The 57,671-nt window shown below is 57.2% G+C and carries 48 protein-coding genes and 1 pseudogene (1 of these 49 running past the window's edge); 30 read left to right on the top strand and 19 right to left on the bottom strand.

Annotation, left to right across the window (positions count from 1 at the left end; genetic code table 11):
- From BN2475_RS24465 to BN2475_RS24435, 7 genes are all read left to right on the top strand, one after another.
- Positions 1 to 313, top strand: partial view of a BufA1 family periplasmic bufferin-type metallophore gene (locus BN2475_RS24465; RefSeq protein WP_094782062.1) — the 3' portion only. It extends 14 nt beyond the left edge of the window; the window shows 313 of its 327 coding nt (coding positions 15-327); the start codon falls outside the window, past its left edge; it ends in the stop codon at positions 311 to 313.
- 15 nt (positions 314 to 328) lie between these two features.
- Complete coding sequence (gene bufB / locus BN2475_RS24460; protein ID WP_094782061.1) at positions 329 to 1,219, top strand: MNIO family bufferin maturase; 891 nt, start codon at positions 329 to 331, stop codon at positions 1,217 to 1,219.
- Positions 1,191 to 2,006, top strand: a complete 816-nt coding sequence (locus BN2475_RS24455; RefSeq protein ID WP_094782060.1) for an HvfC/BufC N-terminal domain-containing protein — start codon at positions 1,191 to 1,193, stop codon at positions 2,004 to 2,006. Before bufB ends, BN2475_RS24455 begins: the two co-directional genes overlap by 29 nt.
- The gene (locus BN2475_RS24450; RefSeq protein WP_094782059.1) at positions 2,003 to 2,500 is read left to right on the top strand and encodes a DoxX family protein; all 498 of its coding nucleotides are present in this window, start codon (positions 2,003 to 2,005) and stop codon (positions 2,498 to 2,500) included. The genes BN2475_RS24455 and BN2475_RS24450 overlap by 4 nt, the downstream gene beginning before the upstream one ends.
- 93 nt (positions 2,501 to 2,593) lie before the next feature.
- Positions 2,594 to 2,809, top strand: a complete 216-nt coding sequence (locus BN2475_RS35780) for a GDCCVxC domain-containing (seleno)protein (RefSeq protein WP_094782058.1) — start codon at positions 2,594 to 2,596, stop codon at positions 2,807 to 2,809.
- A gap of 213 nt (positions 2,810 to 3,022) precedes the next feature.
- Complete coding sequence (locus BN2475_RS24440) at positions 3,023 to 3,415, top strand: thioredoxin family protein (RefSeq protein ID WP_245841559.1); 393 nt, start codon at positions 3,023 to 3,025, stop codon at positions 3,413 to 3,415.
- Complete coding sequence (locus BN2475_RS24435; RefSeq protein ID WP_094782057.1) at positions 3,415 to 4,143, top strand: cytochrome c biogenesis CcdA family protein; 729 nt, start codon at positions 3,415 to 3,417, stop codon at positions 4,141 to 4,143. Before BN2475_RS24440 ends, BN2475_RS24435 begins: the two co-directional genes overlap by 1 nt.
- A gap of 544 nt (positions 4,144 to 4,687) precedes the next feature.
- Here BN2475_RS24435 and BN2475_RS24430 read toward each other — a convergent pair.
- The 6 genes and pseudogenes from BN2475_RS24430 to BN2475_RS24410 form a co-directional block, all read right to left on the bottom strand.
- Positions 4,688 to 7,048, bottom strand: coding sequence for a hypothetical protein (locus BN2475_RS24430; RefSeq protein WP_094782056.1), 2,361 nt, complete (start codon positions 7,046 to 7,048; stop codon positions 4,688 to 4,690).
- A 4-nt stretch (positions 7,049 to 7,052) separates the two neighbouring features.
- Positions 7,053 to 7,568 (bottom strand): PDDEXK family nuclease, encoded by a 516-nt coding sequence (locus tag BN2475_RS35070; RefSeq protein ID WP_143325889.1) that lies wholly within the window; start codon positions 7,566 to 7,568, stop codon positions 7,053 to 7,055.
- Between the two features lie 347 nt (positions 7,569 to 7,915).
- Positions 7,916 to 8,683 (bottom strand): hypothetical protein, encoded by a 768-nt coding sequence (locus BN2475_RS35775; RefSeq protein ID WP_094782054.1) that lies wholly within the window; start codon positions 8,681 to 8,683, stop codon positions 7,916 to 7,918.
- 270 nt (positions 8,684 to 8,953) lie between these two features.
- A pseudogene (locus BN2475_RS36590) lies at positions 8,954 to 9,319 on the bottom strand (hypothetical protein); the annotation flags it as partial.
- 76 nt (positions 9,320 to 9,395) lie between these two features.
- Positions 9,396 to 11,159: a TnsD family Tn7-like transposition protein gene (locus BN2475_RS24415; RefSeq protein WP_159444609.1), complete on the bottom strand. Its 1,764-nt coding sequence runs from the start codon at positions 11,157 to 11,159 to the stop codon at positions 9,396 to 9,398.
- Between the two features lies 1 nt (position 11,160).
- Complete coding sequence (locus BN2475_RS24410) at positions 11,161 to 12,810, bottom strand: AAA family ATPase (RefSeq protein ID WP_159444608.1); 1,650 nt, start codon at positions 12,808 to 12,810, stop codon at positions 11,161 to 11,163.
- A gap of 174 nt (positions 12,811 to 12,984) precedes the next feature.
- Between BN2475_RS24410 and BN2475_RS34870 the strand changes: the two genes are divergently transcribed.
- The 7 genes from BN2475_RS34870 to BN2475_RS24375 all read left to right on the top strand — a co-directional run bounded on the left by BN2475_RS34870 (position 12,985) and on the right by BN2475_RS24375 (position 17,231).
- Complete coding sequence (locus tag BN2475_RS34870; RefSeq protein WP_174642029.1) at positions 12,985 to 13,284, top strand: DUF6471 domain-containing protein; 300 nt, start codon at positions 12,985 to 12,987, stop codon at positions 13,282 to 13,284.
- 289 nt (positions 13,285 to 13,573) lie between these two features.
- Positions 13,574 to 14,092, top strand: a complete 519-nt coding sequence (locus BN2475_RS24400) for a DUF6471 domain-containing protein (RefSeq protein ID WP_143325883.1) — start codon at positions 13,574 to 13,576, stop codon at positions 14,090 to 14,092.
- Positions 14,093 to 14,259: 167 nt separating this feature from the next.
- On the top strand, positions 14,260 to 14,877 hold the full coding sequence (locus BN2475_RS33835) for an HAD domain-containing protein (protein ID WP_143325881.1): 618 nt from the start codon (positions 14,260 to 14,262) through the stop codon (positions 14,875 to 14,877).
- A gap of 31 nt (positions 14,878 to 14,908) precedes the next feature.
- Positions 14,909 to 15,268, top strand: coding sequence for a hypothetical protein (locus tag BN2475_RS24390; RefSeq protein WP_094782049.1), 360 nt, complete (start codon positions 14,909 to 14,911; stop codon positions 15,266 to 15,268).
- Positions 15,265 to 15,474: a BPSL0761 family protein gene (locus tag BN2475_RS24385; RefSeq protein WP_094782048.1), complete on the top strand. Its 210-nt coding sequence runs from the start codon at positions 15,265 to 15,267 to the stop codon at positions 15,472 to 15,474. The genes BN2475_RS24390 and BN2475_RS24385 overlap by 4 nt, the downstream gene beginning before the upstream one ends.
- A 12-nt stretch (positions 15,475 to 15,486) precedes the next feature.
- Positions 15,487 to 16,284 (top strand): metallophosphoesterase, encoded by a 798-nt coding sequence (locus tag BN2475_RS24380; protein WP_094782047.1) that lies wholly within the window; start codon positions 15,487 to 15,489, stop codon positions 16,282 to 16,284.
- 386 nt (positions 16,285 to 16,670) lie between these two features.
- Entirely contained in the window at positions 16,671 to 17,231 is a 561-nt protein-coding gene (locus tag BN2475_RS24375) for an HAD domain-containing protein (RefSeq protein ID WP_094782046.1), read from the top strand.
- Positions 17,232 to 18,259: 1,028 nt separating this feature from the next.
- Here BN2475_RS24375 and BN2475_RS24370 read toward each other — a convergent pair.
- Positions 18,260 to 19,246 (bottom strand): DUF4189 domain-containing protein, encoded by a 987-nt coding sequence (locus BN2475_RS24370; RefSeq protein WP_094782045.1) that lies wholly within the window; start codon positions 19,244 to 19,246, stop codon positions 18,260 to 18,262.
- A gap of 157 nt (positions 19,247 to 19,403) precedes the next feature.
- Between BN2475_RS24370 and BN2475_RS24365 the strand changes: the two genes are divergently transcribed.
- Complete coding sequence (locus BN2475_RS24365; RefSeq protein ID WP_094782044.1) at positions 19,404 to 19,751, top strand: helix-turn-helix domain-containing protein; 348 nt, start codon at positions 19,404 to 19,406, stop codon at positions 19,749 to 19,751.
- A 98-nt stretch (positions 19,752 to 19,849) separates the two neighbouring features.
- On the opposite strand, the gene BN2475_RS24360 is transcribed toward BN2475_RS24365, so the two are convergent.
- The 7 genes from BN2475_RS24360 to BN2475_RS24330 form a co-directional block, all read right to left on the bottom strand.
- Positions 19,850 to 20,050 (bottom strand): hypothetical protein, encoded by a 201-nt coding sequence (locus BN2475_RS24360; RefSeq protein ID WP_094782071.1) that lies wholly within the window; start codon positions 20,048 to 20,050, stop codon positions 19,850 to 19,852.
- A 99-nt stretch (positions 20,051 to 20,149) separates the two neighbouring features.
- Entirely contained in the window at positions 20,150 to 24,088 is a 3,939-nt protein-coding gene (locus BN2475_RS24355; RefSeq protein ID WP_159444607.1) for an SIR2 family NAD-dependent protein deacylase, read from the bottom strand.
- A gap of 163 nt (positions 24,089 to 24,251) precedes the next feature.
- Complete coding sequence (locus BN2475_RS24350; RefSeq protein WP_094782042.1) at positions 24,252 to 25,061, bottom strand: hypothetical protein; 810 nt, start codon at positions 25,059 to 25,061, stop codon at positions 24,252 to 24,254.
- Positions 25,062 to 25,292: 231 nt separating this feature from the next.
- Positions 25,293 to 27,629, bottom strand: coding sequence for an AAA family ATPase (locus BN2475_RS24345; protein WP_094782041.1), 2,337 nt, complete (start codon positions 27,627 to 27,629; stop codon positions 25,293 to 25,295).
- Positions 27,630 to 27,746: 117 nt separating this feature from the next.
- Complete coding sequence (locus tag BN2475_RS24340; RefSeq protein ID WP_094782040.1) at positions 27,747 to 29,975, bottom strand: DEAD/DEAH box helicase; 2,229 nt, start codon at positions 29,973 to 29,975, stop codon at positions 27,747 to 27,749.
- Positions 29,947 to 31,245: an ATP-binding protein gene (locus tag BN2475_RS24335; protein WP_094782039.1), complete on the bottom strand. Its 1,299-nt coding sequence runs from the start codon at positions 31,243 to 31,245 to the stop codon at positions 29,947 to 29,949. The genes BN2475_RS24340 and BN2475_RS24335 overlap by 29 nt, the downstream gene beginning before the upstream one ends.
- Complete coding sequence (locus BN2475_RS24330; protein WP_245841558.1) at positions 31,242 to 33,650, bottom strand: tellurite resistance TerB family protein; 2,409 nt, start codon at positions 33,648 to 33,650, stop codon at positions 31,242 to 31,244. Before BN2475_RS24330 ends, BN2475_RS24335 begins: the two co-directional genes overlap by 4 nt.
- A gap of 503 nt (positions 33,651 to 34,153) precedes the next feature.
- On the opposite strand from BN2475_RS24330, the gene BN2475_RS24325 reads away from it, so the two are divergent.
- The 6 genes from BN2475_RS24325 to BN2475_RS24295 all read left to right on the top strand — a co-directional run bounded on the left by BN2475_RS24325 (position 34,154) and on the right by BN2475_RS24295 (position 42,883).
- On the top strand, positions 34,154 to 34,333 hold the full coding sequence (locus BN2475_RS24325; RefSeq protein WP_094782038.1) for a hypothetical protein: 180 nt from the start codon (positions 34,154 to 34,156) through the stop codon (positions 34,331 to 34,333).
- 5 nt (positions 34,334 to 34,338) lie between these two features.
- Entirely contained in the window at positions 34,339 to 34,920 is a 582-nt protein-coding gene (locus BN2475_RS24320) for an ABC-three component system protein (RefSeq protein ID WP_094782037.1), read from the top strand.
- Positions 34,914 to 35,414, top strand: a complete 501-nt coding sequence (locus BN2475_RS24315) for an ABC-three component system middle component 5 (protein ID WP_162494341.1) — start codon at positions 34,914 to 34,916, stop codon at positions 35,412 to 35,414. Before BN2475_RS24320 ends, BN2475_RS24315 begins: the two co-directional genes overlap by 7 nt.
- Positions 35,401 to 37,320, top strand: a complete 1,920-nt coding sequence (locus tag BN2475_RS24310) for an AAA family ATPase (RefSeq protein ID WP_094782036.1) — start codon at positions 35,401 to 35,403, stop codon at positions 37,318 to 37,320. The genes BN2475_RS24315 and BN2475_RS24310 overlap by 14 nt, the downstream gene beginning before the upstream one ends.
- 991 nt (positions 37,321 to 38,311) lie before the next feature.
- On the top strand, positions 38,312 to 42,265 hold the full coding sequence (locus tag BN2475_RS35770; protein WP_094782034.1) for a reverse transcriptase: 3,954 nt from the start codon (positions 38,312 to 38,314) through the stop codon (positions 42,263 to 42,265).
- Positions 42,266 to 42,274: 9 nt separating this feature from the next.
- The gene (locus tag BN2475_RS24295; protein WP_094782033.1) at positions 42,275 to 42,883 is read left to right on the top strand and encodes a DUF4145 domain-containing protein; all 609 of its coding nucleotides are present in this window, start codon (positions 42,275 to 42,277) and stop codon (positions 42,881 to 42,883) included.
- A gap of 100 nt (positions 42,884 to 42,983) precedes the next feature.
- Here the strand turns inward: BN2475_RS24295 and BN2475_RS36255 are convergent, their stop codons facing one another.
- A complete protein-coding gene (locus BN2475_RS36255) occupies positions 42,984 to 43,718 on the bottom strand; it encodes an H-NS family nucleoid-associated regulatory protein (RefSeq protein WP_094782032.1) in 735 nt (244 codons plus the stop codon).
- A gap of 256 nt (positions 43,719 to 43,974) precedes the next feature.
- Between BN2475_RS36255 and BN2475_RS24285 the strand changes: the two genes are divergently transcribed.
- A complete protein-coding gene (locus BN2475_RS24285; RefSeq protein WP_094782031.1) occupies positions 43,975 to 44,406 on the top strand; it encodes an STM2901 family protein in 432 nt (143 codons plus the stop codon).
- Positions 44,406 to 44,765 carry a DUF1493 family protein gene (locus BN2475_RS24280; protein WP_245841557.1) on the top strand — a complete coding sequence of 120 codons (360 nt, stop codon included), beginning with the start codon at positions 44,406 to 44,408 and terminating at the stop codon, positions 44,763 to 44,765. Before BN2475_RS24285 ends, BN2475_RS24280 begins: the two co-directional genes overlap by 1 nt.
- Positions 44,766 to 44,948: 183 nt before the next feature.
- On the opposite strand, the gene BN2475_RS36250 is transcribed toward BN2475_RS24280, so the two are convergent.
- Positions 44,949 to 45,077, bottom strand: a complete 129-nt coding sequence (locus BN2475_RS36250) for a hypothetical protein (protein WP_281254265.1) — start codon at positions 45,075 to 45,077, stop codon at positions 44,949 to 44,951.
- Positions 45,078 to 45,625: 548 nt separating this feature from the next.
- Here BN2475_RS36250 and BN2475_RS24275 point away from each other — a divergent pair.
- The 7 genes from BN2475_RS24275 to BN2475_RS24245 all read left to right on the top strand — a co-directional run bounded on the left by BN2475_RS24275 (position 45,626) and on the right by BN2475_RS24245 (position 52,555).
- Complete coding sequence (locus tag BN2475_RS24275) at positions 45,626 to 46,786, top strand: HNH endonuclease (protein ID WP_159444605.1); 1,161 nt, start codon at positions 45,626 to 45,628, stop codon at positions 46,784 to 46,786.
- Between the two features lie 43 nt (positions 46,787 to 46,829).
- Positions 46,830 to 47,984, top strand: a complete 1,155-nt coding sequence (locus BN2475_RS24270) for a YaaC family protein (RefSeq protein WP_143325879.1) — start codon at positions 46,830 to 46,832, stop codon at positions 47,982 to 47,984.
- A gap of 409 nt (positions 47,985 to 48,393) precedes the next feature.
- Positions 48,394 to 48,915, top strand: coding sequence for a phosphotransferase enzyme family protein (locus BN2475_RS24265; RefSeq protein WP_094782027.1), 522 nt, complete (start codon positions 48,394 to 48,396; stop codon positions 48,913 to 48,915).
- A gap of 203 nt (positions 48,916 to 49,118) precedes the next feature.
- On the top strand, positions 49,119 to 49,739 hold the full coding sequence (locus BN2475_RS24260; protein ID WP_245841556.1) for an SLATT domain-containing protein: 621 nt from the start codon (positions 49,119 to 49,121) through the stop codon (positions 49,737 to 49,739).
- On the top strand, positions 49,736 to 51,046 hold the full coding sequence (locus BN2475_RS24255) for an SMODS domain-containing nucleotidyltransferase (protein ID WP_094782025.1): 1,311 nt from the start codon (positions 49,736 to 49,738) through the stop codon (positions 51,044 to 51,046). The genes BN2475_RS24260 and BN2475_RS24255 overlap by 4 nt, the downstream gene beginning before the upstream one ends.
- A 53-nt stretch (positions 51,047 to 51,099) precedes the next feature.
- Positions 51,100 to 51,984, top strand: a complete 885-nt coding sequence (locus BN2475_RS24250) for an SMODS domain-containing nucleotidyltransferase (RefSeq protein ID WP_094782024.1) — start codon at positions 51,100 to 51,102, stop codon at positions 51,982 to 51,984.
- Positions 51,962 to 52,555: an SLATT domain-containing protein gene (locus tag BN2475_RS24245; protein WP_094782023.1), complete on the top strand. Its 594-nt coding sequence runs from the start codon at positions 51,962 to 51,964 to the stop codon at positions 52,553 to 52,555. The genes BN2475_RS24250 and BN2475_RS24245 overlap by 23 nt, the downstream gene beginning before the upstream one ends.
- Before the next feature lie 1,151 nt (positions 52,556 to 53,706).
- On the opposite strand, the gene glmS is transcribed toward BN2475_RS24245, so the two are convergent.
- From glmS to ttcA, 3 genes are all read right to left on the bottom strand, one after another.
- Positions 53,707 to 55,524: a glutamine--fructose-6-phosphate transaminase (isomerizing) gene (gene glmS / locus BN2475_RS24235; RefSeq protein ID WP_094782021.1), complete on the bottom strand. Its 1,818-nt coding sequence runs from the start codon at positions 55,522 to 55,524 to the stop codon at positions 53,707 to 53,709.
- A gap of 60 nt (positions 55,525 to 55,584) precedes the next feature.
- Positions 55,585 to 56,946: a bifunctional UDP-N-acetylglucosamine diphosphorylase/glucosamine-1-phosphate N-acetyltransferase GlmU gene (gene glmU / locus BN2475_RS24230; protein WP_094782020.1), complete on the bottom strand. Its 1,362-nt coding sequence runs from the start codon at positions 56,944 to 56,946 to the stop codon at positions 55,585 to 55,587.
- A gap of 128 nt (positions 56,947 to 57,074) precedes the next feature.
- The coding region (gene ttcA, locus BN2475_RS24225; protein ID WP_143325878.1) for a tRNA 2-thiocytidine(32) synthetase TtcA at positions 57,075 to 57,671 on the bottom strand (597 nt) is incomplete at its 5' end.

Here is a 57,671-nt window from a genome sequence, read left to right as displayed (position 1 = left end):
TATGGCCGCCTCGACTTTAACGTCAGCAATCGGGCTGGCGCTTGCCATGCAGGCCTTGCCGGCCCAGGCACAGGCCCCGGCCATGAAGGACATGAGTGCAATGCCGCAAGTGGTCAAAGACAACATGGCCCGGATGGAACAGAACAAGCTGGAGAAGTGTTACGGAATCAACGCCGTGTCAAAGAACGACTGCGCAGAGGGAGCCCACTCCTGCGCTGGCCAGGCCACCCAGGCGCGCGACGCCAAGTCATTCGTTCTGCTCCCCGCTGGAGATTGCAGCAAGATCCAGGGTGGCAAGCTGAAACCAGCATAAACAACGGAGCAGCTGATGTCTGCCGCTCTTGCAACATCGCGATATGCGCGCAGCCTGATTCCAGCGCGTGCCGGGATTGGGCTGCGCTTCCGACACCATCAGGAGGTTGTCGAACAGCGTCCACCGGCCGCGTGGTTTGAGGTGCATACCGAGAACTACATGGGTGGAGGTAGCGCTCCGGGCTATCTGGATGCCATACGCCGCGACTACCCAGTCTCTCTTCACGGTGTCGGGCTATCTCTGGGTAGTGCCGAAGGGTTAGACACTGCGCATCTGGAACGCGTGCGCGCCGTCGTCGAGCGCATTGAGCCTGGTCTCGTCTCTGAACACCTGTCCTGGAGCATCAGCGGCGGCACCTACCTGGCCGACCTGTTGCCATTGCCGCTGACGGAAGAGGCGCTTGCCGTTGTCTGTACCCACGTCGACCAGGTCCAGGCTCATCTGCAGCGACGCATCTCGGTGGAGAACCCATCGACCTATCTGCGTTTCCGTCACTCGACCATCCCGGAATGGGAGTTCCTTGCGGAGGTCGCACGTCGCACTGGATGCGGCATTCTCTGCGACGTCAACAATATCTACGTCAGCGCCAGTAATCACGGGTGGAATGCACTCACCTATCTTGATGCTGTGCCGCCATCGGCGGTTACTGAGGTCCACCTGGCCGGGCACAGCGTGCGTCAGCTCGATCAGGGCCAGGTTCTTCGCATTGACGACCACGGCTCGCGCGTGGCGCCTCCAGTGTGGGACCTGTTCGAACAGGCTCTCAAGCGCTTTGGACCGGTTCCCACACTCATCGAATGGGACACGGACGTGCCAGCGCTCGAAGTCCTGACGGAGGAGGCGGCAATTGCACAAGCCTATATCGAGGGGCAGCAGAATGACGACGTGCGCACCAACGCTGCATGAGCTGCAATGCGCGGTCCGCAGTGACCTGCTTGGTCTTGCTGATGGCGATGCAGCAGGTTACGTAGTATCCGATGGGCTGGCCCCACAGGCACGGCTCGCGATTTATCGAAATACGGCCGACGGTGCGCTGCTCAAAGCGCTGCAGCTTTCATATCCGGCCGTACAGGCTCTCGTTGGCGATGAGTTCTTTGAAGGTGCCGCTCGACTGTTCATGGAGCAATGCCGGCCGTCGAACGCGCAGCTCGATAGCTACGGCGCGACGTTTCCGGATTTCCTCGCAAAGATGCCAGAAGCGGCGTCACTCGACTATCTGCCGGACACCGCGCGTCTTGAATGGGCAGTGAACGAGGTGCTGCACGCGCCAGATGCACAGCCGCTTGACTTGCAGCGCCTTGCGCAATTGAACGATGACGAGCTGAAGTCCGTACGGTTGTTGCCAGGTCCCGCTGTACGGCTACTTCAGTCAGACCTTCCCGTGGATGCAATCTGGCGCGCGGTATTGACCGTCGACGATCGCGCATTGGCAGACATCGATCTGACCGCTGGCCCGGTCTGGCTGCATATTCACCGGAGCGCGACCGGCGTAGCGGTCAAGTCGATAGCTGAGTGGCAATGGCGATTTGCGACGACGTTGTTTGCAGGCTGCCCGCTACACGATGCGCTTGCCGAGGCGCAGGATACGGATGTACACATTTGGCTCGCCTCCCTCCTTGCATCGGGTTGCTTTACCGATGCCTGTATCTCAAATCAGGAATGCGGTCCGGCAACTGGGAGCCACCTCACATGACCAACGAATCTCAATCCGCCGCTCGCGAGTCGACGCTGAACAACCGCATCCGGAATGTCATTGGATGGCTGGAGCGAGTGCCATATACGGTCCTTGCGGTCCCGTTGCGGCTTGCGGTGGCAACGATCTTCTGGAACTCGGCGATGACGAAGCTGGCCGACTGGAATGCCGCGCTCCAATTGTTCAGGGAAGACTATCGATTGCCGTTGCTTCCGCCCGAGCTTGCCGCCTACCTGGCGGTGTCGATTGAACTCAGTACGCCGGTTCTACTTGTGCTGGGGTTGGCGACGCGACCCGTGGCGCTGCTTTTGCTCGGCATGACGACTGTCATCGAGGTGTTTGTGTACCCGCAGGCATGGCCCACGCACATCCAGTGGGCGGCGATGCTGCTGGTTCTGTTGTGCAGGGGCGCCGGGAAGTGGTCGTTGGACTACTTGATAGATAAACGCTTCGGTACCGTCGCCAACAGTGAGTCCCGTCGTCCGGTCGTCTGAGACGGCCCTTTTTGGTCCATGACGTGACGGGTTGATATGCACGGCTCTAACAAGAAGAATCAGGTGACTCGGCAAGATTAGAGAGACGAAGCGATGAAGACTGTCGTATTGGAATCGACCATCACCTGTCCGGCGTGCGGGTACACGAAATGTGAAACGATGCCCGTCGATAGTTGCGTGTGGTTTTATGAGTGCGAGCGCTGCAAGACGCTACTCAAACCGAAGGCAGGGGATTGCTGTGTGTACTGCTCGTATGGGAGTACGGCGTGTCCTTCGGTACAACAAGCGCGTTCGTGCTGCGTCCGCTGATTTGCCAATGTTTGCTCCCCGACTCGGCTCTTCCACACAGGTGCGATCGGGAGGCTGCCGGACTCTGAAAGGTCTATTGGCACACGATTGAGAAATGCTCAGCTTCTTGAGAAAACAGAGCGGACCGGTAACTACGCATCGGGTTCGCCAGCGCAACGTGCGAGAGCCTTTCTTGTCAAATGAATAGCGCGTCTGCCGCGCCAGTAACGGAGAATGGCCATGTGGAAAACGATAGCGCGGATTCTTCTTGTTGCAACGCTCGCCTTCGTCGCAGGCGGTGCGGTCGGCGGCGAACAGCCGTTTAACCAGGCGCAGTTTGACCAGCTGAACGCCGCCGGCAAGCCGGTCATTGTCTATTTCCACGCGACGTGGTGCCCCACCTGCAAGGTTCAGCAGCCGATTGTGGAGCGCCTCTCGGCACAACCAGACATGAAGCAGGTGACTGTATTCGTAGCCGACTACGACAAGGAAGTCGCGTTGAAACGAGCCATGAAGGTGACCCAGCAGTCGACTTTCGTCGTGTTCAAGGGTGGCCACGAAGTCGCCCGGTCGACAGGGCAAACGCGCGAACCCGATATCAGGGAAACGTTCGCAAAGGCCTTGTGATGACTTTCGGACTGGGTGCGTACGGACTGAGCTTCGCAGCGGGCGCGCTGACGACGTTGTCCCCGTGCGTGCTGTCGCTTGCTCCGATTCTCGTCGCATCGGCTTTGTCGATACACAGGATGGCAGTCGTCGCACTCGCGCTCGGATTGGGCGCTTCCTTTTCAGCAATGGGCATTTTTCTCGCGACACTGGGCGCGTCGTTCGGCTTCGACGACCGTGCCTTTCGCACTGTCGCCGCGCTGTTGATGATCCTGTTCGGGCTGACGATGCTTTCTGCCCGCCTGCAAACGATGTTCAGCCGTGCGACGGCGCACTTCGGTAGCGCGGGCCAGAAGTGGTTGAGCAAGGTGAAGGGCGAGACCTTGCCCGGTCAGTTCGTTATTGGACTGCTCGTAGGGGTTGTCTGGACACCGTGCGTTGGCCCGACATTGGGGGCGGCCACCACGCTCGCATCCGAGGGACGAAACCTCGTCGATGTCGCTCTGCTGATGATTGTGTTTGGCATTGGCGCCGCGCTTCCGCTCGTAATACTGGGTGCACTTTCCCGAGCGTCGATGACAAGGTGGCTCGGCGGGCTGGGTTCCGCGGCGAGGTTCGGGAAAGCCGTCTTCGGAGCATTCTTCGTCGCGTTCGGCACACTCGCGCTCAGCGGGCTGGACAAGGTGCTCGAGACGGCGATTCTTTCTGCAAGTCCATCATGGCTGATTGCCTTCACGACGGCTTTGTGAGAGGTGGCGATTGAAACGCGACTGGCAGCGATCTGGTGAACGGCGCGCCACGTTGTCGCGCGGTTGATTGCAGCGGCGCATCAACACCCACCATTCGTTCAGGTCGCTCTGAGCAGTGACAATCATAGTCGTGATTTCCGTGACCGAAAAATTGTGATTCCCGGGCCAACGAACGCGCCGCAACGCCCAGCCGGCGTGGATTCCCGGCATCTTGGGTGTAGGAGATTCTACGCCCCCTCGACGCAAACAAAAATTCGAGGTTCCGGTCTGCTATTTTCAGGGAATCTTCGATTTTTCCAGGTCGGCTGCAACGCGCGGTGGTACGAAAAGTCGTGATTTTTCGGACGCTCGACCACGAGCCCCGCGAACGGACCGATGGGAGAAGGCACACGCTCACGTGTTCTTGGAAGCCAGGGAGCCGCTCCAGCTATGTAGAACGGCGGATGGGCAACATCTCGCGCGCGTCGACCGCCCCCCCCCGCGCGGAGTGCCATCCGAAGTCCGCCTGTCCGCGTTGGACCGACAGGAAACGTGTCGCTGACCATCAGCTACTGCGTGAATTGAGTTTGCCGCGTAACGCGTAGAGTTCTGCAAGTGTTGGGCCACGAGTTGTTGGACGCGGGCCGGCGCCCGTGTTTGTATGGTTAGTTGCTCGATTTGCAGATGCCGCTTGTGTCTCGAGAAGCGACGACGCTTCGCGCGTATCCGGTCGGATATTCGGTGGGTTTGCAGTTGGTGCATCCATGCCAGGAATGCCAAGCATCGCGCCAATTTCCTGACCAAGCATATTCGACTGCGTCCTTAGCACGCGCTTCTTCTCAGCCGAAACGCCTTGCTTCGAGCCTGTTCTCCGCCCTTGCGTGGACACGTTGATTCCGACCGATTGCTCAATGATTTTCTGCTGCTCGGTTCGAACGAGCGATTTGCTCGCACGCGTCACTTCGTTCACCCTCTCTTCCGCAAGGTCATATTGATGCAGTGCATTGTCCTCTTCGTGCGACACTGACTGCAAGCCGACGTGGTCTTCGTTGCTTTCGTGCAAGTAGACAATGTCATCAGGACCCTTGAGCCACGCGTAGCAGGAAGAAATGAACGGAATTGGAGCAGCGAGAATCTTTGGCTTTGTTCTTCGGTCAGAGGCCGACTCTTTCCATGAGTTGAAAACGTCCGCAAGCCCATTGCCAATGTATCGTCTATTTTTGACATGGATTCCGTCGGCGGAGACCGTCACCGACTCTGCGTTCAGGAGCCGGCTGAAAACGACTTGCGGAGACCATTCGATGTTTGCGTCTCCTCGAATCTCGCCTTTGCTGAACAAGAAGATTTGCTCTGGGGTTGTCTCTATCTTCACATTCCTCATGTCACGCGTCTTGTTTTGGGGCGTAAAACGCGCGTTGTTGTAGTCGATTATCGCGCGAACCAGTAGCTCTCTGAAGCCGCTCGGAGTCAGGTAAGCATTCGCGCGAGCGAACTTCCATTGGTCAGCGTCTTTCCGAGTCTTCGGTCTAACCCAGCTGCCCGGCATCCAACTTAGCGCGTTGCGCAATTTATCGAAGACACTTTCGACGTGCGGCTTTGCGTCGCCGCGGCGGGGAGGCGCTACGATTCGAGCTATGCCGGTTCGTCTGCAAAAACCGGTTTTAGTAGCTTTGCTCATGCAAGCTGGTCCCCGGTCTAGAAACACTCCGCGGGGCACGCCGTAAGCCTGCCAACTATTGAGTGGCAGACCCAGTGCTTCGAGAAGCGCACTCTTTGGCGTGAAGGCTGAGAACGCAAGCATAAGGTATGCGTCCGACTTTTCTGCCCCCATCCAGTCGAAGAAGCCAACAATCGCCCCCGAAAACCGGTCAATAGCTATGAGTACAGTGGGGCGGCCACATGGCCGGAATCGCTCCGGTGAAGACGACAACTCAAAGTCGAACTCGGTGCCGTCCATGTCGTAGATGTCGCATGCTGAGATGGCGAGCGAGCTGGCTTTGCCGTGGCGCGCCCGATTTTTTTGAATACTCTCCTCCGCGCCTTCCCTCGCCGAACGAAGGTTATGCTTTTCAATTAAGATGTTTGCGCGACGTCGAAACTGACGCATCGTCAAGACGCTATGCCACTTGTACTTTCGAATCTCTTGCTTGTTCGGCGTCCGCACCCCTGCGTTGAAGTGTTCCCGAACAAAGAGCTCATAGACAGCAATCATCGGAAGTCTGGAGTTGACCCAATGAGTTTTCAGAGCATCAAGAATGCGGGCTTCATAGTGAGATGGACAAGACCGTCCGGGGTCCCGCTCCTTCCGTGAAAGCCCGCTAAGCCGAATATCGTACCCTGCTTCGCGAATTCTTTTCGCTATCCTCGCACCAGCCGGCACAGGCCCAGCCTTTCCAGCCGTGAAGAGCGAGCCGCGCGGTCCCTTCCATTCGTCTAATGGCAGGAACCCGCTTAAGGTGCATCCGAACCAACAAAATCGCGTTATCGTTCGGTACAGTTCCGCCAACGCAACGCCACCCTGTTCCGCGAATCTCATCACGAGTTCCCTACGGCTTTTCTTGGACAGGACGAGTCGCAATGATTCTTCGTTAACTGTATTGGCTTCATCGTCCCAGAGGAACGCGTAGAGCTCCCCCATTCTTTCTTCGCATGCGATATGTTCCTCGTCGGTAAGCGTTGTTTGCATCGAGGCCGGCCGAATACATTCTTTCACCTCGCGCAAGTCCTTCCCCAGACGACGACGTATTCCGCTGAGGCTCTCGGGACGAGGCATCGCGGAATCCGGGGGACGTTCTCCAGGGCGCACCTCCTGCAGGAAGACCAGGTCGTCATTCTCGTAGACTCGCACGACCCGATGGTATTTGTACTTCTTGTAGGGAAGCGTCTCTTCGAGGATGACTCCGTTCACTACGTCGGGAGAGGGCATGGAATCAAACCTTCATGGCAAGTGGGCGCTTCATGTTCCATTCTCGACGGAAGTCCAACGGAATGAAACCAAGCATCACGCCGGTTGAAAAAAGTGACAGGGACTGCTCGACGTCGCACCCGGCTCTGACAGCCATTCTCTGCAGTTCAGCCTCAAAGCTCTTTACGCGACGTAACCTCCGCAACTCAGTTGAGTAGTCCAATGCGTCTGCTGCCTGCGCGTAAATGTCCGTATAGCGTGTCGCGTCAACGATATGAATACAGTTCTTGACCTGCACTGGGTTCACATTTAGTTCCGTGAACACGCGCCAGTTCCAGCCATAGACCGAACAATCATCAATCTCGCGCAAACGTCGCCGAGCGAACTTCGCCGTCTTCGTCTCCCTCTCCACCTTGACTGAAATCGCCTGATAGTAAAATTCGTCGGCTCCGAGCTCCCTGATATATGTAACGACAAAATCGTAGGACGGTACCTTGTTGCGCGGAACGCGTCCTCCATATCGGTCGACCAGTACAGCCATTTCATCGTTGTGGTAAAAGGGGTACTGCTCTCGGTAGTCTATTACGAGTGGATTGCATTCAAGCAGGTAGTGAAGACTAATTTCCAGATACGAGAGGAATTCGTGGATTCGTTGGCACTTCCTTCCTACCAGCGTCCCTGCCGTCCCCACGGTATTGTCCTTCCCTGCTTCGAGGACCGGCTTATAGCTCGAGCGATGCCATCGGTTTCGCACGTCCTTTTCAGGAAGGGCGAACCATGGGTGCGGAAGCAAGCGTTGGTGGCCCATCGTGGGCTTGCAAGGCATCATGACCTCACTGCTCAACGTATGCGTGCAAGAGTGTGAGTGAAACGGGCGACATTGCCCTCCTAGCTGAAAACAAGGAGATGCTGGAGCTCCTCATCTTGCTCGATAATTTTCAAAGTCTCGTCGAGGCGAAGACGAGTAGACTCCCTCGCGTAGGTTATGAGGCCTTGTCGCGAACGCAGCTTGTCGGCGTTCTTCAGAATCAGCTTAAGCCGCCGCTTTTTCCAAGCATCCGATGACTCCTCGCTTCGACGCAAGAGGGCACTGGAACTCGGGTACCTTTCTCCATTGTCCGAAATGTGAGAAGCGGTTCGGCTGCACTTGAGCGTCAGATAAACCTTTGACATTCGTTGCGGCTCCGCAGCCCCAGACATCTGAAGCGTCACCTGTTCCCTGATTGCGTCGTAGAATCGCGCATCGTCGATTGCATCCTGCCGACTAAGATACTGACGCAGGGACTCGCGAAGCGCCAGCGGTTGACTGCGCCTACGTTGGGTGCGGTGTGAGTCGTTGTCATCACCGGGAGCAGCGTCGTTGTTCTTCTGCGCATCGTGTCTTTTCAGGCGACGCGCTTCAATCTCCTGCCGGTTCTCGCTCGTGTTCGTCTGATATTGGAGCGCAGTGCGGAGCGAGGCAGGTGACTCGAACAGGGCTGCCATCAAGGCAAGCGATGCGATGGCCGACGGCGAGGCAGTTCCGGTGCGAACAACTTTCGTGAGCCACTGCGTCGAGATGCGGAATCGGGCACTGATGAGCTTTCCCGCATCCAGGCCATAAACGCTATCAAATTTCGCTTCCAGTGCAGTACGACCGTCCCCGTATCTCGCCATAAGTTTCTGGTCCTTAACTGCACACGATATGGCGCTACCCACATTGTCGACGAGGAATCGCCACTCGCTCGGCTTGCCAAGCACTGTGCGCAGGTAAGGCCTGAGTACCCGAGACAACTTTCTTGCAAGGCTGGTGTCGCCAAACGAAGTTTTAGGTGCAGGCCAACCACCACAGTGACATGATGCGGAGGGAAAGGCTGTTCGCGTTGACCAACGGCGCGAATGAAGACAGGCGCCGCACGCAGTGACTAAAGGGTCGCCATGCGTCATGCAGAAATCGATGCCGAGCAACTGATGCTCGCGCCGCCAATGGGCTATGCCATAGGCTCTTCGGTCCGCGATTGCGCAGGACGGACACCATGCGCACCACTGCTCCGGAGTCGAATTGTGTGCCCAGTATTTAGGGTTCCAATCTTTGCCCTCCTGCCTCATCTTAGCCTCAAATGTCTGGCACTGACTTGCAGACATGGTGAGCCGGAACACGGGCAAGTTTGAGTGAAAATCAATTACGTCGTCCTCGGCCGCAAATACTGGAGTAGTCAAGGCAACGTACTGGCAAATATTCTTGGGAAGCGACGAGCTCCGGAACCCCACGTCGAGCCTTGTTCGCAAATCGCTACCGCCCTTTCGAGGCATGTCGTCGAGTATCCGCATCTTCATGACGTGGCTCGGAACAATCTCGCTCTGAGCAATCGGACAAACAATCGACGGTCTATCCACCTATAGCTCCCGCTCTCACCGAGGCTTTCAGGTTCGAACTGCGATTCGCTCGCCCGGACTGCCGCCCGAGCTGAGCCGAAACTGTCTCTGGTCTCAATCGGACACATTTTGCGATTACTGACGCCGCGTCAACACCGACATCCAGCCCGAACACCTGTTCTCCAAAGCGAATTCGACGGGTCGTATGTGCTCTGCGCGCTTCACTAAACGTCTCCGCTATTTCAGGCGCGCACTGCTCGATGAGTTTATTCCCGAGATATTCGCTGAAGCCGGAAGCGCGAACGACTCGATGGCGAGTGAGCCGCGATGGAAGTCGATTTGCGTCGTACTCAGACTGACGTGCCACCTTGAGCGCGTCTATCAGGTGACGTGGGAAACGTGGCGGCCGCTGCTTCTGAATTCGCTCACTCGCCGGCATGTATTTGGACAAATTCCGAAGCCATGTCCTGTCGTGACGATATGCCCACAACCACAGCTCTGGCTGCGCTCGACGCAGTTCCGCCATGCTCGAACCGGCCGCCGCCTCGGCCTCAATCTGTGCCCGGGTCTTTTGTCGCAATGCCTCAACGTGCAGTGAGCTATCGCTCCTCCGAGCCGGACTGCGCTTTGGTAGGTGCCGGTAAACAGAGGGAATCGAGATAGCCAACTGTTGAGCAATCTCGACGGGTTGGGCTCCGGCATAAGCCAACTTGGCGATTTGAGCTTGCAGCTCAGGGCCGATTTTCTTTGGTCGCCAAGTTACGCGCAGGCCGTTCTCCCGAGCGATGCGTTCGACTTGCAGTCGTCCTGCTCGAAGCAACTTCGCCGCCTTGCATAGCGAGCCGGCGGACTGTAGAGCGCGTTCAACGTCGCTCGCCGATGGCGGGGCGAGACGAGTTCCCTTCGGAATTGTACTTCGTACTTGGCGCGCCGGTATGTCAAGCATCCGTATTAGTGCCGCATGCGCTGGATGCAGCGGATGCCCTCGGAAGAGCCGTTCGAGCCAAGACATCAATACGTGAGACTCGCTGACCAACGTGCTCAGACGTCTGTCCTCAAATCCATGGATGAACTGCCGCTGGAAGCTCCCTACCAACTCGGACCGGCGGACGCGCCCCTTCTGCATGTATCCAAGTTCAGTCAGGTGGTGAATTTCCTCGACATGAAACTGGGATAGGTCGTCACACCTGGTTCGCAGGATGCTTGCCATTTCTTTTGCGAACGCAATAGAGGCGTCGCGCTGCGATGCATTGCCGACAAACCGTTCAGCAGCCTCGGACGGAAAAGACAACCTGTTCAATAGAAACTCATCATGCTCAGTGCAACGGCTGACGAAGGGCAGCACATGAATGCACCTGCACCAAGTTTCGCGGTGGGTATGAATGTCCGCAGCATCGCATTGAGGGCAATACCATTCGCAGAACGGCGATGGGCTTAGCGTTATCGGCAACCGAACAGGAAGCAGGCACCCCTTGGTCCGCCTTGACAACCGCTGCAGATACTTCTCGCGCTGCCTCGGTGTCATGCAGACAAGAAACGCGTTCAGGAGCGTGTGCTCGAACAATACCTCCATCCGGTCACCAAAAAGGTCCCAGAGACAAGAACCAATCTGGCCAAGTCCATAGGGAACATCCGCCCGGATGTGTCGCCATGCTTCGTTGAGCAATACCCTAGCCGCGCTGCGCGCCGGGCCAAGCTGGTTGATGGCTGCAGTGCGCTTCAACATCGATGGCAGTGTCTCGCCAGTGTGAAATCTTGGGATGACTAGGTCGAGCATTTCAGAGACTCGTCGGGTCGAAAAGCCCTGCATCTGTAATGTTGGACGGCTCGGGGAGCGGTATTTTGCGAGGCCGACCTCTTGCGCGCTTTACTGGTTTGACGGCAGGCGATGCCGGAGCACTTCCAACGTGGCTACGCGGCCTTCCCGCTCCCCTTTCGCTATCTTTCCTCGCGCCCGCCGAATTCAGTGCGTCCCTCAGGCGCTTAGACTTTAGGTCTGCATCAAAGCGTCGGACATAGTCCGCCGTGGTCAGCAAATACTTCCTTTCGGTGTTTTCCGTGAATGCGTCGAGTTCGTCGAGAAAGAGATACTCTTCATATTCCGCGAGCGTCTTGTCCTCGACCGGGATTCCAGCACGAAGGCGCCGAATCACATCCATTCCTCTCCGTGTCTTTGATGGCAACACCGCTTCCGCCACGCGGTCGACGAGTTCCGTGTTGAGAACGTCGGCGTCAGTACCTTCCGTCGTGGCCATGGATAGAAACATTTGATACACCAGTTGCCAGATGATGCGAGGAAGACCTTGGGTATGGAAATAGATGCGTTCCTTGACGTCAGGCGGCATGCTTTCAACGTGGAAATGCGAAACTCGTTGTGCCCAGTAGCCCTCGCACAGCATGCTGAACTCAATTCCATTCTCGAGGCGATGGAATCGAGTCGTGCCGTCCGAGGTCATCTTCGCTTGCAGCGACGCCACGCTCTCAACCACCTCTTCGGCTCGACAAGTACCGACAAGCACTACCGCAACGCCGCTGCATTCCATCAAATTCGCAAAAAACCTGAGCAAGGCTTTGCGATTTGCCGCGTTGTCTTTCAGGTGATGGATGTCCTCCACAACGAGCATTCCAACGAAGCAGGCTGACAGCGCCGCCTCAAGTCTTGACTCGAATGTGTCGCGCGTCAGTCTCGAGATACCAGATGAATACTTGGTGCCAGCTAGAGCGTCTAGCTTTATGAGGACTGCCGTGGCGAGGCCAACAAGCGATGCGTTTGCGACGCACTGAACACGCAGGACCGGCACATGAGGCCATGAATCGCGGCCGGTGATGGTCAATCTTCCTCTTCCCGGCTGAAAGAGCTTTTGGTTGTAGTAGAGCTCGAATCGGTCCAAGAGCACCGACTTCCCCACCCCCGTCGACCCGCTAAGGACCATGCATCGCGCCCCACCTCCTTCGAGCGGGCGAACGGGTTTAACTGACGAACGTAGACCATCGTGTGTTTCTGCCAACTGTGCGTCGGCCTGGAGGGCTAGGTCGAACACTTGTTGCAACATGGTTCCTTGGCCCGCCGCACGGCAGTCGTAGCTGGCCGCTAGAAGCAGTTGTAGCCTGTTAAACGCGTAGATGCTTTGTTCAAACGGAGTGACGACCTTGCGCACGTCATTCGCGCGCCGCATCCGCTCGAAATCCGACGACTTTTCAAATCCCTGTGCTCTTGGGGGCGGTGCGGCCTGAAGTTCGAGGAATATGCCGACACGCTCGAGGAAGGGAGGAAGATTGTCTAGCAAAATCGTTGAATCCGTCGGAGTGTCCTCCTTAGCGCAGTGGACGCCTTCGTCAGCTGCGCGTTCGGTGTCGTCCGGAATGTCGGTCACACCGCACAGAGATTCTTCGCTGATGCTGTGAACTTCCTCACTACTGGGTGCCATTCCGAGCATCTCCTCAAGCGAGCATCTAAAACGAACGGGGCCTCTGGCTAAAAACGTAAAATAGTCTCGACAGCTAAAATGCTCGGGACGGCGCCTCTTGGCGCATACGTTTTCGTTAATAAACTTAACGTTTTTGATAATACACATCTTCTTGACGGCGGGGAAGCCCTTTGTATGAATTGGCATGAACAGGCCAAGCAAGTACTGCGCGCCGAGCTCGTCAGAAGAGGCGTGTCGGTGCCGGAGCTCGCGCAGCGCCTGAGCCTTCTAGGCTTGGAAGAAGCGCCGGACTCACTCGCGGTGAAGATTTCGCGAGGTCGGTTCCAACTGTCTTTTTTTCTCCAATGCATGTCTGCAATCGGTGCGGACAGCGTCATGATTGGCGTACCGCGCGACGACCACCAAGGCGAAGAACGGGAGAACACGAACGCACCGGCGCTCAAGGCAAAGGGGAACCGACCAGCCTCATCGTAGCCACCACTGAAAAGTACTGCGGTGCGCTTTAGCCTTGGACCGCAGGACTTTAGATATCGAGAGTTCCTTGCGTAAAATTCAGGAGCCGTTGCCCGCCGGGGGCTACGGAGGTCGCCGAGCTCGGCGCGCGCAAGACATCGGCTACAATCGTCAGATAGTGGGTTTTCCCGCAGACCGATGCTGCTCGCACTGTCTTCTAAAGCTCGCATTGACGACTCGATGATGCGGACATTTCCGCAAGTAGTGCCCCAACTATAGACCCTCGTTCCCTGAACGCAAGGACAGATGTGTGACTGAAGCTGAGGCAGCCTGGTCCAAGCTTGCATCGAAGTTGATGCGTGTTGCATTCCTGCGAAGCGACGTCACGTACGCGCGCCTTGCCGAACTTTTGACACAGGACGGTGCACCGGAAACGGAGCGGTCTGTCGAATCACGTGTTTTTCGCGGGAAAGCGCGCTTCAGCTTCTTGCTTCGCTCCCTACATGTTATGGGCGCCGACCTGCCGCCGCTTTGGCGCGCGGCGCTTACCGGCGCGGACCTAACCTGGGAGCAGAAGGCCACAGCCGTATTTGCTGCCGAACTTAGCCTTCAGAAGCGCGTCACCAGCGAGGAACTGCTCAGACGCCTGCAAGTGTTCTCCCTTGAACTAGACGGACTGGCGCTCAACACGCAGATAAATAGCGGCGAATTCTCCGTTGTTCTCTTCATGCAGTGCATGGCTGCAGTCGGGTCAACCACGCTCGAGCGGTTCATCGACCTGTCCGATTTTGATAACTCAGCTCTCCGCACGCCAGCGCCTGTCGCCTAGCGTCTCGCGGGAAAGTCCGCAAGTTTTCCTTGACTTTTCAGCCCCCCAGACTAGCCTGGAGCTTGCGCGGAATCCCGCACGCGCGTAGCAACTCAGCGAGCGCCTGCTCCAACCCGCGCCCTTTCTCTAAGTCGCAACGGTAGCGACGAGACACGAAGGAGCGAGCCATGCGTACGGCTGCGGCACCCGGCTTGTTTGTCCTGTTCCTCGAGTTTGATGGATGCCTTCACAGATACGGGACCTACGTCACCGAGGCAGGGCCTGTGAGCAGAGGCCCAAAAGATGTGGTCTTCTTCGAGTACGCGCCGATTCTTCATTCGGTCATCGCCCGACACCCCTCCATTCGCATCGTGCTGACGACACATTGGGTTGAGCACTTTGGATACGCTTTGGCCAAGCGACAACTACCATCGTCGTTGTTACAAGGCCGAGTAGTGGGCTCCGTAGTTGAATCCACGCCATTCCCCCGATTGCGTGGCATGACCCGCGGCCGCGAGATTCGGGAGTTCGCAGAGCGTCATCGTATCGCTCAATGGATTGCTATCGATGTCAGAGACGACGGCTTCGCGGACATGCGCGATAGACTGGTCCTCTGCGATGAAAGACGAGGTATTCGCGCTTCCAAAGTACTTGCTGAGCTCGAATGCAAGCTCAGCACATTGGATGCTGTGCGCCCTCCAGCCGAGGAGGCTCGCGACAATCAGGTGAAAGCCCATCGAGGAAGGGTGTGCATTCCGGCCATCGGGAGGATTCCGGCCGCCCCGTTTCCCTGTTCACGAATGTAAGTGCGGAGACATCGTCCGATTGGAGCGCGTGATGGCTATCTGGCGACCTGCGCCCGTGAATGACGAGCCTGAGGTCACGCTCGCGAGCTGGCGGGTACTGCAAACAGAGGTCGGCGATTGCCATCTTGTCGGTATCCGTCCAGACAATCTGACTGGCCGCGTAAGCTCTCCGATTCTCAAGCTGGATATGACATCGCTGGTCGGAGTGACGAGCACCGGGCGTGTTTATCGATTGCTCGGCCCCGCTCAATGGACGAGCGATACGCGATACGTGTGGGAGCAATGGTGCGAGATGTATCAGGTCTGCGAATGGCGGGACGTCACCGACGAGCTGTTGGCCACCCCCATGTGTCGACACCATTGTGCAGATGCTGACGGGAGCAAAGGATGACCACGCCGTACGAGCGCACCAAGGCTGTCGTCGAGACGCGAGCCTTTCTCGAGATACTCGCAGCGGCCGAAGACATTTCAGTGGCAGGTCTCGTTCAGTCGCTCGCCGTGTGCCTCTTGCGTCACTATCCGCTCGATATCGACATAGCAGTATCCGCCGCCGCGGTACCGACACTTTGGGCGCAACCACACGGGAAAAAACCATGAAGGCAGCTTCGAATGCGAATCCAGCTTGCTTCTGACCTGCATCTGGAGTTACTTGCCAAGCAATTCCCCGGCGAGACCCTGATAAAGCACGCGCACATGGTCGATGTACTGGTACTGGCTGGCGACATCGCTCGAGCAAGCGACGCCGTGGAACTTTTTGGCTCCTGGCCAGTACCCGTCGTATATGTCGCCGGAAACCACGAGCTGTATCACGAGTGTTATGAGGACACCTTCATGAGGCTGAAGGTGCGGACTCAAGGTACCTCGATTCGATTTCTGGAACGAGACGTCGTCGATTTCGGAGGCGTCCGGTTTCTCGGCTGCATCCTTTGGACGGACTATCTTCTCTTCGGCGCCCAATTGCGGAGTCATGCGATGAAGACCGCGCAGCGCCATCTTAACGACCATCGAGTCATCCGCACAGCCGCCGGCGACCGCTTTCGACCTGATGACGCACTTCGCGAACACGAAAAGGCTCGCGCTTGGTTGCGGGAGCAACTTCAACAGCCTTACGACGGCAAGACAGTCGTAGTGACACATCACGGAGTACACCCCTCGTCCGTACATCCGCGGTATGCCGGCGATATTACCAACGCAGCTTTTGTGAGTGACCTAACAGATTTGGTTGAGCGGGCGGACTTCTGGTTCCATGGGCATGTCCACGATTCTTTTGATTACACGGTCGGAAAGTGCCGTGTCGTCGCAAATCCCAGAGGCTACGCGCGTAACCGATACAGTGCGACGAGTCCGAAAGCTCTCGAGTTTGAAAACGCGTCGTTCCAGCATGCATGCACCATCGACATTTACTGAGTTTGTCTTCAGCAACTTATGGCAGGTACTGAGGAGTCCCCTTTTGCGCGAGGCTTCCGGTGGTGGATGTCCGGGAAGACGGCGCGCGTTACGCCAGCATCGCTTATATGCTCGAGCCCGCCATAACGCTCTTCGAGGACAGCATGCAGGTTTTCTTCAGCCGCCGCGACGCACCGGCGGCAACATGCTCTACCTTGATTTCGCGGCGCTGCGCATAGCGCAACGCGTTGCGCTTTCGGGGCAGTTGCAATAGGTCATTTACGAGAGAATCCCTCTGCGATGGAACTGCACCAAATTCCAACCATCTCGCGGTCGACAGGAAGCGTTCTCCTGCTCGACTTTGACGCACTGTGCAAGCGTCACACTGTTGCTTTGGGAGGGTAGCGATGAACGACACTCAATTCAGAGCGCCGGAGAGAACATGGGCATCCACGCGTAGCGTCCTCTTCGTCGATTTCGATGGAGTCCTTCATCGCGGAGATGCTTACCGTACTTCACGCGGCATTGTCAGTAGCCACCCAAGCATTGAACTGTTTGAATATGCGAGTGTTCTCGCTGAAGCACTGGTGCCGTATCCCGACGTTGAGATTGTTCTTTCGACCTCTTGGGTTAAGGTGCTGGGGTTCACCCGAGCGCGGGATTCATTGCCACTCCCTGAACTCCGTCACAGAGTTAGGGGCGCCACGTTCCACACGCAGTTTCATGACAGCTATGTTTGGAACGAGATTCCGAGAGGAGAGCAGGTGCGTCGATACGTCACCCGACACCGATTGGTTAAATGGCTAGCCATTGATGACCGTGACGACGGCTTTGAGACGGTCCTCAGTAACCTCGTGCTTTGCGACGTTGAGACAGCTCTCGGTGACGCTGGCGTTCAGGCGATATTGAAGGCGGCGTTGCACGATACTTTTCGCGGCGGCTCACGCCCGCGCAGCAGGCAAGAATGACGTTTGGTCTAGGGTGGACGAAAAGTGGTCCGATTAGGCGTCACACATTCGCCCGTTTGGCGAGACATGGAGCGCCGCGCCTCTCGCGCGCGACGAAAGTTGGTTCGCAATCGCATCTTCCTGTCCGCAGAAGCGTTCTGCCGGCGAAGAGGCATCTCGCATGCGCACCTTGCCCGAGACGAGCGGCGCGGAGTTGTACGTGCGGTTCAAATTTACGGCAAGTGCTACTACCCAGCAGCCCTTGCCGACCGGTCATTTAGTCGACATCGCCTCGAGAAGCTAATGCGGCGTCTGACACCGCATGTACCGGCGATAGTGGTCTTCGACCTGCTGGTTTCGCGCAGAGGGTCGCTTGGCGACAAAACGGTATTGCAAGCAATGCACCGTGGGAAGCGATTCCGTCTCGCGTTGCGAATCGCAGACAGCCTGGTCGACGAATATCTACCTCCGGAGTACGGTGACAACACCTGATAAAGAATCGTTCGCTCAATCAAACGGCGCAAAGGAGCCGTCATCTCCGCTCGGAAGTCGCACCGCTTGGAAGCACCGCGCAGGTGGGACGAGTACTCGCGACGCTTGTCAGGGACAGCAAGCTGGTGCGTGTGAGCAAAGGCGTGTATGCCATGACACGCCTCCACAAATTTACGAAGGCATCGGCACCAGCACGTTATATGTCGGCGATGTCCTCTGTCGGACGAGCCCCTCCGAAAGTGCGGAGTGGTTCAGAGCGACGTCGCTGATGCGATTCTCGAAGTGATGGACTCTGGTATAAACGAGCTGAACATCAACGGCGAAGAGTATCGATTCATGCGGTTCTTCACCGAGGTTGGCAATCAGGATGCGGGGTGTTCGCGGCCGTCTAGGCTCGTACCGACGTCTCGCTGTTTTCCTGCGTGGCACCCGACGACCGCTTTTGAACGATGCGGTGCTAGTCGCGCGCGATTCAGAAGCAGGTACCGTCGGCAAATGGTTGCGCTGGCCCGGATGGAAACCTGCTTGCGAAAGCCACACCCGGAAGAGCCGATTAGTTAAAGGTTTCCCATCCCGAAGAAATTGCCGCGTGAATCCGTCCCACCGCATCCGCCGAGACGCGTCGGGTCGTTCATGGGCAAGGCCGTCGCAGGGTTCAGGCAGGCTGTGTATCGGACGGTCTTGCCGTTCTCATACTTGCGAACGCAGTCCGTGTTGTGGCACGTGTCGGAATAACGAACGACTGCGTCAGCATCCCTGGGAGCCGTAGCAGCTTTGTGCTGTCGCTCAATGCGTGCTTGCACCGTGGCGACGGAGTTTGGCGCAGCCACTGGCCCCGGATTGAAAACAACGTTGGTGCTACCGCACGGCTTGCCGCCACCTGCTCGCTCACATTCTTTTCGCGCCGCGGATAACGCGCCGTCCTTCGTACTGTTTTCGGCCCAGGCATAGTTGGTCCCATTGTCAGCTACGGCAATCCAGGTCGGTTTTTTACTCGCGGCCTTGATTTCGCATGTCTCCGGCTTGTCCGTTCGATTGCGGCAGCCTTTAAGCGCTCCGGACTTGGCCTCCGTCTCTGACTTGTCGCCATACTCGATAAACGGGCCTCCATTGCCCGTCGATATCGCAAACCATCGGTCGCCCTCGTCCCACGACACAAGGTCGGGTTGACAGACTTGCTTGAAATGTGTCTTGCAGTCCTTCACGGCGCGTTCGGCTGCGGCAAGCGGGTCAGGGCTCGTGGATTCAGTGATTCCGCCATTCGCGCGAGCAATGACCAGCGCGACGGGTCCGGCAGCCGGGCTGCCCAACAGACGGCACCCCATCGGGACCTTGCGACACCCTGCCAGCGCGTTATCGGCTGCCTCCGCCGAGGAGTCAGCATTGCTCTCGACAAACGCGTACCCGTCGTCGCCATGAGCGATGGCAATCCAGGCGTTTGCATGAGCAGATAGCGCGCAAAGTATGGCGGCAAACAGGACCCGCGCCCCTGCGAGCAACGCTGGCGACAACTGCCGTGTGGTCAGATACCCCGGTCGTTTCATTATTTCCCCGTAAATGCATTGACATCACGCGCCCGGCCGGCAAAGCCGGGGGCGACCTTCTATATGCGTTTATTGTGGTATTACGACATTCTATGTCGTTAACTTTAGGTCGCGCCGGCACCACACTGCATGTTGTTTAACGACAACACACGTGGTTATGGCGCGGCGACCTACGGGAATAGGTGAGCGGATTGGAAAATCGATTGCCCGGGAGCGGACAGCGCGGGGCCTTACGCAGGAGCAGCTCGCTGAAATCATTGGCGTCGAGCAAGAAACGGTGAGCCGCTTCGAGCGTGGAGCAACTCTACCGCCCCTCATGCGGCTGATTCAGCTCGCCGATTATTTCGAGGTCCCGCTCGAATCGCTCCTGAGGACAAGCTCCAGTCGCGTTGCGGACGAAGCGTCTGATATCGCATCGATGCTGTCAAAACTCGACGGTCAGAATCGGGACTTTGTGCGCCGCTGGGTGGCGGAGATGTGTGACAAGCTGGCGAAGCGGCGATGAATCAGACTCGTTAGCCGAGCAACAGAGCTCGACACTAGGCCCTGAGACACCAAAGAATCTGTCAGTCAATCGCGATGCAGACCACTGCTAACTCGAAGTCAACTGTGGTCGTCTACCCAGGCGCGGCACCAGCCGAGGCCAGCCAGTTGCGCCTCGTCCTCGCTTTCGAAGCTACCCAGCACGCCCGATGTTTCGATGAGCTTGTTGTTTTGCGTGATAGTGCCGCTGGCGGCGAATTCGTGGCCCTGCCGGATAGCGTGTCCCCAAATCGAATAGCTTTTGTAGACTTCCGCGTCTATCTGGGAACTACCTCCGGACGTGAGCTGGCAGGCGTCCTCGCCGTCCCCTATGCTGAGGCTGCTCGCCCGCAAAAGGGGGCAAACGAACGAACGCAAACCTCAAGACCGGGCCGGTCGCAACTGCTCAAATTCCTCAACGAATTGCTGACCGGAAATGCGGACATCGAGCAAGGCATCTGTGCATACGAGAGTCATCGCCTGCTTCCAGTTTTCGCTTTCTCTGACGTGCGCAAACTGTCGGCCCAGTGCCGCCAAACAAACTGCAGCCGCCTGTCGCATTCTCGGACGACATTCGAATTCCACAATATCGTCGCCCGGTTCGCAGTCGGAGAAATGCAACATCAAACTCAGAAGCTCAGCAGCAAGTCGATGTGCCTGTTGTTGAAAGTGTACGGCGGCTCCAAGCCGAAGGAGCTCGGCAATATGCTCGAGAGCGAGCGGCGTCTGCGGTCGGCTTCGCCACGCCAAGACCTCAACTAGAAATGCGACGTAGCTTCGAGAACTGTTTGTTGGCGACGAAAGGCGCAGCAACCAAAACCCCGCTGCGTTGAATCCGAAACTGACTGCCTGCGCATCTTCGCCATGCCGAACGGCATTGGCGGTCAACTGAATGACGACGTCCTCGCGCTCCGGCCACCACGACAGTCCGGTGAACAGCAGGGGGACGAGAGCTTTTCCTAACCGCAGTCCAGCGGACCACATTTCGGCAAGCCAACGAGACAAGTCCGGTGCATCTGCTTCGGTCTTAGACAGATTTGGGACGAGAATTCGATGTACAACGTGTGCCATGAGAGTCAATCGATTAACGACTATCTGTGCGCCAAACCGTTCGTTCGGTCTGCCTGCGTATTTGTCGGTCAAGGCTCGCCCCTCCGTTTCCCACCACGCCCTCAGCTTCGCCATCACGGTCGAGGCGTCATTGGATGACCACGCGAATCGAACGAGTCGATTTCCGGTCAGAAGGATGTTTCCAAGAAGCGATTCCGACGTACTTCCGATTGACTGCTGCGGTTTGCCGTCCAAGTCGGGGGCGATTGTGACAAGGTTCGAAAATGGTTCGTCTATCAGCCATTTCCTGAATAGCGACTCAACGTCCTCTCCTGGGACCGAAGGCCACACCAACACAGCACCACGATAGAAGCCCACATAGCTCGGGAGAGCATCGTGTGGAATGCTCTTCCACACGAATTCGGCGAACGCTCGTTCCTGGTCCGCCGACATCGCGCCATTGCGCCAAAGCCAGTCTAGTCGCTCCAAATGGAAGGCTTTCGCATCTTCATCGTCCGCTTTTGCCTGGCGAGATTGGTCTAGGACAACATCGACCGCCTCAGAGCATCCCGGCTCTGCTGACACTCCATCCACTTCATAAGGAAGAGATGCAACGGCAGTCGGCCAATCGCGGAATCGCTTCAGTAGAGCCGAGTCAGGGTTTAGCTTGAGCAAGTCAAGACTACGTTTTCGCAGCGCTACCGGCTCCAGCAGTTGCACCACTCGCTTGAAAAAGCTTGCGAATGCTCTGTGCAAGCTCGTGTTCTCACGAAGCGCTTCGTTTGCATGCCACCCCATCGCATGCTGGATGGCACTATCGGCGTTTGCACTGTCTAACCTCAGCAGCAGCCTTGACGCTAGTTCCAAATAAAACCGAACTGAAGTCTCGGTTCGACGGTCCCAATCCCTCGACGAGCGATTCATGCACGCATTCACCCCGCGAATCGAAAGTTGGTACAGGTGCATCGCGCGCTCCTCGCTCAAGCGCGCGACTTGCGCGCGCGTTAGCGGCTCCAGCGATGTATATACACTGCCGCCATTGGCGCGAGTGAGAATTCGGAGACATGCCGATATGGGAAATACAAACGATAGGATTCTGAAACTCGAGACCAGATGCCCGCCGGATAGCGACACGGGGCCGACGGCCGGCACATAGCCTACTTCCTCCGTCAGCCGAACGTACGCTCTCGCGGCCAACACAGCGTCGCGGTCGAGCGGCACGTTCCATCGCTTTTCAGCAACAACACGCGAGTCGAATTTGATGGTTAGCTCTTCAAGTACTTCCGACGTTCTGTCAATTTCGCAGGAGAGAAGGTCCAGTTGCGTATTGGGATGCTCAATATGGTCCCGCGCATTCTCGTCACGATAAATGGTCTCTTCGCTTTCCCGTCTTGTCGAATCGACTTCCTCTCGGAGAATCAAGTCGTGCAGCGTCACATCCGGTGTTCGGGTGTGTTGCTCCTTGCCTCGCTTCGGCGGTGGACCCATCGCAACCTTGCGAGCGGATTCTTGTTCTGCGGCATCGACAGCGGCCGACATTGCGTCTAATACACGCTCAGCCCAATGCTCTCGGGACACTAGGGTCAGCGTTTCTCCTTGTGCCTGTATAGCCTCTCGGATTTGATGTAGGCCATTCCGAACAATTTCTCGTCCGCGCCGAATTACACCGAGTTCTCCAAAGATTGTTCCGACCCGAATCCTCCAGTACAAGTCAGCGCGTTCAGCGCTGACCTCGAGTTTCTTGAGGGCCTGCATCGCCTTCTCGGGGTCCAGCCGCTCGATATGAAACAGGACCTCCTCGTAGAATGCCTGGCACTCCATCTCTGGATTCCTCGCGCGCGCAGGTAAGCTCTCAAGCTCGCGTTGCCATTTGTTGAATTTTTCGATATCACCGCGTTGTCTCGCGCTCCTCATTAAAGCTACCGTAAGATTGCCTCGAATAAACTTGACCTCGTCTCCCCAAGGCTCAAAATCTTTCTCATCAACTCCGCCGACGCCTCCGGACTCGCTGTCGGCGGTCGACTCCGCTTCTAGTGCTTGCTCAATGTCGGTGGCGCGCAGTTCGTCCACGTCCTCAAGGGCGACACTGAGTATCCATGTGACCTCGAACAAAAGAACAAGCCGGAATGTCGGCGACAATTCGCTTGCCAATTTACGGTAGCTCATCGTTGTGGTCGGTAAGCCGGACCGTAACCTGATGCGCTCTCTGTTGCGTTCGGGGGCGACAAGCCAACCCGGATATTGTTCTCTATTCGACCTAGAGAACCGAGCCCAAGCAAGCAACTCCTGGCCGCTGAAGTTCAGCCCTTTTGGCGTGGGAGGGTAGTCATACGGCCAAAGTGCCCGACGGGGGGCGACCGATGGAGTCCAAAATTCGAAGAGCTTCTCGAAGGCCTGAGCATAGTCTATCTGTCCTTCCTTCTTGCCAAGTTCTTCGATGGGAATCGGGAAAATGTTGCGCCGCTCAAGAATGAGCCGCTGGCCGTCCGGAACCACACCGACGGTGATGAGGTAAATTGGTGGCGTCTGCGCGCCGAGTCGGTCTCTGACCCACCCGGTCCACTGAAGAAAGTTCGGGTCGTCTCCCGAGAACCCGATGAGACAGAATACGTTTTCCAGCATTGCCTGCTGAACGGTATTCATGAACGGAGCGAACCGACTCGGGTAGCACCGGTAGTCTTCTTCTGTCAGAATCAACGGGGAGCCGCTGCGCAGACTGCCGTGCAGTTTGACGACACGCGGCCTCCCATTGCTCTTTGAAAAGGGCACCTCTTGCGCGGCAACCACTACTTGATATCGCCGCTTGATTTCTGGAATGAACTCCCCCCGGTCCTGGTCGAGCGCTCGCTCCAATAGCGTGTCATAGTTCGTCGTGTAGACGTCGGCCCACGGCAATGACAGAAGCTTGGTATGAAGTCGTCCCGGATTGATGACACCCGCGTCCGGCAGGAGTTGATGGAGTCGTGCGTCGAGCTGCGCTCGCCCTCGCGCGACTGCGTATTCTTCCGCCAGTCGAAGCATGCCGCTAATTCCGCCGAATCGCTCGGCAGCCATACGTCTCGCGTCAACCGATGGATAGAGGTCTGCAAGGAGAGCATCCATCAGCATGGACCAAGTTGGCAGCCGGTTCTCGTGCTCCGCATTGCGGCTAAAGCCGGCTCCGACCATCACGGCTGCATGGCCGCTTTCCAAGGCTTCTCGAATCCTATAGAGATGAACGCCGTTGGGAATCTGTTCAACAACTTCTTGTATGGTCGAATCGTCTTTCATTCTCTTGCTCTTGGACATTGCATCGTGAGTCACGCCGCCCCTGTGACCGGGTTCCCGCCTTCGCCTTTGAAGTACGCCGCTGCGGCGGGCTACATCCGTAGTGCTCCAGTCGACGGCCGACGTCGATATTGAAATCGCTTTACTTCCGCCCGCAAGCGCCCATTTAGGAGAAAGCCCTCGATGTAACCCATGCGGCCGCCACGCAGGCTATCGCTGCACCGAAAAGAAAGCGTACTGCTACATGCTGGACGCGCTGGCGGTGGTGCTTTTCCATCCTGATTCGTTCTTCCGTAAGCACGCGACGGAGGCGCTCGACTTCCGCATCGGCGAGCCTTGCGCGCTCCTCAGCCTTTTCACATGCGAGATTGCGCTCTCGTGCATATTCCGCAACGTCCTGCGCCACGATGTTACTGCTCCACTTTTCACGAGGAATGAGGGCACTCGTCAACATATCACGCGACCTCCCTGCCGCTCGAGTCGTAGGGTCGTCGTAGTCAAATACGATGCGGAATTGCTCGTAAAATTTATTGCGCCGTTCCTTGTTGTCACCGACAGCCTGGAGGGAAAGGAGCGTGATGGTATTGACGGTAGTGTCACTTGGGAACTGCTTGGCCCAACTGACGATGACATTCATCAGGTAGGACCCTATACCGTTACCTTCGAGACCCGGTAGCGTCAAGTCGACCGCTCCGTTATAGAGCGTGTGTGACGTCAGTGACACTGTCTTCATCCCCGAGTCGTAGGAAGCGTGGAATGCCCCTTTGCGAACATGAGGGCTGAGGCGGCATCCACCTACCAAAATATACCTTAGCGTTAGTTTCCGGTCCTGCGAACCGCCTCTCCCTTCGAAGGGGTCCTCTTCGCGACGCTCGACAAGTAGCTCCGCCAGAACTTCGGCATTCTGGCTATCCCTCGGACGGACAATGAGGACCACTGCCGGGGCGGTCAACAATCTGGGAATGACTACGGTCATGCGATTCCTTGTAAGTCGGCTTTAACAGTTGGTCACTCATCGCTCCGAGACGAGCAACACGGTGTCCGGTGATAACGACGGTCTTGGCGAGCAGCGCCCCATCACCGCTCAAAAGCAAATGCGGGCGACGAAATCGTACGTTGGCTCGCTCGAAGCCGTTGCAGCGTGAGGGGCTAGCAGCGCATTGCGATTCGTCGCTTACGGTTGCGACCGACCTAGCTGATGAATTCGTTACGTGGTAAGCGCTTGCCTCATCCTTCCGAAGTGTTCCGCGTCGCACTTCTCTATCAACTCGAGCAGGTCCTTGAGTATGTCTGGGGCTTCAGAGAGAGCTGACGCATCGTCGTGCCCCTCTGCAATTTGCTCGCTATGAGAATGAGTATCGAGGAACCGCAGAATTCGCGTTTTCTTCGGGCCGTCGAAATCGATAGCTTCGAGCCTTGCGTGCAGCGTATCCTCGTCCGGAATTTTGAAGACCAGGAACGCCTCGAGCAAGCGCCTCGCCAAGTTCGGCAGTTCGTAGTACGTTTCTAGAGGCCCTCCTCCCGGAAACGCACTCGCGTCCACAATTCTCTTGAAGAGATAGTGGTACTCCGATTCGTACTTCCGCAGGAAGGGGTCCATCGCCTCGATAGCCGAGCTTCTATGCCCGCCGATGTAGGATGCGCGCAGCATGTAAAAGCGCGCGGGAAATCCCTGCTTTGCTTTTCCCCGGTTCATATATCCGAACCAGTTCCGAACCTGTCGTAGGAAGGTGTAGTTGTGAGTTAGCACGAACAGCTGACCGGCATCGCACAACCGACGCTTCATGAAACCGAACGCGCTGTAAAGAGCGTTTGAGTCGAGGCTCGAAATAGGGTCGTCCACAACCACGATACCGTTCTTTAAGTCGAATGAGCGGTCCTGCAGCGACTTCAGAAAGTAGAGAAATGCAATCGCGGTTCGCTCGCCTTCGCTGAGATTTGTCGCTACGTTGCCTCGCCGGACTAACCTGTAACCTGTAGCCTCGACGGAGACTTGAATGTCATCGTGCCCGAGATATGCGCGCAGCTCGCGATTGAGTTCGTCCGCAGGCTCCTGGTGTTTCAAGATGTCGGCCTCCAGTGCATGAATCTCGCGCTCGGTGTTCGCCTTCGCTTCGTTGGCCGAAACACGAGCATTCGTGGTCGATTCCAGTTCCTTCTGCTTTTCGCACCATTCCGGTAGAGCGACAGCTAGTTCGTGGTCGTGTAGTCTTTCGCGAGCGGCCTTAACCTTCTCCTCGAAAGAACGCGTGTTCGCGTTGTGCCTCTCGACAATCTGTTCAATTCGAGCGAATTTTTGCTTACCGACGAATTCGCTCAACGCAGGGGCTCCTGCGCTCAGGATACGCATAAAGGTGCTCAGGAATGACTGGTCTTCTACCGGGACGCCATCGCTCCCCAAGAGAAGGCCCTCTAGGTCCAACGCCTCAAACACGCGCGATTGCTTTACTTTCACGGCATTGGCGAGCGCCAGCAAGCCTTGGCGGAGGCTGTAGAGGTTGAGCTCATAGCTTTTACGCTCCGACTCAAAATCGGAACGGAGTTCGGGATATACATCCCTGCCGTCGGGGAGATTGGTCCGCTCAAGTTGGTTGGCTGCGCTCTCAATACGTCCGGCCAAATTCTGAAGGTCCTGAGTGAATCGTCTGAATTCGTCGTTGAAGTGCGCCTCAAGCCGCCGCAGCCGGTTCACGGGCAAGGGCTGCTCACAAAACTTGCATGTTTCGGTGACCTCGCCATGCGTGTGGATAGCAAGCCCGCTGCGAACCCAATCACTGACCGCTGGGCTAGCAGCGAGTTCCTCAATGACGCTCGATACAACCGTTCTCGACAGCGCGTCTCGGACGTCGCTTCGGAGGTCCAATGCGTCCGGAATGTTGACGGGATAAAGCTCGATAGTCGGTAGAGGCGTGGCATCCTTCAAAGAGAGCAAGGTCTCTCGCGCTTTCATCTCCAGTTCGGGCGTTGGCGTTTGACTGAAACGCGACATTCTCTCCTTGAAGTCGGCCGCATTATAGTTGTTGAATGCTCCTCCCGGAGCGACCAACAGATTCTTGATAGCGCGCGCGGTGTTTGTTGCATAGTCGTTGACCACTTTCTGCGCACGCGTTTCCTCCTCGGATGCCTTTTCCGCGACGGTAATCAGCTTTGGCAACTCCGATTTCAGCGCGTCCAGTTGACGCTGCTTTTCCGCGCTGTCCTCGCCGAAAACGTATACGGGAGGGAGCTGGCTAAAGGTTCCACTGCTGCTCTCGAAGACGTTTCGCGCCGCCGTCTCTCTGTTAAACACGCGGACTGCCGGCAAGGCGGCTGAACCGAGCTTCTTGCCCGAAACCTCCGCTCCATCGAAAACGAAATCTACAACGCCTTCCTGGATAGCCGTCGATGTTTGAATGGCTCTGAGAATGCCGGACAGCGTGGTCTTCCCAGAACCGTTCCAGCCGTAGATAAGATTGAATCGACCGAAATCCTCAAGACCTCGTGGCCAGATAAAATCCTTGAAGATACGGTGTTCGCGAATCTTTGCAAGGCGTTCGAGCTGCATTATCTTCCCCCGTAACCGTACTGCATGCCACACGCGAGACGGCAACTGTGCTATCTCAGCAGGCTTCCAGCGTGCCGCGACAGCATCGTCAGCGGGCCGAATACTTCTCAGGCGACGCTACTCTCTTGAATACGTCCTCGCGAACGCCATTGCGCCTTCAATATCCAAGTTCAAGGACGCGAAGGACTTCAGCTTGAGACTCACCGGCAGGGCCCAGTCCCACTTCTCACGGCCTAGGTTTTCCACCTGGCCGACTGCGTCGCACGCGGATTCTGCGTCCAGGCCCCCGATACTCCACAATGCATCGCGCGTCCGTTCGACATCGCCGCCTGAAACGCAAACAGTGATGCCCATATTGAACGCGTCGATTTTCTCTGCACGTAACAGTAGCGCCAGCGCGTCATTGACCCAGTCACCGCGCCACGTCGGGATGCAAACTGTGGCTCCCTCCTGGAAAAGCTCACTTGAGGCCAGATGGGCGTCCACATAGTACTGACGCGCCTCTTGCAAAAGATTGCGTCCGCGTTTATCAAGAAATCCCACAGGCTCGTCGCTCTCAAGTATGCGTCGCATTTCACGGCGGACTTCGTCATGTACCATCGCTGCGTTGCCATCGAACTGAGGCGGAGCGCCACCCTTGTCAGGTGCCACATAGATGGTCTTGCTCTCTTCGTCCACTTCCTGGACTCGCCACCGGCGGCCGCCAAATATCAGGCCCTGTCCTTTGGTCAGCGGATGCGCGACTGGCAGGCTCCCCAGTTGCCGCCCATTCGCGACCAGACGAAACTCATCGTCCGTAGCAAAGGCGGCGTAGAACTCGTAGTGATTGACGAGCTTCTCGCCGGCCCCACCGTGTAGAAGCACTCCATTCGACGACTGCACTATCAGGTCGATTTTTCCCATATACTGCAGCAGCTCAGCGAACGCCGACTTGTCTATCGCATTGAAAGTGCCGCTTGCGACAAGACAGTTCCATAACTGGCCTGCGGTGCAGCCGCCACGCTCAGCGATGAGAGATAGAATCTGCTGGACAAGCGTCGAAGCGTGCATGCCGGCCGTTCGCGGCGGCTCGACCCACCTGCCGACTAACAGGCGAACCATTGCAACCGACTGAACCAGAGTTTCTCGAATCCGGTCCGAGAAGCCGGACTTTGAGGTAAGTTCCGCCTCGACGCAGTAGCCGCGCAGGATTGCAGGCTCCCCCTTACGCCGCCCTGAGCGGCCCAAACGCTGGCGCAGGCTTGCAACGGAAGGCGGTGGCCCTATCTGAGCGATGCTTTTCACAGAACCAATATCTATGCCGAGTTCGAGCGTCGTCGTGCAGATGGCACTGGCCGGTCTAGTCCCGTCCTTAAGGGCCCGCTCAGCGTCTTCACGAAGCTCTTTTGAGAGGCTCCCATGGTGGGGCCAGAATTCATTCGGATATCCATCTCGCTCGCACGCTCGGCGCAACAAGTCGGCATATGTCTCGACCTGCTTGCGACTATTGGGAAATATCAGATTGTTCGAGCCACGCAGAGCGCCATATAGATGGTTCGCCACATCTACCGCGCTGCCAGGCAAGATGTCCTCAAGCGTCGGGTTCTCGATGTCAGGCTCGAGTTCCACCCGTGGCGGCCGTAGCAGGAGGCCCTTAATCAGGATTTTGAGTTCCTGGTTGGCGCTCTTCGATTCGATGATTTCAACCCTGGCACTATCGGTCGGACGCAGGAAGCTTGCTGCCAGTTGCATGTCGCCCAATGTCGCCGACAGACCGACGCGCGGAACAGCCCGTCCGCATACTCTCTCGACTCGGTACATCAATGACTGAAGCTGCTTTCCTCGTTCCGAGCCGATGAACGCATGCAGTTCGTCGATGACGATGTAGCGTAGCTGGCCGAATACCGCTTGCAGCGATGAGCCTCGATTGACGAACAATGCCTCAAGCGACTCGGGCGTTATCAAAAGAATGCCCGTCGCATTCTTGAAGAAGCGCTGCTTGCGACTCGCCGCGACGTCTCCGTGCCAGCCGACCACGGGTACTTCCAACTCCTCGCAGAGGTTATCCAAGCGCGACCACTGGTCGTTAATGAGGGCCTTCAATGGACTCACGTAGAGGACCGACCCGCTGCACGGCTCCTCGCGCAGCAGGTTTGACAGGATGGGGAAAAAAGCGGCTTCGGTCTTTCCAGCCGCCGTCGCCGCAGCGATAATGACGTCCCGGTCCGCGTCAATAAGCGCAGGAATTGCGCGCTCCTGAGCGTCGCGCAATTCCGTCCAGCATTCCTTCCAGACCCACCGTCGTATCTTCTCGTGCAGGAGGTCGAAGCTCGCCGAATCAGTTGAGGCGGAAGGTGGCGAACTCATCGTCTCCCTCAATCGCAAAGTCCGACATCCCGCCAGTATCCTTCGCTACCTCCAGCGCTCCAATCAGTTGCCGCCAGTCGGCCGCTGGATTCTGCTCCAGGACGGCCAGCAGATTGATGAAAGCGGTAATCGTAGTGCGCGGCGTGCGGAAGTAGTTGTCGCCAAGGCGCATCGCGCAGTGCCCCATGAAAGCTGCAATTGCGTCCTTCGGAAGCTGTGCCTTCGCTTCATCGCCAAACGCATGTACGAGACGAATCTTGTCCAGCAGAACGTAAAAGTCTTCAGGAGTCAGGCTGGCCAGCCGGATAACGGGACCTGTGTAGTCGACGAGCCCGCCCGTCGCGAACGTGTTTTCGGCAAGTCGCGACTGGAGCGCCGTATAGCTGTATAGCCCCCGCTTCGTGTCCAGCAGAAACTCCGGAGTGCCACCGAGGACAAATCCGAGGCCCTCCGCAGTGCCCTGGAGCGAATCGTTGAGAATGCGAAGAATCTGTTCGTAATTGGAATTGCGAGCCTGCACATTGGCGAGCTTGTACAGATTGACGAGTTCGTCCAGGCAAACCAACAACCCGCTGTAACCGGCAAGCCTCACGAAGCGCGCCATCAGCTTCAGCTGGTCGTAAATCGACGCGTCGTCAATGATGGTGCGCACGCCGAGCGCAGCACGGGCATCCGTCTTTGTCGAAAACTCGCCCCGCAACCAACGAATCGCATCGCCCTTGAGCTGCTCGTTGCTCTCTTCGAACCCTCGGCAATAGGCGGCGACGACGTCAGCGAAATCATATCCATTGACCATCTCAGTCAACTGGTTCAACTGAGCCCGGATGACCTCTTCGTTGGTCCGCCCCGACGCCTTTGCTTCGGTCTTTGCCTGCCCTATGAACTTCTCCACGATGCCGGCTATAGCGCCACCCTCCGGCTTCGTTCGCGTCGCCATGTTCTTGACCAGTTCCGCGAAAAGCGAGCGGGCCTGGCCGCCAGATGCATGCAGTCGACGGTCCGGGTTAAGGTCCGCATGAACCGTAACGAGCTTTTTCTCGAGTGCAATCGCCCTGACGAGATTCAGGAAGAAAGTCTTCCCAGCGCCGTATTCCCCGACTATTAAGCGGAAGCTTGAGCCGCCATCAGCGACGCGGCCGATGTCCTGAATCAACGCGTCAAGTTCCTTCTGGCGTCCCACCTGAATCAAGTGTTGCCCTACTCGAGGAACGACGCCGGCCCGCAGCGATTGCAGAACCGCGTCGCGGTCCTTAGGGCGAATTGTTATCATGGCGCTAACCGTTTCGCAAATTCTTGGTTGATTTCAATTGGGTCATCGCCGTCGATTAGCGGTTCGTCCCAATGGTCGAGCGTTGCTTCATTGACCTGTTCAATCGCGCCATCAAGCATCAGGTCCAGGTCCGATGCAGCGTCTGCCAACTCAGCGCGGGTCCAGACTGGTCTCGATAGCAGTAGCCGAAGGAAAGTGGAATGAGCTTCATCCATTCCGAGCAGGCTCAAGGTTGCTGTCACCGCCCCTTCTGAATCGGGCTCTTGTTCTTCAACTGGCTCGACTGTTGCGGTGGGCTCATCGTCGGCAAACACGTCCGCAAGCATGGCCGAAACCTTCGCCGTTTCCGTCTGCAGTGCAGCGATTCTGGCAGCATCGAGCTGGAGGACCGGTTGGACAGCTTGGCCGCCGCGCTCTTCTGGGGGGGCAGCTGGCCGCGATGAAGCACTTGTCCCAGCGACAGCATTGCCATGCAAATCGCTATAGAGCTGTTGCGAATCGAGACCGAGTATCAGATAAAGCTTCTCGAGCAATTTCACTTCCGCTGGCGACGCAATTCCGCCAGCGTTCGCCGTCTGCAGCAGAATCGTCCCTATTGATTGCCGGGCGTCCACGGGCAGCGGTTCGAGGCGCTTTTTAAAGCTTGCGGGCGTCGGCGGCTGAGCCACCTGCACGTGAATACGTGCCCGAAGCCGGTCTCTTTGACGAGGTGTCAGCTGTGGCCATGCCTCTATCTGGCGATGGATTACTGCGAGTTCCTGCTCGGAGGCCGTTCCGTCTGCCATCGCGACGGACGCGGCCATATCGACCATGAGTTCAAGGCCAACATAGGCGTCGTCGACATGATTCGTTGAAGTTCCAGGGGGTGTCGCGTACAACGCCACGGAATCCGTACTCTTCGGCGTGCGCCCGGATGTCCGGACATCTGGTTCGAGCGCAACCCCCGCCTCGCCAAGAACGCGGGCAAAGGCTGTCAGCTTGTCGCGCGTGAGATTTCCCGATGCCTTGAACCTTTCGAACAAGCTGCCGAATGTTGTGACAACAGTGCCGTTGGCTACTGTCGCGGCGACTGACTCGAGTTCGCCTCGGGTGGTCTCTGGCCACAGTTCGAGCGGCAAAAGGAGTGAACTCTCCAGCGAACCTTCCGACTCCGGGTATTTGCCCAGAAACCTGCTGTATGCATCGAGCGCTTCCGTACACTCAAAGACCAGTTCCTGCAGTTGCTTTCTCGGCCCAGAAACGGCCGAGATGTCCGGCAAAGAGGTGATGTATTCGGGATAGACGACGCTATGGAGCGCAGAGAAAGCTGCAGAAACCGGGGCCTTCAGTTTGGTCTTGTTGGCGCTCAGCTTCATGCCATCGCGAAACCGCTCGCGATACCTCCGTTCAAAAAGCTGCTTGAACTCCTTTCCGCAGCGATATGCCGGCGTACGCTTGTTAATCATGCCGTCGCCAAACACCCACGCCAAAGCCCACTCGACGGGAACCGGTTTCCTGTCAATGGCCGCCTGCCCAAACGCAACCCGGACGCTTAGAGGTAGCTCGAAACTATTCGTGAGCGGAGGAGGTGCCTGCTCGTACTGCCGTAGCGGCTGTGTCAGGTGCACAGAGATGAACTCGAGCATACCGTCGACGTATGCCGAACCTAACACCTCCGGATATGTTTCCCTCAGGCGCCGCAATTCCGCTGCAATCGTCTCGAACTCGTGCTTGGGCACCTTTCCTTCCATGCCATCGACCAGGACGCGCCGCTCGAGACCGTACAGATAGAACATCGCGAAACTGCGATGCAACTTCGGGTCAGAGCGAGCGGAGGCCAGCCACTGAACATAAGCGCATCGTTGTTCAGCCGAGAAAGTGCTGTAACTGAGCCAGTAGTCGTTAGGCCCTGCAGAACGGTCGCAGGTGGTTCGGGCTAGAGTTGCCTTCGGATTGACCACGCATGCGTCAGCTCCCCTATTCGCCTCGCCCCGTTTAGGTACACCGATGTAGAACAGGCCGCCGGTGATTGTTGTGCCACCAACATCGACCGATTCCCCTGCCGCCACCCAACGTACGCCGGACGAGGTCTCGAAGGGCGGTCGCGCGATGCGATAGGAAGAGTTAGCCGAGTCACCCGACAACGCGACCGTGAGAAATTCTTCACCCTCTTGCGCACGCAATTCGCCTCCGACCGATGCTGATGCCGAAGCTCGTTCGGGAAAGTTAGTCGTCGCAGATTGAGGAGCACCGGCAGCAACCGGCAGCTTTTTCTTCCTTCCGCGAAACAGCGCGACGAACACGCAAGGCGTAGCAAGTAGCACCACGGTGCCTTTCATGCCTGTCGGTGCGAAAAGAAGCGCCAATAAAACGACGACCAATACCACACCAGCGCCCCACCCCGATTTTTCTTCCTTGCGGCCCATGGTCCTATCGCTCACATATTTTGATAGACACCCCGCCAAACTGATGCCCATTTTTGGGACATTATATTACGCCCCTCCGGGGCCAACGTCCGTAGAAAATCAATACGCTGCGGGTCCGCCGCAGTAGTGAAAAACCCCGGACTTATCATCGTCCACCGCCGACATCCGATATGCATGTCAACAGAAACTGAAAACGTTTTCGCATCTCGCCCATGGGCAGTCCAAAGGTTGATAGTGGTACAGAGAATCGTGTGTCGGCTGTGTCCCGGGGCCTGCGGCGCAAGCCGCGCCACGGCTGCGCATCCTGGATGCCGGATTCGCGCGATTGAGGTGAGTACTCGCCCCGGACAGGAGAAACTGTCGCCTCGCACGCCCGAAGGCGCTATTTGCAATGTTATTGAAAGTATCTGCGCACCATATTTCCCACGGGGAATCGTTGATGCTAGGTCCGGACGACAATACAATCGCATTGACAACTAATACCTTTGCAATTCGGGGGCACCATGGACTTGTGGACGCACGTCGCCACGTTTCTGGCCGGCTTGGCGACCGGCTGGACCTTGAAGGTCGTGATTTCCAATCGGTCGACGCGCTCGCACCGCATTACGTTCGTTTCGCAGAAGGGCAATCGAGCGGGCGGTGATATCGTCGGCGGCGATATGCAAAAGAACGCCCGCGAGTAGAGTTCGTGTTCACGAACCAAAGCAATAACGAGGTCAACGGCGGGGACCTTGTTGCCGGCAACAAGGTCGACAACAGCACGACCACTGTTATCCAGGTCACTGCGAACCGCTCAGCCAGCGAGGAGTTGTCAAAGCTCTACGAGAAGCTAAAGGTTGATGGTGTCGGTGACCCGTCGGGCGGAAGATTTTCTGAGAAGCTTGAGCACTACATGTCGTCGGTGACCGATGGAGATGTGCGAGGGCTTGAGAAAAAGCTGCGCGAAAGCGGCAGAGAGGACCTGCTACACGTCGCGCTAGGCCTCAAAGAGCGCGCTGCAAAGTCCATCATGAAACACCAAACGTCGCGCACGGCGCAGCGTATCTTCACCATCGTCCTCACCGAACTGCACGCGCGATTCACTCTCACAGTCACACCCGTTATCCAGCAGGGTTCCGACCGCGTCGCAGTCGACCAATGCATCAATGCGATTATTCAAGGAACTCGGAACGTACTCGGCGAGAATGTTCTTGAGTTGGACGCCATGGACCTGCTCGCGTTGCTCTATTACCTGGGCGGCAATTGCCATATCAGGTGGGACAAATGCTGATATACCACCCCGCGTATGACGCATACCACTGCGTGTTCCGCATGCTACTCATCGCCGAGCGCGTCTCAGGCATTGAGGTTGAGAAGGCGCGCATTCTGGACTTCTATTTGGTCTTCCCGGGCACGGTGAAAAAGATACGTTTGCCGGACATGCTCAGAGAACTACGGACCCGTGCCAAGGGCGCTGGCAACGTGTACCGCGACCCTGTCAGCAGCACCTCTACCTTTATGGAGATGCGGCATATCCAGGAAGCAGCACTCAAATCAATCGCCGCGTCTGGCCTGATTGACCTCGAGCGATTCTCCGCCGGATATGTTGCGCGCTCGCAAGCGCCGATTCCGCCATCGCTCGCGGCGAAGCTGCATGAATTCCTGGTCGCGAACTCGCCTATGGCCGAGGGTATTCTTGAGGGCCTCTCCCAGATTCCACTGCTTGGGAACAACGGGCTGAAGCATCGTTCCGAGCTCATGGAGTACCGGTATGACTATGCTTGAGCCGACGTTGCGCGTAAACAGGCTTGTCGTCTTTCAGGGCGGTCACATCGCATTCGACTGCTCGTTCCACAGTGGCGTCAACGTCATTCGCGGCCGGAACAGCTCGGGCAAAACAACCATCATGGACCTCCTCGCATTCTCGCTGGGCGCGGAAAACATTCGATGGAAGCCCGAAGCTCTGCGTTGCACAAATACGTTCGTTGAGGTTCTCCTTAACGGCGCTGTCGCGTCTCTTCGTCGCGAGATTGACCCCGCACTTCAACGCCCGATGTCAATCTTTTGGGGCACGCTCGACGCCTCCTTGAAGGCCGGTCCGCAGCAATGGGAACTGTACCCGTTCAAGCGAAGCGCACATCGCATCAGCTTTTCACAAGCATTGTTCGATGCGCTCGACATGCCGCAGGCTCAAGGTGACGGAGCATCGAATCTGACGATGCATCAGCTCTTGCGTGTCCTGTATGCAGACCAACCATCGGTACACAGCCCGATTTTCCGCCTCGACAACTTTGATAGTCCGCTAACGCGCGACATGGTCGGCGGGTACCTCAGCGGCGTATATGACGACCGCCTTTATTCCGCGCAACTGCGACTTCGTGAACTTGACGCGCAGATTGGTAAGCAGGAGACGGAACTACGGAGCATCTTTCACGTGCTTGGACGTTCTGGGCAGACCCCAGACCTTCAGTTTCTGACGGATAGAATTTCCGAGCTCGAAGCGGCTCGCAAAGCGCTTTCCGACACGCTGACAAAACTGAAGCAGGAACGCACGCTGCCTCGCAAAGACGCGAGCAAGGCGCGCGCCTCCGCCGACACTTTGCGTAGCACCCTGAACGCCGCTCGCCAGGCCGAATCCGTAGCCAAGGACCGTCTGGCGGCACTCGAACTCGACATCGAGGATTCTCGCCTGTTCGTCGGCGAACTCGAGTCCAGACTGCGGAGCCTGGACGAGTCGAAAGAAACCCGGACGTATTTCAGTAATCTGCAGTTCCGGTTTTGCCCAAGCTGCCTCGCCGAGCTTCCACAAGCAAAAGCGGATTCCCATGCTTGTCATCTTTGTACTAGCGCACTCGGTGACGGGCGAGCCGATACCCAGCTTCTCCGGATGAAAAACGAGTTGAACATCCAACTCAAAGAATCGGCGACTCTCATTGAAGCTCGCCTGCAGGACGCCGAAAATCTTCGTGTGGAAGTCCCCCACCTTTCACAACGAGTTAGAAAGCTGGAGCAGGATTACGCTGCAGCAGCCACGTCGTGGTCCAGCGAACTCGAGATTGCCCTTGAGGAAAACGCACGCAAGCTCGGTGCGGTGGACGAAGAGATACGTCAAGCGTACGAGCAACAAAAGCTCGCTGCCGTCATTACGGAACTGCAGAAGCGCCGTGACGCGCTAACCGCCGAAAGCAAGCGGCTTCAAGAAAGCATCGTACGCTCGGAGCAACAGCAAGCCGAGCGGAAGGTCGAAGTCGCGAATACGATTTCCGCTGCAATGGTTAGGCTTCTCAAGCTCGACCTGCCCCTCACGCCTGAATTCATTGATGCGCAGATAGCAAACTTCGACTTTGTCGGAAACGCCGTCTACGTCAACGGTTCCAAGAATTTTTCAGAGAGCTCGGCTGTAGTGTTGCGCCATGTCTTTCACCTCGCACTGCTCACGGCAAGTGTGCTGAAGCCGTTCATGCGCGTACCGCGCTTCATGATGCTTGACGGAATCGACGATGGGGGCATGGAAAAGGCACGCAGCCACCGCCTGCAAGAAATCATCGTCGAAGAATGCGCAAGCTATCACGTCGACTATCAGCTCATCTTCGCAACTTCGGACATAAACCCGAAGTTCGAAGAGACCGAATTAGTGGTGGGCAGCTTCTTTACGCCCGAAGCTCGCTCACTGGACGTGCGGGAAGGCTAACCGTACGCATGAGATACATGACGCGTGGCAAGGACATCTCTCGATAGAGTGCATCGCTCGCCCACCGCGCTTTCCAAGCAGAACATATCCACGAACACCAGCATGTCAGCACCTTCCATAGATGATAGTTGCCTCTTGCCACTGGCGGAACTTGATAAGCCGATATATCGAATCTTCCCCCGCGAGCGATTTCTTCAGGCCCTTAGCGAAAATTGCCTCGCACTTGTTTGCCCCAGCATGTGGGACGACCCGTTCGAAATCGTCGACAGCGCAATTCCCGTTCACTGGACCGAAAATGGACAGCTAAGGAGGCACATTATTCATGGGTTGCCTTCCGTCTTTGCGCAAAGCTGGTCCGCGACCCGCGAGTCAGACGCGTTGCTTCGAGCGTACTCAAAAGTTCGTAGAGGGACGCACAGCAACCTGAACACGTGCCCGGACGAGGAAGGGGTGCGCGTTCAGACTACACATCGCAAACTTCTTCAAGCAGTACTCAACGCAACGACCTCAAATGGAGAAATTTCGTGCTTCATCGGTGCGGTTACTTACGTGAGTTCCGACGAGGTCCTTAGTTATTTTTCAAAAGCAATATACAAAGACGGGCTCCATGCCCTAAATTTGCCAAAAATTCGGGCGATGGGACTACTTCGAAAGCGCGTTGCGTTCTCAAGCGAGGCGGAAGTCCGAGTCATGGCGATACATCAACGAACTCGCGTTTCGGATAGGCTGCTACGCGTTCCAATCCATCCCAACGATTTCATTGATGAAGTTGCGTTCGACCCTCGGCTGGCAGACGTGGAGATGTACAGACGGCAAGAGGAAGCAAAGGCGCACGGGTACGCAGGGCACTTTCACAACTGGGAGCTGTATACACGCGTGATTCCAGTGGTCCAGATGCCCTCAGACTGGGTTCCTCGTTGAACAGTGGCCTAGTCAATGTCGTCGCGATTAGCGTCAAAGTTTTAAGCGCACACTCAAACCGAGGGGAATCGTGTCAGTCATTAAGAAGCAGTATGAAAGTCTAGCCCCAAAAGGCGAGTGTCTATCGGACATCGTTGTTCTCGCGCAGGCCTGGAAGAAGTCACACACTTTCATTCGAAGACACAATTGGTACGCCGATGTTCTCGAGCTCGATTGCTCAACCGTCGACCTTGAGGAGCGACTCAATCAATGGACAAATGAAGTCGCGCAGCCACAGTTTTCGACCGCTGAGTTGTCGCTCGTGCCTGCCCCGAAGAACGCGCGGTGGGAGTTCAAGCCAGCGCCGGACCTGCGAATCATCGCTGACATTCTTGATGTCAACTTGGACGACTTTGGTTCCGAACCGTCGTTTGGGGACTGGGTGCCAATCCAAAACGGCGATGCTCCATCTGATAATTCCTCGGACGTCGGTCAAAAGCTGCGCCCACTAGCTCATGTCGCGATACGAGACCAGACGCTCGCGACAGCCATCATGATGTGTCTCGCTGAGGCCATTGAATCCCAGCAAGGGGACACCACCGAACGGGATTTGACCACGCTACGTAAATCGGGCGTCGTTAGCTATGGCAATCGACTTCAGTGTCGATGGGTGGAGAAGGTGAACGGCGCGAAGCGCGCCCGCTTTTCTTGGGGTAACAGCCGGACCTACAGACAATATTTCGAGGACTACCGCGCGTTCCTTTCTCGACCGAGAAGGGTCTGCGCGGAGCTTTCATCGCAAACGGCAACGCGCAAGGAACTCTTCGTCGTGTCGTTGGATATCAAGTCGTTCTTTGACTGTGTCGATAGCAAGGCATTGGTCCACGAACTTTACCGCCTGCAGACAAACTATCAGGAAGATGAGGGCCTCTCCGAGAAGGACTCAGCAGACGTTCCGTTCTGGGAGTTAGCGTCACTCATTCTCAGTTGGCGGTGGCGGCAAAACGACCACCAGTCGGCAGGGCTGATTCACGCTGGAGAGGCGGAACACCTGGCACTAGGAATCCCTCAGGGACTCGTCGCATCAGGTTTCTTCGCCAATGCTTACCTTGTCGCCTTTGACGCCGAAATGTGGGCCGCGTGCGAGGCCGAGCGCCAACTGCCGGAAGATATTCGCGTACTCGACTATTGTCGCTATGTTGATGACCTCCGGATAGTCGTCGAGGCCCCGGTCGCATTGGGTACCGCCGGGAGCGAAAAGACGCTGCAACGGGTACAACAATTCGTTTCCGAGACGTTGGCGAATCACTGTACTCGTTTACAGGCAAACGTGCCACTAACACTTTCTCAACATAAAAGCAGCATCACTCCATACCGGTCGATTTCAGCGCAGAGCAATGTCTCATCGCTAATGGAAGCACTGAACTCGGAGCTTAGCGGTACATTCGACCTTGAATCCTTGGTCCAGACGGCCGGAGGCCTCGAAGGTCTTTTGTGGATGTCGGAGCAAATCGAAGACGCTCCGTCACCAAGCCGCTCACGACTTGCTCTTGCCAATGTAGCCGTTCCCAACACCGATGTCCGCGACGATACCGTTAAGCGCTTCGTAGCAAGCCGGTTGGCTCAGGTAATGCGCCATAGGCTGACGATGACAGATACTGAATCGCCGTCGGACACTGATGTGACAGGCTCTGAGGCCGTAAGCAACGGGGCGGCGCTCTCTCATGAATTTGAACAAACCGCTCGAAAACTCATAAAGTGTTGGGCGGAGAATCCGTCACTAGCGCTGCTGCTAAGATGCGGGCTCGACCTCTTTCCTCACCCCAGGCTGCTTTCTCCAGTTACTGAAGCTCTGATATCCAAGCTACCGGGGGCTCAAGACTCTTTCGAGAGCGAGCAGATTAAACAGGTGCGCACAGCCGAATACGTCGCAGCTGATTTATTGCGTGCCGGTGCCACGGAAACAGGGTATCGCGATAGGGACGAATACCCGGAGTTCGTCGACATCGAAGGTTACCGGGAGAACCTCGGCGCATTTGCACGATGGATACTACTAGAGTACAGGCATGCACCCTGGTACCTGCTTCAACAAGCCCGCCTCTACCTTGCGGCTATCGGGGACTTCTCGGTCATTCGAGCGGTGAACGCAAGCGCGGAGGAATCTTACGCATTGCTCCATCGCGCCTCGTTGTATCAGCCCGCACGCTCAGCAGACCTCCTGCGCCTTCTACCATTTGCGCTCGTAGCCCAGCAACTGAATCCCAATCCGCGCCGATTCGGCGTGTGGCTCGCCGAATGCCTTCGTCGGACGCGGAGCGCGAACGAACAGGCCAAAACCGTTACAACGGTGGCACTCAACCGACCGGATTTAATGCTGGAAGTATTGAGGTCGAAGACCCTCAAAGGCAACGGGTGGGTAAAGCACGTGCCAATGCCGCTAGCGGAAGTTGACCGCAAGCTGCTCAAGAGAGGAAAGACGACCGACGGCACGCGGACCCTGATTCGTTGCATGCTCGACAACGACAACATGTTTGCGCAAGAGAACGGCCTGCTGGTACTCGCCCAGGCACTGCTGCGCACCCCAGACATTCAGAAGCGCTTATCTGGAGGCCTCGATGCCAGTCAAATCATTCTCCGGTGCAAGGAATGGGAACTCATACATTCGATTCCTGTAGCCACTGACTTCTTGAAAGTCGAACTCACTCCCGCCTCAGACACGCAGAATCCATTGTATGAAACGCCACGTTGGGTTGATGAAGAAAAGGCTTGGCTGTATGGGCTCGGACGAATACTTCGCGCCGCACTGACGGGAGAATTCGATTTCACGAGCCGGCGATATCTAGTGACGGAGGAAGTCGGCCGGTACTCCGGTCTTCGGAGTACATGGTATAAGCGGCGGTTCGGCATGCTGAATTCGGGCACCGGCTTGCTCGATGAACCGACGCCCATCACCCCTTGGCTTTCTGGATTGTTGTCCACGTTGCTTCAGTGGCCGGGAGTCGAATTCAGAGCTAACGACGCCGCTGCTGCAGGCGACGCTAGCACGCCAGAAGAACTGCTCGCTCTAATTGAGCAACGCGCAGTCGAGCAGCGTGCTCTGTACGGTTCCCGTAGCCGGACACCAATGTACGTCATCCCTGCATCCGGGGATAGCGCCCCCCTGAGCGATAGACCATTGCGAGTCGCAATCGTGCAGCCGCTCCGACCAAGGCGTGACGATTTCGATGCGAAAGACCCGACGCATTGGACGAAGGGGATGCTTGCCGAGCATCGAAGGCACCTTGCGGCAGTATGCCGACTCGCAGAGCAGCAATTACGAGCGTGGGCGTCGGCACGCAGCAATGTCGGCGCGGACGAAACCTCGCTGGTCGACATAGTGTTGTTCCCTGAACTTTCGGTGCATCCAGAGCACATCGGCTTGCTTCGTCGACTGTCGGACAAACTGAAAGCGAACATCTTTTCCGGGCTTACTTTCATCCATTCTGAAAAGGTCGGCGGCCCGATAAACCAAGGCCTTTGGTTGATTCGCAGCGAAACTGCCGAACATGGCCGAAGCATTCAGTATGTTTGGCAAGGCAAGCTCCATCCCATGAAGCTTGAACGCTCCATGGGCATTAAGCCGTACCGGCCACACGTGACACTTGTTGAACTACCAATCGGCACGAAGTCGCCGACCCGGATAGCAGCCGCGATTTGCTACGATGCGACGGACCTTGATTTGGTTGCAGACCTTCGGACCAGGTCCGATGTCTTTCTCGTTGCAGCGCTAAATCAGGACGTGCAGACATTTGACAATATGGTTGCTGCTCTGCACTTCCACATGTACCAGCCGGTGATACTGGCAAACTCCGGCGAGTTCGGCGGTTCCACGGCGCAAGTCCCGCTTCCGAAGCACGAGCGCCTCGTGGCGCATGTGCATGGCAGCAATCAGATAGCAGTCAGCGTGTTCGAAGTCGACGCTGCTCCGTTCAAGTCGACAGCAACGCCGAAAGCGGCAAAAGAGCTCAAGGCGCCTCCCGCCGGCTATAAGGGACGTCCCAGTTAGGAATAAAGCATGAGTGCGAATCAGACCATCGTTATCGATTGCCCGCAATGCGCTGTACGCGTTAAGTCGGAGGCCTCCTGCTGGGTAGGAGATGCGCAAGAACAAGCATATTTCCTAGCGGAATGTCCGTCCTGTCGCCAGGCGCTGTTCGGTTCGTCGTCCCTCATTCGCGACGAGCGCGGTGACTGGGAGTGGGACACAGCGGAACGGCTATGGCCAGCGCCGCTGATAGCGGACTTAGGGCCATCCGTCCCACCTGCGGCGCGGCGAGACGTGAGTGCCGCACAGAAGTGCTTCAGTCACGGCATTTACCCTGCCGCTGCGGTCATGTGCGGTCGCGCTTTGGAGCGGCTCGTCGCGGAAAAGACCGGGAAACCGCCGTCACTTGCGCGCGGCCTTGCCGAATTGAAAGCTCAGGGTGTAATCGACGAGCGGCTTCACGCGTGGGCAGATGCGTTGCGTGTCGAGCGCAACATCGGAGCTCACGCGTCCAATACGGAGACAACGAAGGACGACGCCGAAGACATCATCGACTTTACGGTAGCAATATTCGACTACGGCTACACTCTGGCAGAGCGATACCAAAAGTATCTCAAACGGAAGCAGGCCGGAGAATAGCCGCCGTCGATACGAGGAGAGCGCAGTGCGAGCACCAATTGCGAGGTCGGCCCACTCCCCCGGGGATTAGCGCACGACGTTCTTGACCAAGTCGTACCGGTCAGGCAGTGGGGGCAACGACAGTGGCTGCATCAATGAGAAACGCCGAGCGGTCACTCGCAGCTGCGAGCCACGCCGGCGCCGGCCCGCGCCCGCTCCAAGTCGCGCCAGTCTCAGGATTGAGATATTTCGCGGGTTGCTTGCCTTTAGGAGGCCCCTTCCGAGTGCGCGCTGCAGCAGCGGATGAGGCTTTGCCTTTCGCCTTTGCTCTCTTCACAACCGCGCCAGCTTTGCCGTCAGCGCCAACCGAAAACATCGAGCGGTCCTTCACATTCGCAATCCACGCGGGCGCGCGGCCACGCCCTGACCACGTGGCGCCACTGTCAGGGTCACGATATTTCGCCGGCTGCGGCCCCCGTGCATAGTTGCCTGGTCGTTTCGCTGTGCTCCCAGTCGCGACCGCCACCGACGCATTGCCATCAACTAAAAAGCGGTCCCGGCTCCTCGCATTGGCAATCCAACCAGGAGCACGTCCGCGTCCCGACCATGTCGCGCCAGTCTTTGGGTCCATGTATTTCGCTGGAACGGCCGCGGTACCGGCGGCCGTCGTCTTACCGGCTCTTGCGCCACGCTTCTTGCCACCAAGGTGCGCCTCGATGTCCGCCACCGTAACCCCGCTCTTCTGCATGAGTTCGACGATGCGGTCGAGTGTTGCGGAGGCCTCTTTGGCTTTGATAGCTTCAGCCTGTTCCTGCAACCGCTGGATTTTCGTCTGGATTGCTTCCAAGGTGGGCATGGGCTGCTCCGAAAAATATGAATTGGACGCACTATGCCACGGCGACTCAGACTCCGCCACACATCGGCCTGACGCCAAGCCGGTATTTGCTGGAAGGCTATGCGACGAACGTGCGAGAACGCACGCGGGGCGAAGCGTCAAAACACGCATCGAGGCGATAACCAAGACCCTGGGACTAAGCCGATAAGCCATGCCGTTGTGATAGCATAACCGGGCTTCACGCAGTGAAAACTAATAATCAACAGAGAGGGCCGAAATGAGCAATGTATACCAATACAATGGGCACAACGACCTGACACCACCTGAGCTCTTCTTGTTTATCGCGATGCAAGAAACGGGCGAGCAGCTTGGGATTGACGATGTTGAATATCTAATCCTCATTTTTTGTGGATTCAATTTTCTGCCGACGCGCGGGAAGCCGGCAGGCGCAACGCCGGGAACCTCAGTCGCGTCCGTGATGGCCCGCTCGCTGTTCAAGTACAAATTCAGAAAACGAGTGTTGCCGACTTTTACCATCGAAAGCATGAAAGCATTCAGATGGGTCTTGACACATAAGCTGAGCGTGTTCATTGGCAGAACGTTGCCGGGTGTCGGCTGGGTTCTGATGGCGAGGGACGTTGCGACGATTGGTTATCAAACCGTGCTTAAGTACAACCGGATTGCTAGACCTGAAGACAGGGTGTTCTGATGCAACAATACACTCGGGACGATTTGGTGGCGTTTATCAGGGAGGAGGCTTGCATATCTCCCAAGAAGCCCATCACCAATGATATGGACGTCGTTTACTCGCTCGGGCAACACGGAGATGATGCAGACGAATTCATGGAGAAATACTTCGCGACCTTCAAGGTCGACCGGGGTGACTACGATTTTCGTCGGTACTTCTTCATGGAGGGCGAAGGTTTTATATCACACTTCTTCCAGAAATTCATACTGAGAAGACCCCATTCGCTAAAGAGAGAAACGATGACGGTTGGAATGCTCTACAAGGCCATCCTCAATCAAAAATGGGATTGCGAAGCTTTGTCGGAGAAGAAGCACTACTAAGAAGACAATTCTCGAGGGGCCCCAGGAGGCCGACTTGCGCGTTCGACAGACGTCGCTGCAAGCGCTTATACGCGCAGGGACCTCCTGGAACAGCAGGAACAATTGTTTAACTTGCTCGAACCCACAAGTCACGCACGGTCGATTCCGGCTGGCGGCCGAGTTGCCGGTTTCCTTGTTGAGGAATCACACGTCCAAGCGGTCGTCATCTGCAATCGGCCTGAACGGCGAAAGGCGCCCATCGCTTGCCTTCATGACCGCGTTGACCAGCAGGTTCTCTCCGATGACGCCGACCTGGGTGGATGTCAGTGACATTCTACGACTCCTTGTCTGGGGACCGGGAGCATTCCCTCGCTGTTTATTCGTTACACGTCGCCGCGGGATTTCGGCCTATCACACGGTAGAACTCGGCTACCCGTTTCTCGCGTCACGACCACGCCTCGGTGCGAACCGCCGGCACATCGCCTAGGCGTAGGGTTTGCCACAACCCCAGAGCCACGGGAAGCGTTTCGCGCCTCGTACAACGTGTTGGGACAAGTTTGCGTTCATAGTCCGTATCTGCCCATTCATCAATAAGCATCGAACCGTTTTCGTAAAGGTCGACCACAAACATCGGCCCGCGCGTTCGGGCAAAGCATAACCATGCGTTCGGGTGCTCCGGGTGCCGAAGCCGCCGGCTTAGGCCGGCGCGTCCGCTCTATTTCTGCGACACCAGGCGACCGGTGGCCTATCAATAGGTGCCAATGACGGGTACGATTGCATGGTGGCTATCTCGGGTAATCCGCACCGTATATTGCCTCTGCAGCAGGCCGCCAATCTCAGCACGATTGGCTCCTGACGACGACAATCGCAGCACAATCTATATGGCAAAGTCAATCACCCAGTTCTTCGAACGTTATAGACTGCCGTTTAAAAACAAGCGCTGGTCATGGGGTGCGCTTCGCGATGACGTTGTGCTGCTCCGGACTTGGGAGCATGAATATTCAGGTAAGCAGAAGCGTGTCGTCGTACTGCAAAGACCGGAAGCATATCTAGGTCGCGATTCCTATGGCCTTGACGAACGGATTCGGCATCTTAGGCAGCTTTGGGAGGGGTCATCCTCAGGCTACACCGTAATCGCGAGGGCGGAGGATGTAAATGCCCATCCGCGAAAGATAGCCGACTTCCGAGACGACGCGGTGTTTGTCATCGACAGACTGGAATCTGAAGAAGGCGGTGAGATTGTCGCTGTCTTGAGTGGTCTCGCCACCGGCGACCTCTTCAAACACGCGCAGAACCACAAGACGAAGGCGGAAGGAAAATTCCCCGACGCAACAGCGCAGGAAACGGGTTTGTCTACCGGCAATCTCGCAATGAAGCTGCCGATGATTCGCGAATGGCTCATTGAAGTTGCAAAGCGAAAAAGCACCGTCACGTACGGTGAGCTGATGGACACGTTCGGCTTACATTTCTTCCTGCTCTACACCGCAATGCGCCAACTAGGCCACCAGTGTGTTGACGCCAAGGAGCCAGTCATCACGGCTCTCATTGTCGACAAAGATTCGGGAAAGTGCTCTGAGGGCCTTGAGGCGGAGTTCGGCATTACGGATGATGAACGCGAGCGAGCTCGTTGCTACGAACTCTGGAGTGATTCCGACGAAACCGCACCCACCGACGAGGCGCAACTCATCGATGAATCTAAGGCACGATTTGATTCCATGCTGGCTCGCTTTTCGTTGACGCAGGTCCGTCCATTTCAAGCGGCGTTCCGCGAAGCTGTCTTTCGACGATTCAGTGGGCGTTGCGCCATTAGCGGCTGTGACGTTCCGGAGGCGTTGGAGGCCGCACATATCAATGGGCGAGATTGGCGACACGGTCACAACTCCGCAGAAGACGGCCTGCTGCTGCGTAGAGACTTACACGCACTGTATGATAACGGCGTCATCCAGATAGCGAGCGATGGGACAGTGTCAATAGGCCAACAAGCACCATACTATGCAGAGTTTCTTGGTGTCAAAATCGTCCCTTGGTTGCGCTCGATGTAATTTTCGTGACCCCTAGACACAGTCGATGCTTGAGGCGCCCTCAATGAAGTCTGAATATATCTTTGCGGATAACCTGTCCGAGGTCATCTGGCTGCGTCTGAAACGGCTCTCCAGCCATCAACTGTGCGAAAAGGTGATTCTTCGGCGCTCGCGGGCAATGCCGGAGACCGTCCTAGCCGAGAAATCGGCCGGCATGGCATGGGCTGTGCGGTCGGCGGTCGGATATTGGGAAACCAAATCGGGTGGTTTGAACGCTCGTGTACTGTCTCGCTACTATGCGTTATTGCAGATGTCGATAGCTGAGCAGATTGCTGCCGGCGACGAGACGTCTACGTTGCCGTCGATACAGCGATATACGGAGCAGGGCCACGGTCTCTTCACAACGACCGCAGATATAGGTGAGTTCCCTGCAAACTATCTTGTCGGCTGTCTGAAATCCGGGCATTTCCCGGCCTATTGCAAAACTAGGGAGATGGCCGTTGACGAGTTTGCCTTCGAACGCAAACCGCGGAAGCAGCTGAACGACGCGGAGCGAGCACGCGTGGTTTCGTTGGCCGACCTTCTACGTCGTGTTCCCGAACTGCAAAGCGTAACTCAAGAATACTTGAGCACATACCCGCTATCCTTCCACGTAGGAAAGCGGCACGATTCAGAACTGGAGCAACAGCTCGACCAGCTTGGTGCCTCGATGATTGGTTGCTTGTACGACGCTAAAACGTTGACGCCTGCGCTAAGTACCGCTTCATCCATCGCGATATCTCCTGTCGGCTATGAGCTCACGGCAGAACAGGCAAACACCTTGGACCTGCCCATCAAGGACTTCGAAGACAGGAAAGACGCATGCTCTGGGTTGACGTTTCCCACAGGCAAGTTTGAGCACCCAGCTAACGAACATTGGTACCAGCGGCTAAAGCTTCACAAGTCCGGCTATTGCGGCTCCAGTATCATGGTTCCGTATTGGGGAACAGACGATATCTTTACGCTTCATTTCGTCATTCTTTATGCGTTCTCGATAGTGACACGATACCTGCCGAGTCTTTGGCATGAGATTGAAGACGGAAAGTTGGACCAACTTCGCTCATTGCTGGAGCACTACCTTGTCATTGTAGATAACGTGCTTCCGAAGATTGCGCTCGAGCGTATCACCGGAGATTCCGTGCACGCTATACAGTCAGGTTCGGTCTTCGGACCGACCTAGCTTGACCGTCGAGATGTCAGACGACGCGCCCTTGATGTGCCTACACCATGTCGGCGAAACTCCTGTCAGCAATGGCGGAGCGGCGCGAGTTCACGCGTTTGACACCATCTGGGCGTCACTTTCGTACCATGGCAACGGTGAGTCACGTGTTATGCGATAGGCATACGTTTTAGTGTTAGGCCCAGCTAATTCCCGTCTCTCCATTGTGACGTCGCAAAAAGGGAGCTTCGTGGAAGCATCTTGGCGTGCATTTCCAGTCTTGTCATCAATCTCCCAGCAGTGAATCACCCAATGTCCGCGAACCCAGAGTCGTAGTGTCCCGGGAGAAAGCGTACTGCGGCACGCCGGTCAAGCATTACTGGCGGTGATATTCTTTCCGCTCCACGTTCCCCAATCGCTCAATACGTCTATGGACCAACCAGAGAACGTGCCCCGGCTGCGTGCGGTGAGGTCGGTCATTGAAGCAGGCAGCATTGCGGAGGTCGTAGGAAGCCAATACGCATTGGGGCAGATTGATAGCTGTCTGTTCCTGCGGCGCGGGTTCAACGACGTCTACGAACTCAAGCTTGCAAATGGCGAGCGCAAAATCGTGCGGCTGGCGGCGATAAGGGCTCGCGGCCAAAGCAACATAGATTTCGAACTGTCTCTCCTCGAACATCTGAAGGCAGAAGGGGTTGCGGTTACCGCCGCGTCTAGGACACGGGACGGTGCTTTGTGGACAGACGTGCTCGCGCCTGCGGGCGTTCGTACACTCGCAGTCTTTGACTACCTTGACGGCAAAGTTCTTGGCGATGGCCCGGATGACATTCGGTTGACGGGTGCCGAGCTGGCGCGTATCCACGACGGAGCAAGAAAGTATGCTGGTCCCGAGAGTCGCTATGTTCTGGACATTGAGCATCTACTGTTCCGACCGCTATCCCGCATGGATTGAAGGGGTGTACGGCCATAAAACGGGGCCTGATTATCGGTCGCAACGCCTTTCGCGGCAAAGTCTACCGATTTCGCCGCCAGTACAGTAATATCATCCGATGCTTCCACGGGCTCGCGAAAGGTGACCGCATCGGCTTGATGACGGTTTAAAAGCGCACAACTCCTATTACGCGCAGCCCTATGCTTCTAAATGGGGAACCCGATATGAAAAAAGAAGACCTGCTACGCATGGTCGCGGAGAGTGGGTACAACGTCGGATTCGGGGCGAAACTGCATTTCGCGACGTTGGACATCGTCGAAAAGGCGCCGGGCTGGGTCAACGTCATCGGTTTCGTAGTCGGGGTGTACAGCCTCATCTTTCCGGCGCTCGCCGTAGCGGGAATCTCTGCCACGCTAGTAATCGCTTCGTCACTGACCCTTTACATCAACTTCTACAACTCCGACAAAGAAAAGTATGACAAGGCGGGCATCGCCCTGACGCGCGCCTATCACGCGCTTCAACAGCTTTACGCCGAGGTGAAAGCGCAACCCGGCAGTGCTGACATGAGCGCATTCGCGAAGAGGAGAATCGACATCGTAGACGGGGCGTCAGGGGTGTCCCTGAGCAAGCAAATTTTCCTCGCTCCGTGGTACGCCCACATGAAGTTCTTTTGGGAGCATCAGGTTGACTGGGTCAATGAAGAGCTGAAACTCAGTTTCTGGAGGGACAAGGTTCCGCTCGGAGCGTGGTTGACCCTGTTCATGCTGCTCAGCTGCGGCATCGCCATCTATCTGCATCCCGGTCTTCTGACTGTCCTGTTCAATTCGCCGCCGAGTAAGCCATGAGCTCAGCCCTGTTCGAACAATTCCGGAAAAACATTTCCATCGGCAATGCGTCTGAAATCTCGACGTCTTACCAGAGCATCACAACGCGTCTGAATAAGGACTTTTACGAGTCCGATTCGGATAATGCTCATTGCCTGCAGGTCGGTTCGTATGGTCGTCACACGGCCATCCATGGCATCAGTGACCTCGACATGCTCTTCGAGTTGCCGTGGGAACTCTATGAGCGCTATCGTCAACGCGAGGGGAATGGCCCGTCCCAACTGTTGCAGGCAGTGCGCGACTCCCTGAAGACGCGCTACAGCAGCACAGAAATAAAGGGCGACGGCCAAGTGGTCGTCGTTCAGTTTAAGAAATTTAAGGTTGAAGTCTTGCCAGCGTTCTATCGCAAGGATACGAACGACTACTTACACCCCGACACCAATAACGGGGGAAGCTGGAAGGTCACATACCCACGGCAAGAAATGGACGCGATGCGCGAAATGAACACGCGCACAAATCGTAATTTCCGCCATGCATGCAAGATGCTCCGGTCGTGGAAGAACGAACACGGCGTGCCAATGAGCGGCATCCTCATTGATACGCTGTGCTACCGATTCTTCGAAGGCTGCAAGGACTTCGACCAAAAGTCTTACGCCGCATACCCTGAACTCGTCGCAACCCTCTTTACCTATCTCGCAGACCTGGAACAAAAGGACTATTGGCGCGCGCCAGGAAGCCAAGCGCACATCGCGAATAAGGGCAATTTCCATCGAAAGGCGAAGAAAGCGGCGCAAGCCTGCATCCAGGCGCGCGATGAAACAGACGAGCCAAAGCGGGCAAAGCTCTGGCGTGAGGTCTTCGGCCGTGATTTCCCGCTTGAGGTCAAGGTCGTCAGGACAACCGCGGCCACCGAGAGCTTCTCCTTCAAGCGGGACTCTGGAGACGCAGCCGAGGAATTCATCGAGGACAAGTATCCCGTGGACATCCGGAGCGAGCTCGAAGTCGACTGCGATTATGCGAGCACCACCCAAAACGGACGCCTGCGGGCGCTCGCCAACACTTTTCCGTGGCTCAAGCACGGAATGTCATTGCGCTTTCACATCGTAGAGTGTGACGTCGGGGAGCCCTATGAGGTCATGTGGAAGGTGCGAAACGTCGGTGACGAAGCCGTCCGCCGAAACCAGATTCGCGGCCAAATCGTTCGCGACGGAGGCAGCCGCGAACGCAAGGAGACGGCGAACTTCCACGGCCCTCACTTTGTAGAGTGTTACGTGATAAGGAACGGCGTCTGCGTCGCTCGTGACCGGATTGACGTTCCCATCGAATAGGTTGGACACACGTTGCTTCAAGGCCAAATAACAATCGAGAGCAGAGGGCAAAGATGGGCGAAGGGGAATGGTTTTCTCAGTTTTGCGGTGCGCTTCGCATCAATGCTGAAAAACGTGGTTCGATAAGTTACCGGACCGGGCGCATCGTAGGCCAGTTGAACTATGACCTTCGGGACGAGCTGGACTCGAAATCCGCATATCGGTTTTACGTTGGCTCGTACGGCCGCAGTACAGCTATCCCAAGTGTCAGTGACGTCGACCTGCTCTACGAGCTCCCATATGCCCTCTACCAGCGGTTTCATGGGCACGCCGGCAATGGCCAGTCCGCACTGCTAGCGCTTGTCAAAAACTCAATCCGGAACACCTATCGCGTCTCCGACATGGCAGGCGATGGTCAGGTCGTGGTCATCAATTTCGACGATGGCGTGCGGTTTGAGATTTTGCCTGCGTTCGTGAATGTCGACGGGAGCTACACGTTTGCAGACTCAAACGGCGGAGGTTCATGGGGGGTCTGCAAGCCGAAACACGAGATGGACGCGTTCGCTGCGAGGAATGCGGCCTGCAATCAGAATCTGGTCGAACTCAGCCGAATGGCACGAGCTTGGCGCGACACAAACAACGTCTCGATGAGCGGAATGCTAATCGACACACTTGCCTATCAGTTCATTGCCAACTGGGAGCATCGTGACAAGTCATATCTCTACTATGACTTTATGACCCGCGACTTCTTCCGGTGCCTGGCGAACTTGGATACGGCGCAGCTATATTGGCTTGCGCCTGGGAGCGGCTCGTGGGTTTTCCGGGGAGACGTGTTCCAGTACAAGGCTCGTTCCGCGGAACTCAGGGCAACTGAGGCAATTGTCCATCAGGCGAAGGGCGAGAACTGGTCGGCACGGCAAAAATATCGGGCAATCTATGGAACAGCATTTCCGGAGTAACGATGCGCAAGCGACGCCGCCGGCCTCGCTCGAAGGGCAGTTGCGGGAGATGTACGCGCGAGCTGCGTACACCCACAAGACCCACGAGAAAATGGCCGACAGATACATTTCGCGATACAAGCTCATCAAGACCACGGAAATTGTCCTGTCGGCAGTGACGACGAGTAGCCTGTTGCTCGCGGTTCTCGGGGACACGCATCCGTTCACCCTCGTCGGTGCAGTGCTCTCGACAGTCCTATTGGGCTTCACCCTCTATTTCAAAGAGGCCAGTCTCGGAGAGCAGGCACAAAAACACACCATCGTCGCCTCCAAGCTGTGGGGTGTGCGCGAAGCGCTTCTGTCGCTTTTGGTCGACATGAACGATGGACGAGCCGCAGATGAGATTCGCGCGGCACGAGACCGATTGAACGAGTCGCTTGAGGACATCTACAAGGCTGCACCACGGACGAACAGTAAAGCTTATGGCGATGCGCAGAAGGCGCTCAAGCATTCTGAAGAACTGTTTTTCACCGACGATGAACTCGACCGCATGCTACCGAAGGAGCTGCGGTCGAAGCGCCATCAACCGTAGCGGGCATGGCCGGCTGGCCGCAGGACCACCTTCTGCTCGTGGCCAACAAATTCCAGACCGGCTTTTGACCAGCCCTTGCTGTGTGGCATGTAAGCACCCAGGCGTTTGGCTCCAAGCACGTGCGCGAAGGCCTCAAGGACATTCTGCTCGGACCAGCACAACTCTACGAAGCCTTGAGAGCAAAATCTTCATCGCCCGGGTCTAGCGCGCCGTAGCATCCTTGGCAAGTCTTCTCGCAATCGCATGTCCGCCGGCGAGCGAAATCCATCACGGCAAAGCTCTTGAATTCGCGTAGACGTCTGTCCTGCTCGTAGGGTTGGTCACAAGGTCGAATCCGTTTAAACGGGCGACACTAAACGCCTTATGGAGACAAGAACCGGACAGACGGTCGGCGGCGCCCCTGCCGACAGCGACGCGCACTCGAGAACGCTCATCGGCTTTCTGCTAGCGGATGCGTCCGCCGACGTCGAGGTCGTCCGCCGCGACCTCGGCCTTGGCGAAAGGCTGGTTGAACGCCTTCAGCGCGCACTCGACAGGCTTGATTGCGCGCAGTCAATTTTGGAAGCAGAAGGAAGGAGCCGCCTTGGGAACAGCGGCGGCCTCCGTAAACAGGTCAGCGAGGCGGTTCGGGTGCTCGCAGAGAACTGGCCGCAGGATTACCCGGAAGGGGCCGTTGAGTGGCGGCTAGTGAGAGACGGCGCCCGCCCACGCTGATTGTTCAGGAGGGGAAACGAACGGAGCCTTCACGCCTTGAAGCAACGGGCATCCCCGGTGTACATCTCGGCGGCACACGAAGGCCCAGCGAGAGCTAGGCAATGTCTTCGGCGCAGCGCCGGTATAAACCCGATGCACTAAACGCTCGGTCGCGACTTGCGGACGGTAACGGCGACTCGGGAACTGGGCTGCATCGCATCAAGTTCTCGGGTCGTCGACGCTTGGGGCCCGAGAGCGCGCCAAGAGCGTCTTTTCTCGCTTTTCACAACCCAACAGCTGGGGGGAACTTGGGGTATTTGTTGAATATTTTCCCGACTACATGAAAAGTTGTGAAAAGCCTTTAAATCAATAAGTTATCGATGACCGTCACAACATGTGTGTCACAGAAATCACAACTATGATTGTCATCGGTCACGCTCTCACCCGAACACCCCCCCTCACTCCACCGTCACCGACTTCGCCAGATTCCGCGGCTTATCCACATCCGTGCCTCTTGCACAGGCGGTGTGATACGCGAGCAACTGCAGCGGCACCACATGCAGGATCGGCGACAGCAAGCCGTAGTGTTCCGGCATCCGGATCACATGCAGGCCTTCATCGTTGACGATCTTCGTGTCCGCATCGGCGAATACATAAAGCTGACCGCCGCGCGCACGCACTTCCTGAATATTCGACTTCAGCTTCTCAAGCAGCGCGTCGTTCGGCGCCACCGTCACCACCGGCATCGCTTCCGTCACGAGCGCGAGCGGCCCGTGCTTCAGCTCGCCGGCCGGATACGCCTCGGCGTGAATGTACGAAATCTCCTTGAGCTTCAGTGCACCTTCGAGCGCAATCGGATAGTGCATGCCGCGTCCGAGGAACAGCGCATGTTCCTTGCGCGAAAACTCCTCCGACCGGGCGATGATCTGCGGCTCAAGCGCCAGCACGCTATTCAGCGCAGCCGGCAAATGGCGCAACTGCTTCAGGTAGCCCGCTTCCTGCTCTTTGCTCAGATGCCCGCGCAGCTTCGCCAGTGTCGTCGCCAGCACGAACAAAGCGACCAGTTGCGTGGTGAATGCCTTGGTCGACGCCACGCCGATCTCGCGGCCCGCGTGCGTCAGGAACGACAATTCGGTTTGCCGCACCATTGCGCTCGTGCCGACATTGCAGACCGCTAGCGTGTGCTTGTGTCCGAGCTGCTGCGCATGCTTGAGCGCCGCGAGCGTGTCAGCCGTCTCTCCAGACTGCGAAATCACTACCACCAGCGACTTCGGATTCGGCACCGACTCACGGTAGCGATACTCGCTGGCAATCTCCACCTGGGTCGGAATCTTCGCGATCGATTCGAGCCAGTACTTCGCGGTCAGCCCCGAGTAGTAGCTCGTGCCGCACGCGAGAATCAGCAGGCTGTCGATATTCCCAAACACCTGGCCCGCGCCCTCGCCGAAAATCGACGCGTCGAACGAATCCGCTTGCGGGATCGTGTCGGTAATCGCACGCGGTTGTTCGAAAATTTCCTTCTGCATGAAGTGACGATACGGGCCGAGTTCGACCGCGCCGCCATAGGCCGCCACCTGGCGCACTTCGCGTTGCGCGTCGCCGCCGTCGCGACCAGCGATACGCACGCCGCCGAGCGACAGTTCGCAGACGTCGCCTTCTTCGAGGAAGATGAAGCGTTCGGTGCTGCCCGCGAGCGCCAGCGCGTCCGACGCGAGGAAGTTCTCGCCGTCGCCAAGGCCCACCACCAGCGGTGAACCCTGCCGCGCGCCGACCACCGTATGGGGCTGATCCTTGTGCAACACCGCGATCGCATACGCGCCGTGCAATTGCGCGACCGCTTCACGCACGGCGGCAAACAGATCGCCGCGATACAAGCTATGGATCAGGTGCGCAATAACCTCTGTGTCGGTCTGCGAGACGAACGTGTAACCCTTGCCGCGCAACATTTCTCGCAGCGTTTCGTAATTCTCGATGATGCCGTTGTGTACCAACGCCAGCGCGTCTTTCGAGAAGATCGGATGCGCGTTGTTCGTCACCGGCGCGCCGTGCGTCGCCCAGCGCGTATGCGCGATACCCGTGATGCCGTCGAGATGGCTCTCGCGCACCTGATCGTCGAGATCGGCGACGCGCGCCACGCTGCGGGCGCGGCGCGGCCCGTTCTCGTCGAGCACGGCGACGCCGCACGAATCGTAGCCACGGTACTCGAGGCGACGCAGTCCTTCGATCAGGACCGGAACGATATTACGTTGCGCAACCGCGCCGACAATGCCACACATGGCTCATTCCTTTTTCAGTGCCGGGTTCAATGAGCGTGCTTCGCGCACGCGTCGTCTCCATCAGCTCTTCTTCTTGACCGGGCGTACATAGCCCGTCCTGCTAGTTTGCGTTTTGTCGTTCAGGACCAGCGCATCGGCTTCGACGTCCTTCCAGACCGTGGTGCCCGCCGCGACCGTCGCGCCCCGCTTCACCCGCACCGGAGCGACCAGTTGCGTATCCGAGCCGACGAATACGTCGTCTTCGATGACCGTGCGGAATTTGTTCGCGCCGTCGTAGTTGCAGGTGATGGTACCGGCGCCGATATTCACGCGTGCGCCGATATCCGCGTCGCCGATGTACGTCAGATGGTTCGCTTTCGAGCCGTGACCGAGCACCGCGTTCTTCACCTCGACGAAGTTGCCGACATGCGACTCGTCCTGCAGCGATGCGCCCGGGCGCAGACGCGCATACGGTCCGATCACGACCTGCGCGCCGACCTCGGCGCCGTCGATATGCGTGAACGCATCGACGCGCGTGCCGGCGCCGATGCTCGCATTGCGGATCACGCAGTTCGGCCCGATGGTGACGTTGTCGGCCAGCGTCACGCGGCCCTCGAACACGCAGTTCACGTCGATCGACACGTCGCGGCCGCATTCGAGCGCGCCGCGCACGTCGATGCGCGCGGGATCGGCAAGCGTCACACCCGCCACCAGCAACGCGTCGGCGACATTGCGCTGATGAATCCGTTCGAGTTCGGCGAGCTGCTGCTTGCTGTTCACGCCGAGCGTTTCCCACGCGTCGTCCGGCTGCGTGGTGACGACATCGAGCCCGGCTTCGATCGCCATCTCGACCGCGTCGGTCAAATAGAACTCGCCTTGCGCGTTGTCGTTTTTCAACGCCGCGAGCCAGCCGGCGAGGCGCTCGGTCGGCGCGACGATGATGCCGGTATTGATCTCGGCAATCCGCAACTGCTCTGCGTTCGCGTCCTTCTGTTCGACGATGCGCACCACCTTGCCGTGCTGATCGCGCACGATGCGGCCGTAGCCGGTCGGGTCGTCGAGCGTGACGGTGAGCACGCCATAGCCACCGTGTCCGGCGTGTTCGGTCAGCGCGTGCAGCGTGCTGGCGCGCGTGAGCGGCACGTCGCCGTAAAGCACCAGGGTGGGCGCGGACGGATCGAGCAGCGGCAACGCCTGCTGCACCGCGTGGCCCGTGCCGAGCTGTTGCTCCTGCACGGCGAACTGGACGTCCGGCGCCGCGACCGCCTCACGCACGGCTTCGGCGCCATGGCCGATCACGACGACGAGCCGCGCGGGCGCGAGTGCGCGAGCGGTGTCGATGACGTGAGCGAGGAGCGGCCGACCGGCCAGGGGATGGAGCACCTTGGGAAGCGCGGACCGCATGCGCTTGCCGGTGCCTGCCGCCAAAATAACGATGTTCATGGCGTCGGCAATCAGACGAGTTTGGAGCCGACGATTCTATCACGCAGCATGTAACGAAAAGGCCGCTGGGCGCGCGGCCTCATCATGGTCGGAAAGGTTTGGAAACGCCCATAAAACGGGCGCTTTTATCACAGGTCGTCGAACTGCACGATCGAGATCGGCTTCGCTGCGCCGAGCGTGGCGGCGTCTTCGTTGCCGGTCGAACACGGCTCCTCGTCGAACGCGATGTCGCCTTGCGGATCGGCTTCGCCAGTCGCACGCAGACCCGCGAACGGGAACAGCTTGTGATCCATCAGATGCGACGGCACGACGTTCGACAACGCATTGAACATATTTTCGATGCGACCCGGAAAGCGCTTTTCCCAGTCGCGGATCAGCGCCTTCATTTCCGCGCGCTTCAGGTTGGGTTGGCTGCCGCACAGATTGCACGGAATGATCGGGAATTCGCGCAACTCCGCGTACTTCTCCAGATCCGCTTCCTTCACGTACGCGAGTGGCCGGATCACGATGTTCTTGCCGTCGTCCGATTGCAGCTTGGGCGGCATGCCCTTCAGCTTGCCGCCGTAGAACAGGTTCAGCAGCAGCGTTTGCAGAATGTCGTCGCGATGATGGCCGAGCGCGATCTTGGTCGCGCCGAGCTCGCCCGCGACGCGGTACAGAATGCCGCGCCGCAGCCGCGAGCATAGCGAGCAGGTGGTCTTGCCTTCCGACGGACTAAACCGCTC

Source organism: Paraburkholderia ribeironis (genome assembly GCF_900019265.1).
Classification (GTDB): domain Bacteria; phylum Pseudomonadota; class Gammaproteobacteria; order Burkholderiales; family Burkholderiaceae; genus Paraburkholderia; species Paraburkholderia ribeironis.
Note: the sequence above shows the minus strand (reverse complement) of the source record. Positions and strands in the feature narration are given on the sequence as shown.

Bases quoted from the DNA above. Each gene is read 5' to 3' on its own strand.
- BN2475_RS24325 (WP_094782038.1), top strand. From the start codon at position 34,154: ATGGACTTGTGGACGCACGTCGCCACGTTTCTGGCCGGCTTGGCGACC.
- BN2475_RS36255 (WP_094782032.1), bottom strand. From the start codon at position 43,718: ATGCCCACCTTGGAAGCAATCCAGACGAAAATCCAGCGGTTGCAGGAA.
- BN2475_RS24315 (WP_162494341.1), top strand. From the start codon at position 34,914: ATGCTGATATACCACCCCGCGTATGACGCATACCACTGCGTGTTCCGC.
- BN2475_RS24410 (WP_159444608.1), bottom strand. From the start codon at position 12,810: ATGGCACCCAGTAGTGAGGAAGTTCACAGCATCAGCGAAGAATCTCTG.
- BN2475_RS36250 (WP_281254265.1), bottom strand. From the start codon at position 45,077: ATGTCACTGACATCCACCCAGGTCGGCGTCATCGGAGAGAACCTGCTG.
- glmU (WP_094782020.1), bottom strand. From the start codon at position 56,946: ATGAACATCGTTATTTTGGCGGCAGGCACCGGCAAGCGCATGCGGTCC.
- BN2475_RS24355 (WP_159444607.1), bottom strand. From the start codon at position 24,088: ATGAAAGACGATTCGACCATACAAGAAGTTGTTGAACAGATTCCCAAC.
- BN2475_RS24335 (WP_094782039.1), bottom strand. From the start codon at position 31,245: ATGATAACAATTCGCCCTAAGGACCGCGACGCGGTTCTGCAATCGCTG.
- BN2475_RS24310 (WP_094782036.1), top strand. From the start codon at position 35,401: ATGACTATGCTTGAGCCGACGTTGCGCGTAAACAGGCTTGTCGTCTTT.
- BN2475_RS35775 (WP_094782054.1), bottom strand. From the start codon at position 8,683: ATGGCGAGATACGGGGACGGTCGTACTGCACTGGAAGCGAAATTTGAT.
- BN2475_RS24385 (WP_094782048.1), top strand. From the start codon at position 15,265: ATGACCACGCCGTACGAGCGCACCAAGGCTGTCGTCGAGACGCGAGCC.
- BN2475_RS24455 (WP_094782060.1), top strand. From the start codon at position 1,191: ATGACGACGTGCGCACCAACGCTGCATGAGCTGCAATGCGCGGTCCGC.
- BN2475_RS24345 (WP_094782041.1), bottom strand. From the start codon at position 27,629: ATGCAGCTCGAACGCCTTGCAAAGATTCGCGAACACCGTATCTTCAAG.
- BN2475_RS24295 (WP_094782033.1), top strand. From the start codon at position 42,275: ATGAGTGCGAATCAGACCATCGTTATCGATTGCCCGCAATGCGCTGTA.
- BN2475_RS35780 (WP_094782058.1), top strand. From the start codon at position 2,594: ATGAAGACTGTCGTATTGGAATCGACCATCACCTGTCCGGCGTGCGGG.
- BN2475_RS24250 (WP_094782024.1), top strand. From the start codon at position 51,100: ATGGGCGAAGGGGAATGGTTTTCTCAGTTTTGCGGTGCGCTTCGCATC.
- BN2475_RS24340 (WP_094782040.1), bottom strand. From the start codon at position 29,975: ATGAGTTCGCCACCTTCCGCCTCAACTGATTCGGCGAGCTTCGACCTC.
- BN2475_RS24415 (WP_159444609.1), bottom strand. From the start codon at position 11,159: ATGCTCGACCTAGTCATCCCAAGATTTCACACTGGCGAGACACTGCCA.
- BN2475_RS24430 (WP_094782056.1), bottom strand. From the start codon at position 7,048: ATGCCCTCTCCCGACGTAGTGAACGGAGTCATCCTCGAAGAGACGCTT.
- glmS (WP_094782021.1), bottom strand. From the start codon at position 55,524: ATGTGTGGCATTGTCGGCGCGGTTGCGCAACGTAATATCGTTCCGGTC.
- BN2475_RS24450 (WP_094782059.1), top strand. From the start codon at position 2,003: ATGACCAACGAATCTCAATCCGCCGCTCGCGAGTCGACGCTGAACAAC.
- BN2475_RS24435 (WP_094782057.1), top strand. From the start codon at position 3,415: ATGACTTTCGGACTGGGTGCGTACGGACTGAGCTTCGCAGCGGGCGCG.
- BN2475_RS24270 (WP_143325879.1), top strand. From the start codon at position 46,830: ATGAAGTCTGAATATATCTTTGCGGATAACCTGTCCGAGGTCATCTGG.
- BN2475_RS24440 (WP_245841559.1), top strand. From the start codon at position 3,023: ATGGCCATGTGGAAAACGATAGCGCGGATTCTTCTTGTTGCAACGCTC.
- BN2475_RS24370 (WP_094782045.1), bottom strand. From the start codon at position 19,246: ATGAAACGACCGGGGTATCTGACCACACGGCAGTTGTCGCCAGCGTTG.
- BN2475_RS24390 (WP_094782049.1), top strand. From the start codon at position 14,909: ATGGCTATCTGGCGACCTGCGCCCGTGAATGACGAGCCTGAGGTCACG.
- BN2475_RS24260 (WP_245841556.1), top strand. From the start codon at position 49,119: ATGAAAAAAGAAGACCTGCTACGCATGGTCGCGGAGAGTGGGTACAAC.
- bufB (WP_094782061.1), top strand. From the start codon at position 329: ATGTCTGCCGCTCTTGCAACATCGCGATATGCGCGCAGCCTGATTCCA.
- BN2475_RS24350 (WP_094782042.1), bottom strand. From the start codon at position 25,061: ATGACCGTAGTCATTCCCAGATTGTTGACCGCCCCGGCAGTGGTCCTC.
- BN2475_RS24380 (WP_094782047.1), top strand. From the start codon at position 15,487: ATGCGAATCCAGCTTGCTTCTGACCTGCATCTGGAGTTACTTGCCAAG.
- BN2475_RS24285 (WP_094782031.1), top strand. From the start codon at position 43,975: ATGAGCAATGTATACCAATACAATGGGCACAACGACCTGACACCACCT.
- BN2475_RS24375 (WP_094782046.1), top strand. From the start codon at position 16,671: ATGAACGACACTCAATTCAGAGCGCCGGAGAGAACATGGGCATCCACG.
- BN2475_RS24365 (WP_094782044.1), top strand. From the start codon at position 19,404: ATGGCGCGGCGACCTACGGGAATAGGTGAGCGGATTGGAAAATCGATT.
- BN2475_RS33835 (WP_143325881.1), top strand. From the start codon at position 14,260: ATGCGTACGGCTGCGGCACCCGGCTTGTTTGTCCTGTTCCTCGAGTTT.
- BN2475_RS24280 (WP_245841557.1), top strand. From the start codon at position 44,406: ATGCAACAATACACTCGGGACGATTTGGTGGCGTTTATCAGGGAGGAG.
- BN2475_RS24330 (WP_245841558.1), bottom strand. From the start codon at position 33,650: ATGGGCCGCAAGGAAGAAAAATCGGGGTGGGGCGCTGGTGTGGTATTG.
- BN2475_RS35070 (WP_143325889.1), bottom strand. From the start codon at position 7,568: ATGGCTGTACTGGTCGACCGATATGGAGGACGCGTTCCGCGCAACAAG.
- BN2475_RS24255 (WP_094782025.1), top strand. From the start codon at position 49,736: ATGAGCTCAGCCCTGTTCGAACAATTCCGGAAAAACATTTCCATCGGC.
- BN2475_RS24265 (WP_094782027.1), top strand. From the start codon at position 48,394: ATGGACCAACCAGAGAACGTGCCCCGGCTGCGTGCGGTGAGGTCGGTC.
- BN2475_RS24275 (WP_159444605.1), top strand. From the start codon at position 45,626: ATGGCAAAGTCAATCACCCAGTTCTTCGAACGTTATAGACTGCCGTTT.
- BN2475_RS24245 (WP_094782023.1), top strand. From the start codon at position 51,962: ATGGAACAGCATTTCCGGAGTAACGATGCGCAAGCGACGCCGCCGGCC.
- BN2475_RS34870 (WP_174642029.1), top strand. From the start codon at position 12,985: ATGAATTGGCATGAACAGGCCAAGCAAGTACTGCGCGCCGAGCTCGTC.